50 protein-coding genes (2 of these 50 cut by a window edge) are annotated in these 57,671 nt (G+C 44.8%); 12 read left to right on the top strand and 38 right to left on the bottom strand.

The annotated features are described in order from the left end of the window. The 4 genes from AC787_RS18455 to AC787_RS18440 form a co-directional block, all read left to right on the top strand. On the top strand, positions 1 to 431 hold the 3' portion of the coding sequence (locus AC787_RS18455) for a glycoside hydrolase family 43 protein (RefSeq protein WP_235561081.1). It extends 931 nt beyond the left edge of the window; 431 of the gene's 1,362 nt are visible here — the last part of the coding sequence; the start codon falls outside the window, past its left edge; it ends in the stop codon at positions 429 to 431. Positions 432 to 509: 78 nt separating this feature from the next. Beyond that, the gene (locus tag AC787_RS18450) at positions 510 to 1,064 is read left to right on the top strand and encodes a DUF6143 family protein (protein WP_054026121.1); all 555 of its coding nucleotides are present in this window, start codon (positions 510 to 512) and stop codon (positions 1,062 to 1,064) included. 101 nt (positions 1,065 to 1,165) lie between these two features. After that, a complete protein-coding gene (locus tag AC787_RS18445) occupies positions 1,166 to 1,747 on the top strand; it encodes a TetR/AcrR family transcriptional regulator (protein ID WP_054026120.1) in 582 nt (193 codons plus the stop codon). 59 nt (positions 1,748 to 1,806) lie between these two features. After that, entirely contained in the window at positions 1,807 to 3,636 is a 1,830-nt protein-coding gene (locus tag AC787_RS18440) for an alpha/beta fold hydrolase (RefSeq protein WP_054026119.1), read from the top strand. 90 nt (positions 3,637 to 3,726) lie between these two features. Here the strand turns inward: AC787_RS18440 and AC787_RS18435 are convergent, their stop codons facing one another. Both AC787_RS18435 and AC787_RS18430 read right to left on the bottom strand, forming a co-directional pair. After that, positions 3,727 to 5,946, bottom strand: coding sequence for an asparaginase domain-containing protein (locus AC787_RS18435; RefSeq protein WP_054026118.1), 2,220 nt, complete (start codon positions 5,944 to 5,946; stop codon positions 3,727 to 3,729). A gap of 20 nt (positions 5,947 to 5,966) precedes the next feature. After that, positions 5,967 to 7,316: an asparaginase gene (locus AC787_RS18430; RefSeq protein WP_054026117.1), complete on the bottom strand. Its 1,350-nt coding sequence runs from the start codon at positions 7,314 to 7,316 to the stop codon at positions 5,967 to 5,969. Between the two features lie 471 nt (positions 7,317 to 7,787). Between AC787_RS18430 and AC787_RS18425 the strand changes: the two genes are divergently transcribed. Both AC787_RS18425 and AC787_RS18420 read left to right on the top strand, forming a co-directional pair. Further along, complete coding sequence (locus tag AC787_RS18425) at positions 7,788 to 9,281, top strand: lytic polysaccharide monooxygenase (RefSeq protein ID WP_063847544.1); 1,494 nt, start codon at positions 7,788 to 7,790, stop codon at positions 9,279 to 9,281. 182 nt (positions 9,282 to 9,463) lie between these two features. After that, positions 9,464 to 9,667 carry a sporulation protein Cse60 gene (locus AC787_RS18420; RefSeq protein ID WP_235561006.1) on the top strand — a complete coding sequence of 68 codons (204 nt, stop codon included), beginning with the start codon at positions 9,464 to 9,466 and terminating at the stop codon, positions 9,665 to 9,667. 438 nt (positions 9,668 to 10,105) lie between these two features. Here the strand turns inward: AC787_RS18420 and AC787_RS18415 are convergent, their stop codons facing one another. Next, entirely contained in the window at positions 10,106 to 10,927 is an 822-nt protein-coding gene (locus tag AC787_RS18415) for a class I SAM-dependent methyltransferase (RefSeq protein WP_054026116.1), read from the bottom strand. Between the two features lie 189 nt (positions 10,928 to 11,116). On the opposite strand from AC787_RS18415, the gene AC787_RS18410 reads away from it, so the two are divergent. Continuing rightward, a complete protein-coding gene (locus AC787_RS18410) occupies positions 11,117 to 11,539 on the top strand; it encodes a DUF4395 domain-containing protein (protein ID WP_054026115.1) in 423 nt (140 codons plus the stop codon). 52 nt (positions 11,540 to 11,591) lie between these two features. Here AC787_RS18410 and AC787_RS18405 read toward each other — a convergent pair whose 3' ends face one another. The 18 genes from AC787_RS18405 to AC787_RS18320 form a co-directional block, all read right to left on the bottom strand. After that, complete coding sequence (locus AC787_RS18405; protein WP_054026114.1) at positions 11,592 to 12,578, bottom strand: YhdH/YhfP family quinone oxidoreductase; 987 nt, start codon at positions 12,576 to 12,578, stop codon at positions 11,592 to 11,594. 553 nt (positions 12,579 to 13,131) lie between these two features. Next, positions 13,132 to 14,508, bottom strand: a complete 1,377-nt coding sequence (locus AC787_RS18400; RefSeq protein WP_054026113.1) for a sensor histidine kinase — start codon at positions 14,506 to 14,508, stop codon at positions 13,132 to 13,134. Further along, positions 14,505 to 15,185, bottom strand: coding sequence for a response regulator transcription factor (locus AC787_RS18395; RefSeq protein WP_054026112.1), 681 nt, complete (start codon positions 15,183 to 15,185; stop codon positions 14,505 to 14,507). The genes AC787_RS18400 and AC787_RS18395 overlap by 4 nt, the downstream gene beginning before the upstream one ends. 148 nt (positions 15,186 to 15,333) lie before the next feature. Next, complete coding sequence (locus AC787_RS18390) at positions 15,334 to 16,152, bottom strand: protein-glutamine gamma-glutamyltransferase (RefSeq protein WP_054026111.1); 819 nt, start codon at positions 16,150 to 16,152, stop codon at positions 15,334 to 15,336. A gap of 175 nt (positions 16,153 to 16,327) precedes the next feature. Continuing rightward, complete coding sequence (locus AC787_RS18385; RefSeq protein WP_054026110.1) at positions 16,328 to 16,714, bottom strand: GNAT family N-acetyltransferase; 387 nt, start codon at positions 16,712 to 16,714, stop codon at positions 16,328 to 16,330. A gap of 107 nt (positions 16,715 to 16,821) precedes the next feature. After that, on the bottom strand, positions 16,822 to 17,358 hold the full coding sequence (locus tag AC787_RS18380) for a GNAT family N-acetyltransferase (RefSeq protein WP_054026109.1): 537 nt from the start codon (positions 17,356 to 17,358) through the stop codon (positions 16,822 to 16,824). Between the two features lie 12 nt (positions 17,359 to 17,370). Continuing rightward, positions 17,371 to 19,164: an ABC transporter ATP-binding protein gene (locus tag AC787_RS18375; RefSeq protein WP_235561005.1), complete on the bottom strand. Its 1,794-nt coding sequence runs from the start codon at positions 19,162 to 19,164 to the stop codon at positions 17,371 to 17,373. Next, complete coding sequence (locus tag AC787_RS18370) at positions 19,161 to 20,924, bottom strand: ABC transporter ATP-binding protein (protein WP_054026108.1); 1,764 nt, start codon at positions 20,922 to 20,924, stop codon at positions 19,161 to 19,163. The genes AC787_RS18375 and AC787_RS18370 overlap by 4 nt, the downstream gene beginning before the upstream one ends. A 262-nt stretch (positions 20,925 to 21,186) precedes the next feature. Next, positions 21,187 to 23,469: a helix-turn-helix domain-containing protein gene (locus AC787_RS18365; protein WP_054026107.1), complete on the bottom strand. Its 2,283-nt coding sequence runs from the start codon at positions 23,467 to 23,469 to the stop codon at positions 21,187 to 21,189. A gap of 106 nt (positions 23,470 to 23,575) precedes the next feature. Beyond that, positions 23,576 to 24,496 (bottom strand): nucleoside hydrolase, encoded by a 921-nt coding sequence (locus AC787_RS18360; RefSeq protein WP_235561004.1) that lies wholly within the window; start codon positions 24,494 to 24,496, stop codon positions 23,576 to 23,578. A gap of 25 nt (positions 24,497 to 24,521) precedes the next feature. Then, entirely contained in the window at positions 24,522 to 26,054 is a 1,533-nt protein-coding gene (locus AC787_RS18355) for an extracellular solute-binding protein (RefSeq protein ID WP_054026106.1), read from the bottom strand. 38 nt (positions 26,055 to 26,092) lie between these two features. Beyond that, positions 26,093 to 27,010 (bottom strand): carbohydrate ABC transporter permease, encoded by a 918-nt coding sequence (locus AC787_RS18350; protein WP_235561003.1) that lies wholly within the window; start codon positions 27,008 to 27,010, stop codon positions 26,093 to 26,095. 17 nt (positions 27,011 to 27,027) lie between these two features. Continuing rightward, the gene (locus AC787_RS18345) at positions 27,028 to 27,939 is read right to left on the bottom strand and encodes an ABC transporter permease (RefSeq protein ID WP_054026105.1); all 912 of its coding nucleotides are present in this window, start codon (positions 27,937 to 27,939) and stop codon (positions 27,028 to 27,030) included. Between the two features lie 35 nt (positions 27,940 to 27,974). Further along, on the bottom strand, positions 27,975 to 29,027 hold the full coding sequence (locus AC787_RS18340; protein WP_054026104.1) for an oxidoreductase: 1,053 nt from the start codon (positions 29,025 to 29,027) through the stop codon (positions 27,975 to 27,977). After that, on the bottom strand, positions 29,024 to 30,133 hold the full coding sequence (locus AC787_RS18335) for a Gfo/Idh/MocA family protein (RefSeq protein WP_054026103.1): 1,110 nt from the start codon (positions 30,131 to 30,133) through the stop codon (positions 29,024 to 29,026). Before AC787_RS18335 ends, AC787_RS18340 begins: the two co-directional genes overlap by 4 nt. A 146-nt stretch (positions 30,134 to 30,279) precedes the next feature. After that, on the bottom strand, positions 30,280 to 32,727 hold the full coding sequence (locus tag AC787_RS18330) for a GH116 family glycosyl-hydrolase (protein WP_054026102.1): 2,448 nt from the start codon (positions 32,725 to 32,727) through the stop codon (positions 30,280 to 30,282). Between the two features lie 647 nt (positions 32,728 to 33,374). After that, positions 33,375 to 34,154, bottom strand: coding sequence for a Cof-type HAD-IIB family hydrolase (locus AC787_RS18325; protein WP_054026101.1), 780 nt, complete (start codon positions 34,152 to 34,154; stop codon positions 33,375 to 33,377). 396 nt (positions 34,155 to 34,550) lie between these two features. Continuing rightward, entirely contained in the window at positions 34,551 to 35,000 is a 450-nt protein-coding gene (locus tag AC787_RS18320) for an SRPBCC family protein (RefSeq protein WP_054026100.1), read from the bottom strand. 117 nt (positions 35,001 to 35,117) lie between these two features. On the opposite strand from AC787_RS18320, the gene AC787_RS18315 reads away from it, so the two are divergent. Together AC787_RS18315 and AC787_RS18310 are read left to right on the top strand one after the other, a co-directional pair. Next, positions 35,118 to 35,924 carry a helix-turn-helix domain-containing protein gene (locus tag AC787_RS18315; RefSeq protein WP_054026099.1) on the top strand — a complete coding sequence of 269 codons (807 nt, stop codon included), beginning with the start codon at positions 35,118 to 35,120 and terminating at the stop codon, positions 35,922 to 35,924. Between the two features lie 167 nt (positions 35,925 to 36,091). Further along, positions 36,092 to 36,913 (top strand): hypothetical protein, encoded by an 822-nt coding sequence (locus tag AC787_RS18310; protein ID WP_054026098.1) that lies wholly within the window; start codon positions 36,092 to 36,094, stop codon positions 36,911 to 36,913. A gap of 66 nt (positions 36,914 to 36,979) precedes the next feature. On the opposite strand, the gene AC787_RS18305 is transcribed toward AC787_RS18310, so the two are convergent. The 9 genes from AC787_RS18305 to AC787_RS18265 all read right to left on the bottom strand — a co-directional run bounded on the left by AC787_RS18305 (position 36,980) and on the right by AC787_RS18265 (position 48,225). Then, positions 36,980 to 38,563, bottom strand: coding sequence for an ATP-binding protein (locus tag AC787_RS18305; RefSeq protein ID WP_054026097.1), 1,584 nt, complete (start codon positions 38,561 to 38,563; stop codon positions 36,980 to 36,982). Between the two features lie 260 nt (positions 38,564 to 38,823). Next, positions 38,824 to 39,951, bottom strand: coding sequence for a copper amine oxidase N-terminal domain-containing protein (locus AC787_RS18300; protein WP_054026096.1), 1,128 nt, complete (start codon positions 39,949 to 39,951; stop codon positions 38,824 to 38,826). 86 nt (positions 39,952 to 40,037) lie between these two features. Further along, positions 40,038 to 41,174 (bottom strand): bifunctional cystathionine gamma-lyase/homocysteine desulfhydrase, encoded by a 1,137-nt coding sequence (locus AC787_RS18295; RefSeq protein WP_054027128.1) that lies wholly within the window; start codon positions 41,172 to 41,174, stop codon positions 40,038 to 40,040. 1 nt (position 41,175) lies between these two features. Beyond that, complete coding sequence (locus AC787_RS18290; RefSeq protein WP_054026095.1) at positions 41,176 to 42,099, bottom strand: PLP-dependent cysteine synthase family protein; 924 nt, start codon at positions 42,097 to 42,099, stop codon at positions 41,176 to 41,178. Between the two features lie 175 nt (positions 42,100 to 42,274). Further along, entirely contained in the window at positions 42,275 to 42,949 is a 675-nt protein-coding gene (locus AC787_RS18285; RefSeq protein WP_054026094.1) for a methionine ABC transporter permease, read from the bottom strand. Further along, positions 42,939 to 43,967: a methionine ABC transporter ATP-binding protein gene (locus AC787_RS18280; RefSeq protein ID WP_054026093.1), complete on the bottom strand. Its 1,029-nt coding sequence runs from the start codon at positions 43,965 to 43,967 to the stop codon at positions 42,939 to 42,941. Before AC787_RS18280 ends, AC787_RS18285 begins: the two co-directional genes overlap by 11 nt. A gap of 75 nt (positions 43,968 to 44,042) precedes the next feature. Next, positions 44,043 to 44,867, bottom strand: coding sequence for a MetQ/NlpA family ABC transporter substrate-binding protein (locus tag AC787_RS18275; protein ID WP_054026092.1), 825 nt, complete (start codon positions 44,865 to 44,867; stop codon positions 44,043 to 44,045). A 270-nt stretch (positions 44,868 to 45,137) separates the two neighbouring features. Beyond that, the gene (thrS, locus tag AC787_RS18270) at positions 45,138 to 47,051 is read right to left on the bottom strand and encodes a threonine--tRNA ligase (protein ID WP_054026091.1); all 1,914 of its coding nucleotides are present in this window, start codon (positions 47,049 to 47,051) and stop codon (positions 45,138 to 45,140) included. A 391-nt stretch (positions 47,052 to 47,442) separates the two neighbouring features. Continuing rightward, the gene (locus tag AC787_RS18265; RefSeq protein ID WP_054026090.1) at positions 47,443 to 48,225 is read right to left on the bottom strand and encodes an AraC family transcriptional regulator; all 783 of its coding nucleotides are present in this window, start codon (positions 48,223 to 48,225) and stop codon (positions 47,443 to 47,445) included. 105 nt (positions 48,226 to 48,330) lie between these two features. Here AC787_RS18265 and pyk point away from each other — a divergent pair, with 105 nt between their 5' ends. The 3 genes from pyk (at position 48,331) to AC787_RS18250 (ending at position 50,862) form a co-directional block, all read left to right on the top strand. After that, the gene (gene pyk, locus AC787_RS18260) at positions 48,331 to 49,746 is read left to right on the top strand and encodes a pyruvate kinase (protein ID WP_054026089.1); all 1,416 of its coding nucleotides are present in this window, start codon (positions 48,331 to 48,333) and stop codon (positions 49,744 to 49,746) included. 202 nt (positions 49,747 to 49,948) lie between these two features. Next, a complete protein-coding gene (locus AC787_RS18255; RefSeq protein WP_054026088.1) occupies positions 49,949 to 50,245 on the top strand; it encodes a hypothetical protein in 297 nt (98 codons plus the stop codon). 242 nt (positions 50,246 to 50,487) lie between these two features. After that, positions 50,488 to 50,862, top strand: coding sequence for a hypothetical protein (locus AC787_RS18250; protein WP_152970650.1), 375 nt, complete (start codon positions 50,488 to 50,490; stop codon positions 50,860 to 50,862). A gap of 43 nt (positions 50,863 to 50,905) precedes the next feature. On the opposite strand, the gene AC787_RS18245 is transcribed toward AC787_RS18250, so the two are convergent. From AC787_RS18245 to AC787_RS18210, 8 genes are all read right to left on the bottom strand, one after another. Next, positions 50,906 to 52,324 (bottom strand): DHA2 family efflux MFS transporter permease subunit, encoded by a 1,419-nt coding sequence (locus tag AC787_RS18245; protein ID WP_054026086.1) that lies wholly within the window; start codon positions 52,322 to 52,324, stop codon positions 50,906 to 50,908. Between the two features lie 4 nt (positions 52,325 to 52,328). Continuing rightward, positions 52,329 to 52,754, bottom strand: a complete 426-nt coding sequence (locus AC787_RS18240) for a MerR family transcriptional regulator (RefSeq protein WP_054026085.1) — start codon at positions 52,752 to 52,754, stop codon at positions 52,329 to 52,331. Positions 52,755 to 52,941: 187 nt separating this feature from the next. Further along, entirely contained in the window at positions 52,942 to 53,877 is a 936-nt protein-coding gene (locus tag AC787_RS18235) for an acetamidase/formamidase family protein (protein WP_054026084.1), read from the bottom strand. Positions 53,878 to 53,913: 36 nt separating this feature from the next. Continuing rightward, positions 53,914 to 54,744, bottom strand: a complete 831-nt coding sequence (locus tag AC787_RS18230; protein WP_054026083.1) for a hypothetical protein — start codon at positions 54,742 to 54,744, stop codon at positions 53,914 to 53,916. 160 nt (positions 54,745 to 54,904) lie between these two features. Beyond that, positions 54,905 to 55,891 carry a cation diffusion facilitator family transporter gene (locus tag AC787_RS18225; RefSeq protein ID WP_054027127.1) on the bottom strand — a complete coding sequence of 329 codons (987 nt, stop codon included), beginning with the start codon at positions 55,889 to 55,891 and terminating at the stop codon, positions 54,905 to 54,907. A 158-nt stretch (positions 55,892 to 56,049) separates the two neighbouring features. Next, on the bottom strand, positions 56,050 to 56,610 hold the full coding sequence (locus tag AC787_RS18220; protein ID WP_054026082.1) for a nucleotidyltransferase family protein: 561 nt from the start codon (positions 56,608 to 56,610) through the stop codon (positions 56,050 to 56,052). Continuing rightward, complete coding sequence (locus tag AC787_RS18215; RefSeq protein ID WP_054026081.1) at positions 56,594 to 57,322, bottom strand: metal-dependent hydrolase; 729 nt, start codon at positions 57,320 to 57,322, stop codon at positions 56,594 to 56,596. The genes AC787_RS18220 and AC787_RS18215 overlap by 17 nt, the downstream gene beginning before the upstream one ends. Before the next feature lie 42 nt (positions 57,323 to 57,364). Then, positions 57,365 to 57,671: the final stretch of a serine hydrolase domain-containing protein gene (locus tag AC787_RS18210; protein ID WP_054026080.1), read on the bottom strand. The gene runs 743 nt beyond the window's last position; only the last 307 of its 1,050 coding nucleotides appear in the window; its start codon lies off the right edge, out of view; its stop codon occupies positions 57,365 to 57,367.

Genomic DNA, 57,671 nt, shown 5'->3' with positions numbered 1-57,671 from the left:
TTCTCATTTTCCACACTCGTTTCCCAACTCGCGGCGAAGGCCATGAGGTCAGGGTTCATCAAATGCTTATGAACACGGAAGGCTGGCCCGTCGTTGCTCCTCATCGTTACGCAGGCGAAACCGCTGAGAGCGTAAAGACCGAGCAATTCATCGGTGAGTATAAATATGTGAACCACGGCAAAGACATCTCAGCTGATATCAAACCATCCACCCTGCTTTCTCTGAACAAAGACGGCACGATCTCCGGAAGCGCAAGCGGCTCATGGAAAAGCACTGGCGCTTCTACTATCGATCTCACGATTGACGGCTCGCTGTATCACGGAGCATTTCTCCGTCAGTGGAATGAAGGCACACTCAGCTATGTGATGACGTTCAGCGCACTATCCAAAGAAGGTATTGCCGTTTGGGGCAGTCATGTCTCCAAAGAATAGTTCTTTATAGTCGTCGCCTTGCCGCTTCGATTCATAGGCATGATCCACATTTTTCATCATATGGTGGTATATAGGCCTATGACAGAGGACGGTGAAGCGATGAATGGCTACGGGCCGGTCAGTGTGGTCAACTTAACGAATCCGCTTAATAAATCGCTGCAAGGCAAATATTTTTTAGGCGAAACCGATCAGTTGAATCCGACCGATGCAAACCGGACTTGGGGAGCTTTGGTCAACCCTCCCCATTCCAGCGTTAATCTTTATTTGGATCTTTATGTGCTAAGCAACTTGTCAGATGATAAGCTCGTCTCGCAAATTTGCTTTTGTTCCAGCTTGCCTACACACGGGAAACAATCGCATGAGGTATCTACAGCTAACCTTGCCATTCATCCGAAACCGCAGCCCCAAGGACAAATCCAGTTCGGCAGCCATCTGGATACGACTGCGCTGTCAGCCATTCCGGTATCCACTCGTGTTATTCCGTCATATTCCAGCATCTCAAGTGAAAAGAGCGGTCACTGGATCATCGGACCAGGCAAAGCCATTCTCTTCACCTTAACAAGCGCAATGAACCATCCCGCTCCCGCCGTTCTCTCCGTTGGGTGGTGGGAGGAAGTTCACGGCGTGTATTAAATTTTGTATGACGGACCTTCTTGGGTGTTCTCACCCAAGGAGGTTTTTTATGTTCATGAAATAATTGACAATTTCATGATTAGTACTGTATAGTACTAATCATGAAAACGACCTCTAAAACATCTAATCGCGAAATTGCGCTACAGACAGCGTCCAACTTGTTTTTGAGCAAAGGTTATCTTGTCACAAGCATGGATGATATTGTTGCAGCGAGCAAAGTATCCAAGACTAATATTTATTACTATTTCAAGAGTAAAGAGGAGATATTGTCCACGATCATTGAGCGGATGACTGATCAATATGAAGCACTTATAGCTCATATTGCCGCTCAAACCGAGCTGCCTGTTATGGAAAGGCTGACGAAACTTATGCAGACGCTCACTCTGCAGGACATCGACTGCCTCGGAGGCTGTCCTTTTTTAACGCTATACACGCAAACACCAATGGAAGCAACCGCCATTCGGAAACAGATAAGCGTATTTTTCAACAAACAATTAACGATCCTCGAGCAGCTTATTACAGAGGGCATCGCTAGAAATGAAATAAACAGCAAACTGCCCCCTCAGCCAATGGCTTCCTTAATTTTGTCCACGATCGAGGGCGGATTGTTTCTGCAGCACGCTCAGCAAGACCCCACCATACTACAGCAATCGCTTCATGCTTTAGCTTCTATGCTAAAGTAATTTTTTTGATTACTTTAGTACTGATTAGTACTAAAATTATTTCAGAGGAGTGTTTACTAATGGCACATGTATTCATGACGGGCGGAACAGGTTTTGTCGGCTCCCAAATTATTAAACAGCTAGCTGCAGGCGGTCATCGCATTACTGCTTTAGCACGTTCGCATAGCCGAATAGCGGAACTTATTAAACAAACAAACCACGAGGAGTCCGGTCTCCTATCAGCCGTAATCGGAGATTTGACGAAGCAAGGACTGGGCCTATCTTCAAGCGACCGCCTTGCGATACAAAACGCGGATGTCATTATACACGCTGGCGGACCAATGGATATTCTTTTAACTGAACAACAAGCGAAGGAGGTTTTTCTTGATGCAGCTAACCATTTAACTTCACTTGCTGCTGAGCTTTACGAGAATGGAAATCCCCTGCATTTCATTCATGTCGTCGGTTTCAAGAGTCCTGTGACCGATTCGAACTTAAACGATGCAACAGCCATTATGCAGCTTTTGGAGCACGAGTCGCCTTATGAGCGAATGAAAATAAACGCAGACCTTCATATCCGCCAGCATGCTAAACAAACCGGCTACCCTCTATCCGTCGTTAACCCAAGCGTAGTCATCGGTGATTCTACTACGGGCAACACAGAGCAAACTGGTGGGTTGGGCATTTTGATAGCAGCGGCGAGAAAAAAACTTATGGGCACTGTTCCAGGAGGCAAGAAAAACTGGCTCCCGCTCGTCCATCTGGATCATACGGCTGCTTTCATCGCTGCCCTCGCGAACGAGCAACAACCTCTCAGCAACACCTATTATTTACTTGATGAACAAGCAGCAAGCCTTAACATGAACCAGCTAATAACACTCATAAATAAGGAACTTCGCGTCCCGTCTCCAATCGGTTTTATCCCTGTATCCCTTTTGAGCAAGATTTTAAGCACCCGTATAGGCAGCAAGCTAGGCATTCCCCGAGAATCGCTCAGCTTTATTGTCAATCAAGCATTCCCTCTACAATCTACACAGCATATTCAGCAAAAACATTCACTTCCTGCCGCTGTAGATTTTTCGATTCTCCCGCATGTGATCGCCGATTTGGATTATCGTTTGTCCCATGGGCCAACAAGTCATCCTAACTTCGTACGCAGCAAACGCGGCCCACTCGCTACGCTAGAAAAAGCTGGCAGCGGCAACCCGATTATTTTGCTGCCCGGTACCTTCAGCGGTGCAGACTGCCTTATACCGCTAGCTTCAGAGCTGCAGCATCGTCAAGTGTGGATTGCTGATTTACCAGGCTTTGGGCGATCACCCTATCACCATCATCCCGCAAACGTAGTAAACGGACATGTCGAGGCTATTATGTCCGCTATTACATCACAACCTGAATCGGTTACTTTAATCGGCCATTCCTATGGAGCATTGCTCGCAGCCAAGGTCATGGAGCGTTTGCCAGAGCGTATTCAAGCCGTACATTTATTACAGCCAGCGCTTCACCATGCGAACAGCAGATACAGGAGTAGAATCGTCAATCGTATGCTTTTGTCCCATGTTTCCTTAGCAACTTTGCGCAAAGAGCTTGTATTGCAGGGATGCTTCGAGAGGATCAGTCAAATCCCTAAGGGCTATTTGGAATATATCTTGAACGAACTCAGCTCCCCGCGCGTTAGAGCCACTCTGGCTGACACACTCGTTGAGTTAACAAAAGATGAGCATTTCCGACACCAACCCGAACAATGGGATGAGAAACGGGTCAGTATCATTTGGGGCTCACAGGACCGCGTGTATACGATACCGAAAACTTACAGCACAGTTCCTACTCAGCTGCTAGCACACGGTCACCACTTCCCCCTTTCTCATCCACCTGAAACAGCGCGCCTATTATTCCAAGCGGGGCTCTAGTTTAAAATTTGCTGCATGGCCTGAAAAAAAGGCGGCTCTTAAAGGTCCTATTCGACCTTTAAAAACCGCCCTTTTTTTTCGTTCAAACCACTACTTGCTCTTAAGCATATTCATAATAACCGTAATCGCATCTGCCCGCGTTGCCGTAGCTTTCGGAGCAAAGATATTGCCCGTCCGGCCTTGAATGATGCCTTTATCGCTAACCGCTTTGACAGCACCCTTCGCCCACGCCGGGATTTCCTTGTTATCAGCAAAGCTGGTTGTCGCATTCGGATCCAACGTTAATCCGGCACCACTCGCAATAATCGATACCATTTCCATACGCAAAATGTTTGCGCCTGGGCGGAAGGTTCCGTCTGGATATCCGCTAATAATGTCCGCTTTGACCGCATGAGCAACTGCATCCTTTGCCCAAGCCGCGATTTTTGCACTATCAGCAAAGGCAAGCACCGCACCTTCACCCTCCGCTTTCAATGCGCCCATCAGCATAACAGAAAATTCCGCTCGCGTAACGGTTTTATTTGGTTTAAATGTACCGTCTGAATATCCCTTCACAATACCGGAAGCAACCGCCTCATTAATAGCAGCCTCTGCCCAGTGGCTTGATATGTCTGTAAAGGAAGGTACTTCTTCAACCTTCTTGTCCACTGCGAATACGGCAAACTTAGTGAAATGATCAGAGTTCACAGTAATAAAATTGTCCTTTATTACACCGCCCATCTCTACCCATTGCTTCTTCACTTCATCGTAATAGAATACGGATGCCGTCTGTCCATCCTTGACCAAAGTGGTATCGAACTTAAAGGTCAACGTCGCTGGAAACAAGAAATTAGCTGAAATCGACTTGTGTATTTCAAAAATTGGCGATACAAGCTTGCTTGAAGGATCAATGATTCCGCTATTTCCTGTCAGCTTCTCAATGGAAAGCAGCATTTGCTCCTTTGTCGCTCCTGCCGGAATAGATACCGTTACACTATCATCCAAGCCAAGCATACCTGCGCTGCCTGCACCAATCGAAACCTGTCCTTTGTTTGGTACATTACCGCCCGATCCACCCGAACCGCCTTCTACTGGTGGAGTCGGTGTCGGTGTAGGCGTTACTGGCGTTTCCGGCACATCAATCGTAATATCTTGTGTGCCTACCGTTTCAAACCAGTTCTTCACTGTAGCAAAATCATTCGAGAATGCCAGTGACAGCATAAGCATAATACGTGCATGCTGCGGGTTTAAATTGTCTCCGGCAATTACGCCGTTGCCGCCGCCAGTGATAGTCCCAGAGCCTGTTCTTGTCGTCGAAACGAACGTAACGCCGTGGTCTTTAATCGCTGCGGAACGTGCCGCGCTCATTTTCGAGGAAATACCAGCCGCACCAGTACCAGCTGTAACAATCCCCTTGGCTCCGTCTGCTACCAAAGCACGAATGGCGCCGCCGCCTGCTTCTTGGTAGCTATATACGATTTCCACTATAGGAAGACTGTCCTTCGATATATTTTTCAAATCAAATGGTGTTGCCCAATCCGCTTGACCAGCCTTGAGCGCCCTTGCATTCAGACGATACATGCGCACCGCTGCATCATCAACGTAGCCAAGCACGCCGAACATCGGTGACTCGAACGTATCCGTCCGGTGCGAATTGCTCTTGGTTACCTCACGTGCTGCATGAATGACATCGTTCAGCATAACGACGGTGCCAAACCATTTTGTCTTGCCGCTCCCTGCTACCTTAATCGCTTGATATAAGTTGGCTGGAGCATCCGTTCCAATAACATCCCAAGGTCTCATCGAGCCCGTTACGACTACTGGCTTCTCACTTTGAACCGTTAGATCGAGGAAATAAGCAATTTCCTCCATCGTGTCCGTACCTGTCGTAACAACTACACTATCGTAAATTTCAAGCGCTGCGTCCACCGCAAGAGAGAGATCATAGAGATCTTTCATACTGTAGCCGCTCGAACCTTTGTTGCCGAATTGATAAGTAGAGACATCAGCAATTTTATTTTTTCCAGGCAGCTGGGCTACCATATCCGCCATCTTATACGTGCCTGCTGCGTAACTTTGGAAGTTGGTAGGGTCATTATTGCTTGCTTTACCGGCTATCGTTCCTCCTGTAGCTACTACAATAACATTGGGCAGCGGAGAAGCTTTATGCTCCTCCGTTAATGCCGGAATGTCAAAGGTCGGCAGCTGCGGCGCTGCCGCCTCGGCACGAACTGAGCTGGCATAGCCAGTCAGTATCGAACTGAGGAGAGCCATAATGAGGAGGGGAATGAAAACTTTCTTTGCTGCAGTTGATTCGCTTCTTATGGTCATAACCGTACTCCTCCCCCAAATTATGGCGTCACCGGTGCTACTTCAGACGTCGTTTCTGTTGCAGCTGGAATTACAGCTTCAGGTGTTGGAACAACAACGATAGGCTCCGTCACAACAGGTTCTACGATTGGTTCCTCAACCGTAGTGCTGAGCACTGTATTTTCATCAACAGAAATTTCTACGTCCTGCGTGCCAAAAGTCGTAAACCAGTTTCTAATCGTGTTTACATCGTTTGTAAATGCTAGCGACAGCAATAGCATCATGCGGGCATGCGCCGCGTTCAAGTTGTCTCCGCCAATGACATTCCCACTGCCGCTATTATAAATAGAACCAGAGCCTGTTCTTGTTGTCGATACAAATACGACACCTTTATCCTTAATAGCTGTCGAGCGAGCAGCACTTAGTTTTGACGAAATTCCGCCTGCACCTGTCCCTGCTGTTACAATACCTTTTGCGCCGTCTTCCACTAAGCCGCGAATAGCGCCGCCGCCTGCTTCTTGATAGCTATATACGATTTCTACAATTGGAAGACTGTCTTTGGAAATGGTTTTCAAATCGAACGGTGAAGCCCATGCCGGCGTACCTGCTTTCGCCGCTCTAGCGGGAGCACGATAAATACGAACAGCCGGATCATCTACATAACCTAGTGCGCCAAACATCGGAGCATCAAATGTATCGGTGCGGTGTGAGTTTGACTTTGTAACTTCACGCGCTGCATAAATGACATCATTCAACATGACAACTGTACCGAACCATTCTGTTTTGCCGCTGCCTGCTAGTTTAATAGCTTGATAGAGATTGGCAGGCGCGTCCGTTCCAATAACATCCCATGGGCGCATAGAGCCTGTTACAACAACTGGCTTTTCACTGCGAACGGTAAGATCAAGGAAATACGCGATTTCTTCCATTGTATCCGTGCCCGTCGTTACTACTGCACTGTCATAAATTTTTAAAGCTTCATCTACCGCAAGCGATAGATCATAAAGGTCTTTTATACTGTATCCGCTCGAACCCTTATTACCGAATTGATAGGTCGAGACATCAGCTATTTTATTTTTTCCAGGCAGCTGAGCAACCATATCCGCCATTTTATATGTACCAGCAGCATAGCTTTGGAAGTTAGTAGGATCATCCTTGCTCGCCTTGCCTGCAATCGTTCCTCCTGTTGCAACAACGATAACATTAGGAAGGCTGGAAGTCTGATGTTCAGATGATAAGGCCGGAATATCAAATTTCGGCAGCTGCGGCGCTTCTTCAGCGCGAACAAAATCCGTTTTTGTTAGTATACCTACCATTGCTGTAAGCAACGAAAGTACAAGTAGTGGAATTAAAATCTTTCTTGCTGCCTTGCTATTTACAACTTGTGTCATGTTTAACTCCTCCTATGTTATATAATTCTCTCTTTCTTCTTCATTATTCTATTTCGTGTTATATAAGTTAACAAGTCAATATAATAGACAAAAAAGCGTAACCATCATGCATATACTCTATTTTTCACTTATTTATGCTCGTATTCTTACTAAATTAAAGAAGATATATGTTAGATATATTAACATATATTAATGGGATTACTAGATTAACGACAAGAACAGAAAGATTATTCTAGATAACACTTTCAGTGTAATAATTAGGAATATAGACCCTATTTTTTATTAAACATTTATTCGATAACTAATATATAAACTTAAAAAACAGGATTTCATTCCTCTATAATTAAATGTCATCTCTCAATATTTTCAATTGTTATTACAAAAATATAATTATATTTATTAAAAAAGGGGTGATGAAACCTTACATGAAAAGTGCAATAAGCAAACAAAACAAATTAAAGGAGAACTGATATGCCAAAATTATCGTATTCCACTCATTCCTCAACAACTTCTTCACCATTTCTTTTAACTATCGCTGCATTACTCATTGCACTATCATGCTCTCTCGCATTCGCAGCCAGCGCATCCGCTCATGGCTATGTCGAAGGGCCCACAAGCCGCGCTGCCCTCTGTGCATCCAAACAAAACCAAGATTGCGGTTCGATTGTCTACGAGCCTCAAAGTCTGGAAGCGCCAAAGGGCTTCCCTGCGGCAGGGCCCGCAGACGGCAAAATTGCGAGCGCGAACGGCGCTTTCCCTAAGCTTGACGAGCAATCAGCTACCCGCTGGGCGAAAGTGAACATGTCCTCCGGTCAAAATACGTTTACCTGGAAGCTGACAGCCAATCATTTGACAACGAGCTGGAAATACTATATTACCAAGCCTAATTGGAATCCGAATGCCGCTCTTACGCGCGATTCCTTCGACTTAACTCCATTCTGCTCCGTTAATTACGGCGGTGCTCAACCGCCTTTCTCTTATTCCAACACCTGTAACGTTCCTGAGCGCAGCGGCTATCAGGTCATTCTAGCCGTATGGGAAATCGCCGATACTGCGAACGCTTTCTATAACGTCATTGACGTCAATTTCAGCGGAAGCAATCCCGTTGATACGCAAGCGCCTTCCGCGCCTGCCTCATTAACCTCTCCTGCCAAAACCGCTAACAGCGTATCCTTGGCATGGAATGCTTCTACGGATAACGTTGGCGTTACCGGCTACCGCGTTTTCAACGGCGATTCCTTAGTCGGTACGGTGTCCGGCACAACGCTAACGTACAATGTAACCGGCTTAACGGCAAATACCGCCTATACCTTCAATATCAAGGCGATTGACGCTGCAGGCAATGTATCGAATGCCAGCAACTCGATTACCGTAACGACAAATGCCCCTCTCGGCAATGACACGCAAGCACCAACTGCGCCAGGCGGTCTGCATATCATGGGAGCGCCAACCTCTACCAGCTTAATGCTGATGTGGAGTGCCTCTACAGACAATGTCGGCGTAACCGGCTATAAGATCTATCGCGGTACGACTTTAGTCACAACTGTGTCTGGTACGGCAACATCATATACGGTAACGGGACTTAGCCCAAGCACTCCTTATACCTTCAACGTCTATGCAATAGACGCCGCAGGCAATCAGTCCACTGCCAGCTCCGTAAATGGCACAACCGATGCAGGTGGAGGAAGTACACTGCCCGCTTGGAGCTCCTCAACCGTATATGTACAAGGAAATAAAGTAAGCTATGACGGATTAGATTACGAGGCGCTTTATTGGACGCAAAATAATCGCCCAGACACTTCTAGTGCTTGGAAGCTGCTTAGCCTCGTTGTCCCAGAATGGAACAGCACGAAAGCCTATGTAGGAGGCACTCATGTCACTTATAATGGCATCAGCTACGTAGCCAAATGGTGGACGATGGGGGATAAACCTGATCAAGGCGGCGTGTGGAAAATAGCTAGCTAGCCTATGTAAACGAATAGGGGCTGCTTCGTTATTATTGCGAAGCTGCCCCTATTTTTTGTAACCAAAATTGATCAATTAATCTACTGGTTGACACTTGTAGTACGCAATGCTATGGTGGACGTCAGAAGGCATTCTGCTATCGACGCGGGGTGCCTATCTGTATATTTGGTAAGGAGGGCACAATGAACATGATACAAGTTAAAGAATTTATTGATACAGATTCTGTTTTTGCCGAAAAAAGAGCAAATGAGTTTTTGGCAGAGCTGAGCGACGATCAAGTCATTAATATTTGCTACGGCTCTATGATTAAAACAGCCACATCAGGCAACGCCTATCAACGCAGCACCATTCTTGTCGTTTATAAGCAAAATAAAGATAAGGAATAAAGAAAGCGGGTGATCCCATCATTAAGCCTCGTCAAGATAATCCAGTACATCATGTGACGCAGGGGAATGAGGATAAGGACATTCGAAACACAAAAAGAGATAAGTGGGAAATATTTTTCCGTATTCTTTCCTCCACGGCAGCAATTGGTTTGGTAGCTATCGCTATCGGCTATGCCATCTATGCAATCATCAATAAATAGAGGTTGCTGTCTTGGAACCGTTATCACTTACTTTTAAGGTGGAGGTTGGCCATGAAATATTTTACTTTTAATCAATGGTTCTTATTAAAGAGCGGAATATTCACAAAACCTTAGTCCCCCCTTTCCCTGCAACAACCGCAAAGAAGCAAGCAGCCGTCGCCTATCCATGGCGCCAGCTGCTTGCTTCTTTGCGTATCTCACTCTATTTTCACTGATTATCTCTCGCTACGTGCTGCACTTATTTAACACCTAATCGCATGCGGTAGCTGAACATGACATCAAGCGTTCTTCCTGCAAAATATTGCTCTACACTGCTGCGAAAGCTCTGCAATTGTTCCTCAAGCTCCTTCGAGCCAAGCTTAAAGACCGCCTGAATACCACCTTGGCTAATGGCCAGCCCAATATATCGCTCTGCATCGCAGCGCTCTATATTATGAAAGACGATTTCTTTGGAGAAACGGAACAGTTCACTGTTATAAATCTGTGTTAAATGCTGTTCCTTATCTCGTTTGCTTGCTCGGTCCTTCTCTGGCATATGAGCAGCAATAATCTCCTCAGAACGATCCATAAGCTGCTTATATTCCATTTCGACAGCCCAATGCAGCGTTGGCGGCCAATCGCAATCATAGGCAGCAAACACGCCTTCCGGCTTCAGAACACGAGCAAATTCAGAGAGTGTGCTAACGGGCTCCATCCAATGAAAGGATTGCGAGCATGTTATGATATCGACACTCTCCGCGTCTAGAGCAAGCTGATCAGAGTACCCTTTGACGAAGGAAATAGACTCTTCCTCCGATAGCTGAGACAAATGAGAGAGCGCTTTGCTTCTCATATCGTCATTTGGCTCAAAACCTATGATTTGCCCCGCATGCCCCAGCCATATAAAGGAGGATAAGCCCGTGCCGCAGCCTACATCTGCCACAACGCTCGGTACTCTGCCCAAGTAGTTTGTCAAAATACTGACAACTGCGTCAGGCGCTTTCGGACGATGCTGATCGTAATCGTTTTGGAACCCGGAGAAACGGTCTACATTATTTTGCAAGCGGCTTTCCGAACTCATTGTACAGCCTCCATTCCGAGGATAAGGAATTTTGCATTGCTTTGCTTTGCTAACTACTCATAATAATAGCATTGTATTCACTGTCAAAAGCAAACAAAATATTTTTGTAATTAATTTGGTTATTGTCAAAAGGGTTGAAATTCTCTACTATTAAATTAAATAAATCCAATGAGGAAAGTTGGTTTTTAAATGAAGGAGATTCCGATTCCTTTTGTTCGCAGTAATCAAGTTGGTATCGTCACTGTTCTCCTCCTTGCGATTGGCCTGCAGTTACCATGGCTCATCGCAGCACTTTGGATCATTCAGGTAGCTGGGCTGATCTTCGGTCCAAAAGCTAATTTATTCATTATCGCGGCTCGTCCATTCCTAATGGGTCGAATCTCTTCCGCACAAACAGAAGCAGCCGAGCTGCAACGCTTCAACAACTCACTCGGTGTAGGTTTCCTCACCTTCTCGCTGCTTAGCTTCTCGCTCGGCTGGTCTGTAGCTGGTTATATATTTGCAGGGATGATGGGAGCAGCTGCTCTTGCTGCTATCCTTGGTTTTTGCATTGGCTGCACCATCTATTTTCAATATAAGCAATTCCGCGCCCGGAGATTAAATCGAGGCTGAGTTTTAACAAAAGGAGCCATTGTCATAATGACGGCAATGGCTCCTTTCTCCGTTATAGCTTTACAATTACCCTACCTTTAGCTTGCCCATTCAAGAGAATAGCTACCTGCTCACTCACCTGTTCCAGACTAATTTCCGAGAATAGTTCGCCCAGCATATCCGGCTTATAGGTATCAGCTAATAGCCCCCATATCTTGCTGCGAATCTCCATCCCTGCCATGACAGAATCGATACCGATCAGCCGTACTCCTCTTATGATAAAAGGGTACACGGTCATGGAAAGCCCCGCTCCGCCCGTCAAACCGCTCGCCGCTACGGTGCCGCCATATTTCAATTGAGACAGCACGGAAGCTAACGTTTCTCCGCCCACACAATCAATAGCTCCTGCCCATACCTGCTTGTTCAGAGCCTGCTTTGAGTGAGATAAAAGCTCCTCTCTTGTGAGAATCCGCTTCACGCCTAGTCCAAATAAATACTGCTGCTTATCCAGTTTCCCCGTGCTCGCTACCACCTCATACCCAAGCTTTGCCGCAATTGCAGCTGCAATGCTGCCTACACCACCAGTTGCCCCAGTAACGAGAATAGGACCATCCTCAGGCCGAATGCCATTTTTCTGAAGTTCATATACGGACAAAGCCGCAGTAAAGCCTGCCGTCCCTAGTATCATTGCTTCCTTCATCGACAAACCTAGCGGCAGCTTGATTGCCCATTCTGCAGGCACGCGGGCATATTCACTAAAACCGCCAAAATGATTGACTCCGAGCCCAAAGCCAGTAACCACAATCTCGTCGCCCTCTCGGAATCGCTCATCTTCACTAGAAACAACCGTACCCGCCAAATCAATGCCCGGTACAAAAGGATAACTTTTCACAATGCCGCCATTAGCCAGGCAAGCTAACGCGTCTTTGTAGTTCACACTGGAATAGGCAACCTTAATGAGCAGTTCGCCCTGCGGCAAATCATTTAAGTCCAACTGTTTCGTTTCCGTTATCATTTCATTTTCTATTTTGTTAATTACCAGCGCTTTAAAAGATGACATAAGTATAATCCTCCATTATATCGGCTTATAATAAGCTTCATTCTTGCGTACTATGTCGCTCAAAGCTAAGTGAGCGGTGAATCGTTCACTTTATTTCTAAGTTAGGTTTCTATTGCACTTTCTGCAACACAATCACCATTCGAGCTGAATCTCCTTGGCTACATTGTAGTTTTTGCAACAGAACCCCACGCTCCTACCTCTATATTCACATTTCAAGCAATTTCTATTGCATTTCTGCAGCGTAGCTCCTTAATAGGAGGCTCATGTTAGGTTTCTATTGCACTATCTACAACGTGATCTGCTACACTACACTTCCCGCAACAGATCCGCTACTTTTCACGTTCTGCAACCGTTCTGCTTCCGCAAAACCTCTACTCTATTTCTAATGTAACAGTTATTGCAGCCGATTGCGACTGGGCATCTCGGATGCAAAAAAAGACGTCTCGCAGCCTAATCGGCGGAGACGTCTTTCTCATCCCCCTTAAAATCCGAAGGAATGAGGCATTACTTTTAAGCTATTCAGTCGAATAAACAACAAACAATACTAAGAACCTTATGGCCTTGGAAGGGTAACCGTGACGGTTGTACCGACTGCGCGCTTGCTTTGAATATTGACGTTGCCTTGATGCAAAGCCACCATTTTCTGCACGATAGAGAGTCCTAGCCCGCTGCCTGAGGAAGCATGATTACGAGCTTTATCCGCCTTATAGAAACGATCAAAAATAAACGGGAGGTCTTCCTCCGGTATGCCCATTCCTAGATCTTCAATCACGACTGTAATAACATCGGTCTCCATTATTTTAATGCTGATCGGCCCGCCTGCATTAGAAAACTTAATGCTATTAGCAATCAGGTTCAGCCAAACCTCATAGAGCAGCTCTTGATCAGCATAAATGGTCGTATCCGGCAGCTCAAGCTCCCATTGCAAATCCTTTTCCGTCCATTGCCATTCAAGTGTAATTAATAACTGGCGAATCTGCTCATCTAGGCGAAAGCTTGTCTTATGGAGCGGCTTATTATCCTTGTCCAGCGCGGCAAGCGTCAGAAGCTGCTTGCTTAATCGGGATAGACGCTTGCTTTCCTTTTCAATAATGGTCAAATAGCTGTCCGTCTGCTCAGGTGTCGTTCCCTTATCAAGCACTGCCCGAGCTAAGCCCTGCATGGACGTAAGCGGCGTCTGAAATTCATGCGAGACATTCGCAACAAACTCTTGCCGCATTTGATCCAGCTGCTTGATCGCCACCGACATCGCCGAGAAGTTGCGTGCCAGCTCGCCAATTTCATCCTTGCGCGAAAGCTGAAGTCCTGCTTCAAAATCACCTGCAACGATCTTCTTCGTTGCTCTCGTCAGCTCATTGACCGGCTTCACAATTAGGCGTGATAAGAATACAATAAGCAGCAGACTAATGACGAAAGTAGCGCCGATCAGAATAGCGGCAATAATACGAATCTCGCCAATTTGCTGCTGCAGATCAGGACGGATAAACAATGCTGCTTTCCCCGCCTGCGTCTGAATCCTCATACCCGCCGTGTTCAAAACACTATTTTTAAAATAAGAAAACAGCTCGAGCCGCCCCTTCTGCTCCTCCAATCCCCGGTAAATGGCTCCGTCCAGCACAGATTGCATTTGCTGCTCGCTCAGCTTTCCATGCTTGAAGGGCGAGCCATAGGCTTGTCCCTGCAGATTGTCACGAACCAAATAAATTTGAAAGCCAAGTGCTGCAATATGCGTCAGATAGCTATTCAGATCCATTTGCGGGTTTTGCTCATATTGAGTGCTGATGTTTTGAGCGATCGCGATCATTTTTTGTTCATTGCTGGATTGTTGATTGTTTTGGTAGTAGAGACCCGTGAACAGCAAGCCTAAAATGAGGCTAATCATAGCGACCATAACAAACGTGAAGACGATGCGTACATATAAGGATTTCATCCCTCGTGCACCTCCAACTTATAGCCGAGCCCCCGGATTGTTGTAATCGTGAAATCATCCTGACATTCCGCAAAACGCTCGCGCAGCCGTTTAATATGAACATCAACGGTACGGCTATCCCCTTTAAAATCTGCACTCCAAATCAGCTGAATCAGCTGCTCTCGTGTATAAATGCGGCCTGGATGGCTAGCGAGCTGCGACAACAGCTCAAATTCTCGCAGCGGAAGCGTAATGATCTCGTCGCCCACTTTAATTTCATAGCCTCTTCGATCAATAGATACGCTCCCAAGCTTAATTACCTCTGAGGATACTAGACGATAACGGCGCAGCAGCGCTTTTATTCGAAACAAGAGCTCCTTTGGCTCAAACGGCTTTACTAAATAATCATCCGTCCCGGAGTCAAACCCTTGCTCCTTATCCTCCATCTCAGCTCTGGCAGTCAGCATCATAACGGGAATGTCATAATGCTCTCTTATTTCTCGGCACAGCTCGTACCCATTTTTACCGGGCATCATAATATCGACGACAGCAAGATGAACCTGCTCGTTCTCAAGTTTAATTGAAGCTGCTTGTCCGTCTTCCGCTTCAAGAACGACATATCCGTCTTTCCCTAAAACAAAGCGCAGCAGCTCCCGAATGGAAGGATCATCATCTACTATTAACACATGCATTCTCATCGGCTTGCTCCCTACAAATGACCTTATTTATCGTTGCTATTTCCATTATACTCCTCCATGCACGCCATGCGAAAACACCTGTATTCGAAGGCACTAAACGCATCTTCTACAGGTGTCTTTTTCATACATTTCGCCTATACGAATCATTTTAATAGATAACCAAACCCGTTCCTATTCTTGCGGCAATGCCGCGCTGTTCAGAATCACTTCCCTCATCCCACCAAGCATCCCTTACCGATAGTCCCCGCAAATACTCGTAGTCCGGATGAACGACTATGTCTTGCAAATAGGCAGATATAGTGGCGTTCTCAGAACGCATGCGATTCAGCGCATTAATAATATCTTGGCCAGATTCAATACCGATGCCGTGGCCAAAATACAAATCGTCATCCAGCATTATGACGTTCTCGCCCTGCCACTCCGGTGTTTCCGGATCATGATCAGGGTTCTTGAAATAAAGCGCATCCCCGGGATAGGCTTCGTTTTTATTATAGGTTGTTATGAGGCTCAAATCACGGTCGTATTGCCAGTCTCTTAAAAAAAGGTTTTTGAAGTAAGCATTAAACACGGCATCACCAACGGTATCAAGCACTGCCTTATAAAAAATAATAATAATTGCGCCCGCGCACTCAAAGCCATACAAATGTCCATTTTCAAAAATATCATTAATTCCGACGGAAGGCAGTACGCCTCCTTTTAGCTGAAAACCTCCGTTTTCCGTACGCGTCCAATATTGCTCATTGCATTTTGACCCCGCAAAGGTCGCAAAGCTCACTCCGCTGGCATAAAGTGCTTTGGCGGCTTCAACCGTATGCATTCGCATTTTCAGCTCAAACTCCAACGCATCAACCGATGGATAGCGATAGACAACCTGACTTTTCTGCTTTGCTTGCAGTATTTTTCGTTCAATCTCCGATAACGTCAAAGGGTTAATCGAAAACGTTGGACTACCCGCAACAAGTATCACCTTAGCTCTCCTCCATTTCACACAATATCGATTAGGTTATTGTACGTATGAAATAAAAAAATGTGAGTATGGATGCAACTGGCCTTACGCGAATGCTGCCAAATCGTGTTACTATACAGCAGAAGAGCCGTCAACCCATTTGGGTCGACGGCTCCTCTTTCTTACCAGTCTATCGCTATGATTTAGACAGTGCGCCTCTTGATCCACCAGCTCCGCTGGAGCTGTAAAGATCGGAATATTCCGTGTCTGTTCTCTCCCACACGTCCGCATAGGCTGGGTTCCGCTTGAACTCGGCTAGTGCATACGAGCAGGAAGGTATAATCCGTCTGCCCTTCTCTCTAGCCTCTTCTACTACAAAATCAAGCAGCTGCCGTCCCAAATGTTGGCCGCGATAATCGCCATCCACATACGTATGGTCAATGACCCATGTGTCTACGTCAACCATAGTATAGGTGATCTGGCCGATCGTTCCTTTTGCTGTCGTTAGAATATAGCTGTTCCCTTGCTTTTGAGCCAAAATTTCCTCTTCTACTTCACCATACATGTCTCTGTCTGTACTCATTGTTGCCTGCACCTCCTAGAAAGCTGTTAGTTGTAGCTTCTTATGGTCAAGCTATCGGTCTACTACTTCTTACCCCGATAGAGGAACAATGAATCGTATGGGCGAAACTAGTGACCGTTTTCCGAGGAGGCTTGCGGCACTTCTTTCGTCATATATAACACGAGCTCATCATCGACACGAACCATGCTGCCGGGCTTAACAATAACATTCTCATAGGTAATTCCTCTGCCGTCTGGAATATAACCTCTGCGAGCGTAGATTCGCTGTGCGCTGCCATAACTCGGGTAGAGACCTACACCGATTCCAACGATTCCGTACTTCTCAAATGCAATTTGCTCAATTGCTTCCATTAATGCATTTCCAATCCCCTTGCGCCGATAAGCCGGGACAACATCAAAATTGTTAATTTCGGGAATGTTGTTTTGCTGAAAATAGGGATAATTCGATTGTGACAGCAGATGCAGCCATCCTGCAAACTGGCCATCGTAGAGAGCGACAAGGGTGATGCGCTGCCCGGTTATGTTTTCTTCCCAGCATCTCGCTACATATTCTAAACGTTTACTAATATCTTGATGTTCAATCGCATGAAAAATGGCACTGACATCATCACTTTCCATTGCTCTTATTTGCATTCCTTCACGCATAGAATCGTCTCCTCACTCTTCTGTTGCTTCTATATTTTCTTCTTCCCATAACAATCTCATTTCCGCAGAAATCGCGAGCAAATAATCCAAACGGCCTTGAGCCTCTATTTTTCCGTCTTTCATGACGATAATATGATCGGCTCGTTGCAAAGCGGCCTTGCGATGAGAAACAATCAGGCATGCCGCATGCGGCGTTTTCTCCACACGTTCCCAAAGCAGCTTCTCGGTCGTCACATCCAGTGCACTCGATAAGTCGTCAAACACGAGCAGCTCCGGCTCACGAATGAACATTCGCGCAGCAGCTGTACGCTGTGCTTGCCCGCCGGATAGCTTCACGCCGCGCTGGCCAATCATCGTTTCAAGTCCATGCTCAAGCTGCAAAATATCTTTGTCCAGCACCGCGGTGTGAATCGCTTTCTGCTTACGATCCGGTTCGTCCGGCATTCCCAGCAAAATATTCGTTTCAAGTGTTTCACTAAACAAATTAGGCACCTGCGAGGTATAGGCGCTTCGCGGCGGTGCAAAAAAAGAATCCGGATCGGCTACACGCTCGTCGTTCCACCAAATTTCTCCCGCCTGCGGCGGCAGAAGCCCTATTACGGAACGGAGCAGCGTTGTTTTCCCCGAGCCAATCCTTCCCGTTACAACGGTGAAGCTGCCCCTTGTAAGTTCCATACTGATATCTTCAATTCCTCTGCCGGAATCCTTATAACGATAGCTGAGTCCCCGTACCGAAAGCGTGCGAAAAGGAGCCTCGTCTTGCTCCTTTTTCAATGAACGGTCATTTTCAGGAAATGGACCATTTAGCTGCAATGGGTGATGCTCGGTAAGTTTTTCAGTTGAAGCGCCTTGCAACAGCTGCACCATCCGTTTAAACGAAATGCCTGTTTGCTGCAGAGTAGCTAAAAATCTGCCAAAAAAAGCAGTAAAATCGGTCACAAACGTTAAATAATAGACGAATAATGCAAAGTCACCAACGCTCAGCTCCGAGCGCTGCATGGCGGAAGCACCAAGCAGTAAAATAAATCCTGTTCCTATATTAACGATATTGGAAAATACCGAGTCAAGTATAGACGTAAATAGTCGATCCTTGAGCGCAGCCTGCCTGCGCTGCTTATTCAATAGGCGAAGTCTCTCGATAAACCGATTCTCAGCACCAGCGAGTTGAATGGCCTGCACCGAGCTGAACATTTCACCGACCATGCCCGTGACTTTACCCGTTGCATCACGACTGGTGGCCCGATAGGATTGCAGACGCTTGGAAGCAAGCTGAGTGACTGATACAACGAGTATAAGTGGTAGAAAAACATAACAAGTGATACTGACGTTAACCCGCAGCAAAATGAAGATCGCAGCAGCAGCAAATAACAATTTGCCGATAAAATCCAGCGTCCAGCTAATGGCATCCTCTGCTTGATTGGCATCGTCGCGAAATTGTGTGACCGCCTCACCCGGTGAGCACGGAATGGCTGCCGCTGCCGGCTGCCGCAAAATCCAGCGCAGCATGTTCCACCTAAGCAAGGAGCCCATACTAAAGCGATGAATCGTATCGGTTAAGGCGCCGCCATAAATCGTAACGATTCTTGCAGCCGCTACAGCCATTAACAAGACAGCTAGGTTTGTAGCGCTAAGCGACCAGCTCGCCTGACCTGTCAACGAATCAAAAAACTGTTGAATAATTAAGCCAGGCAACAGCGGGAACAGATGAATCGTTGCCCAGAGAATAGCATTCGCTGTATAAAGGACCGGACGATAGCGAATAAGACGCCACATCGCTTGCACCGTTGACATTTCCTTGTCGTTCATACAAGCACCTCCACAGCCCCGGTTTGCAGCAATTGGTATAGTCTTGAATTTGGGTCTTCTGCTAATTGTGATCTATTGCCGGATTCCACAGGAGTTCCAGCGTCTAAAATAAGGATATCATCTGCCCGTTTAATCGTCGCAAGGCGGTGGGCAATAATAATGGCTGTGCGGCCTGCAAGCAGCTTATCGATCGCTCGCTCAATATGCGCTTCTGTAGCAGGATCGAGCCTTGAAGTAGCCTCATCGAGAATGACGAGACCTGGATTAGAGAGAAACGCACGGGCGAATGCAAGCAGCTGCGCTTCTCCAGCTGACAGACCGCTTCCTCCTGAGGCCAACTGTGTATCAAGCCCTTCCCCAAGCGAAGCTAACCAGGCGCCTAACCCTAAATCTTCTAATACATCAAGCAGCCGCTCATCCGAAATGGATTGATCATAAAGCGTGAGGTTATCACGCACGGACGCTTGAAACAGCTGAATATTTTGAGATACCATCGCTATTCGACCGCGCAGGTCAGATAACGAATAATCCCTGATATCTGTTCCGCCCAGTTCGATAGCGCCTTCTTTCACATCATAAAAGCGAACGAGGAGCCTTGCTAACGTACTTTTCCCGCTCCCCGTCCGTCCTAACAAACCGAGCACTCGCCCGGGCTGAAGCTCCAAATCGACATCGTGGAGCACTCGCTCCCCGTCCCCGTCTTCTCCCGTATAAGCAAATGTGACATTCGAAAAACGTACTGAAAGTGCGCCTTCGGGCAGCACGGCAGCCTTTTCTTTCTCTTTTAGCTTCGATTCCGTTGCGAATAGCCCACTAACCCTTACAATACTAGCATCCGCCCGCTGTAAATCTTGAATTTGTGTGCGGATTTGCTCAAGCGGATGATTAAGCAGCTCCGTATACGTAAAGACCAAATAAATCGTGCCGAGGCTCATGGAATCCGTTGTCCACAAATATGCGCAATATAATAATGCCAGCGATCGACCAAGCGTGAATACAAAGATTGTCGATACCCACATCGAATATCCGCCTATGCTGGCTTTGAGTGTAATCGGGAGTATTTTGCGAAGCAGCCCATGAAATCGTCTCATCACAAATTCACTCGCTCCATTTGCGCGTGTATCCTCTGTGCCAGCTAAATGCTCGCCAACAAACCCATAAAACTCCGCTTGCGCTTCACTTGATTTCACCCAAAAAGGCGAAAAAGCCGTCCGTATCCGTTGAAGCACAAATATCGTCAATATAACGAATACCGTCATGCCTGCGCCTAAGCGCCAATCCTCCCGAAACATCAATACGAGTACACCTGCTATGAGCAGGAGGTTCGCAACCAACACAAATATGAAATTGGAGAAAAAATGCGACAGCTCATTCACATCTCCATCGATCCTCTGAATTAATTCGCCGCTCGTTCTCTCTTTATGGAAGCTTTGATCAAGGTGAAGGCAATGTTTTGCTAGATCACCTCTCAGCTCATTCGTCGCCGTCCAGCCGACCTGTTCTCCGATATAGCCTGAGGAAACGCTAGCAAGCTGATGCAAAAGCGCGACCGTAATGAACAACAATGCGCTGCCGATAAGATCATTAATCTGAATGCCAGGCTGCAGCGCGCTATCAATAAAATGCCGAATGATTTGCGGATTCCAGAGCTGCAAACCAATACTTGCGAGAAGCAGCACAGAAAGCAGCACAAGCTTATTACGCTCATGCCTTAAATAGGTGCTTAACAGTCTCCAATATTGTTTAATAGGGATATTCATTTTCTATTGCCTCCAAACTGCGGGGTGTATCATCCATATATTTCTTATTCATCTTAGAATGGGGAGATGATTGGTGGCAAGGTAAAGAACAGTTATAGCTGCTTTGCACAGCAAAAAGAAAAGAGCTGACCCTTAAACAAGGACCAGCTCTACATTTATTGTTTTTGCATATTTGCAAACAAAATAGAATTACACTCATTCATGCATTATTTCTCTAGCAAACCAGCCTTCACCAGGCCGTTTCTATGCATGCTTATTTAGATCACTCATTTCGCTCCGCTTGTTCACTCCCATGAGCAATTCGATATTGATTTGGCGTAAGACCTGTACTCTTCTTAAAAATAGTAAAAAAGTGACTTTTCGTTTGAAATCCTGATTGTTTAGCAATTTCAGCAATCGTCCAATCCGTATTAATTAATAATGTACAAACGTTTTCCACTCGCTTATTCAAAATATAATCAGATAGAGAGTTATCTGTAACCTCTTTAAACAATTGTCTGACATAGCCTGGAGAAAGCGATAGCTTCTCCGCGATTTCATCAATGTTTAATTGTGCAGAATGCAAGTGATTTTGAATATATTCCACCATTTCATCGACATATTCTTCTTTGCGTCCCGAACGGCCATTGCTTTGAATCGTTTGTAAAACGTGTACAAGCTGCTCTTCAAACCATAGTCGGTAAGCCTGCAAGGTTGAAAACCGATCTAAATTAACTGCAGTTCCCTGCAATAATTGAACCGACTTAATAGAATGAAAGCTTCTCATAAACGTATGCATAATAAGCTCCAGCTGCATTTTGCAATCGATATAAGATAAATGCTGCAGCTCTAAAAACAGCTTATCCAAATGTTCACGCATCACATCTTCTTGTCCCAATCGAACCGAGTAAATAATTTGCTCCAGCAGCATAACGTCATCTGGCGGTTGAAGCAGTTTATCATATTCGACCAAATCTTGCTCCTCGTAAATCCGGTCCTCTCCGCTCACAAACTTAAAGGTCGTTAGTTCATACATATTCTCATAGAGGAGCTGAACATCATCTGTAATATTCCTAACTTCACTAACGGCAATGGTCACTTGAAGCTTCAGCCATCTCATAATCTGTTCTTTCACAATGGACAGCTTCTGATGTACAAGCTGATTATCATATTGACGATCTAATGCCGGCTCCTTCAAGCAGCCTATTAATAAAACAAGATGATCGCCTACAATGTCAACTGGTCGCGACGCTACACCTTCTTGCATTAAAACTTCTTGTGCAATGTTTCCAATTGCATATTTGATTAGCTTTCTCGATTCAAAATTATACTTTTCTTGAAACTCCGCATATGCATCTATCCGAATTACAGCTAGCTGTATATGCTTGTATTGCAAGAACGGCGTTCGTTTCTCAATATACTCGCGAATAGAGAAATTCATCTTCCCTTGAAGAATCCAGCGACGGAAATAGTCGTCTAGAATTAAACCTTCATGGTCACGCATCGTATGCATCATTTCATCTCTTGTATGCACCAAGTTATCGATCCCGCGTTTTATTACATCATACTCAGAATCCGTTGATCGCTCTTCGCGCGGTCCCGTAGCAAGCTGCATTACATTATTCGCCAGTGTACTGAATGGCTTAATATACTTTCTTGAATTCCAAAACATGACGATCATAATTGCTATCAGCATAGCAAAAGAAGAAATTACAATTTTGAATGAAAATTGATTGACCTTCTCATACCATCCGCTCATGCTAATAATATAAAATAAGTTCCACTTATTCGAATTCACACTAGATGCGCTAGCAAAATAAGCTTCCCCTTCATAGTCGAATTGAAAGTGGCTCCTAATCTCTTGCGAAGCCTGTTTATAAATGGTTGCATTCCATTCATCAATCTCTTTGCCCAGCACGGAGTTTCCATCAACGTCCATAATCGCGATTTGAACATCTGAATTGCCGCTATTTTGTATATACTCTCCAACAATTTTTAGATCAAACAAAATTACGACGCTTCCATAATGATCAATTTTACTAATATCCGGCGGGAGTATTAACCCCCAATAAGAAGCATGACCAGCTTCATGATAAAAATAATGCAAATACCCCTGTTTTTTCTCTTCTATTAGTTCCAATAGTGCCTGATCATGAAATCGTCCAAGCGTGGAAATACCTTTTTGATAATCAAGAATATGCCCCGTTTGTCTATTCAATAAATAAACATTGCTTATAAATGGTTCTGTATTAATATAACGACGCAAGGCACGGATTGCATTGTAGTCCGCAACCTTGTTCCTGCTATTATCAGAGACCCAGGACATGATATCAGGATCTTGATACATATTAATACCGTAGCTTTTTAGTTTATTTAGCGTAAATTCAACATCAAATACCGTCTGCTCTAATTGATGTTCCGAAATAACGTTAATTTCTTCCAAATAATACTTAGAAAATTGCTTTGTTAAAGATAATGAAAACATAGCAATAATTACTGTACATAGGAAAGCAAGTGCAATAAATATACGAATGTAAGTTGATTTCGGAAAAAATACCCGCTTCATTGGACACTCCCCATCTCGAATGGGAAAATAGTAGTAAGGAATCCTCTCTATGAAGAGAGGATTTCCTAATGTAATGTAATCTAATCTTATAATACTGTGAAGGACATTACAATGCGTGCTCAACCCCGAGCAATCGGGTCATTAAAAGCTGAATAAATCTATTTTCATCTACTCCTAAGCATACTTCAACGTTGCCCGTAGCCGAAGGAACTGCCACTGTCATTCCCGAAGGATGACGCAAATCATACTCAACCGTTATGTTCATTCTCTCTTTTTCGAAAATTAGTGGATCTATCAAGTGTGAAATGGCTAGCGGATCATGCATAGCAGTATAATCTCGCTGACATATCGTAAGCCATCTATCCAACATATTACTAACTGCTTGATTCAAGGGCTGATTGGATCTGCCTAGTTGATCAACTTGCGCGCGCTGAATATTCACATTCATGGTAACATCTAGACCTACCATGACGATCGGAGCACCTGATGAGAACACGACGGAAGCCGCTTCTGGATCGCATTTAATATTATGCTCAAGAACGGGCAAGCCAGCCCCATTCTTACCCAAACGCGTTACCCCGCCCATCATCAATATCTCTTTCACATGCTGAGCTATAGCTGGCTCACGAATGAGTGCGGCTGCAATATTTGCAAGCGGGCCTATGGCTACTAATGTAATCTGACCTGGATTTTTCATAATCAGATCGATGATAAAATCAACGGCATGCCCGGCAGATTCGGTCGCCTCTCCTCCCTCAAGAACTCCTTCTCCTTCATGTCCTCCCCACCAAACCTCACGGTTACGAAGTAACGAAGGACTAATTCCGGTATAGATCGGAATATTCGGTTGCCCTCCAAGTCGAAGCATCTTTTGGGCTAACCGAGCGCGCAAATCGACGTCCCCATACACGGTTGTGATTCCTTCAATGATAATCTCTGGAGATTGCATAGCAAGCGCCAGCGCAACCGAGTCGTCCGGATCAGAGCCGATATCCGTATCGATAATAATTCTTTTCAATTGATCCAACCTGCTTCACCTCTCATTTAAACTATTATTTCTGCTCGCTCAAGAACTTATCTATTTGTGATTGCAGCTCTACTTGAATTTTTTTAACTACGGTTTCACCGTCTTTTTTATATTTCTCCCATAATTCCTTAGGATCGACAACACCGCTCATGATCAATGGATAATATTTAGCTTCAATGGAATTAAATTGTGCAATTTCATTCGCAACCGGGCTTGTATCGAAAGTAAAACCTGTTAATACATCCTTCTCGAAGTTTTCAGCCGTGTAATAAAATTCATTTTTCGCTAAATCCTCTGGAGAAAATTCCGAGCTGAACTTATGATATTTAGGCGCCCATAACCATGACCAGCCGAACCAAGGATACGTATCCTTGAGCGGTTTGTATTGATTGTCGCCTACTGCTTCCCAATGCTCGCCTTCAATACCAAAGGACAATAAGTTGTAATTATCCTGCTCGTGCGCCCAGTTCAAAAATTTAACCGCTTCTACTTGATGCTTGCTTGCTTTTGGCACAGTCAAATAGTCATTTTGCTTATAATCAGAAGTATTTACGTTTTTATCAAATTTGTACAGCTCGAAGATTTCCAGCTCAGCTCCCGGAACATTCGCTTGCAATTCACGCAGCGTGTTGTGCTGCATAGAGAAATCCGTATAAGTCATAGACGCGATTTCACCAGATTTCATCATCACCTTGCTATCTGGGCTGGACATAATATCCGGATTGATCAATCCTTCTTGGTACATCGATCTTGTCAGTTCGATGTATTCCCATACAGAAGGCTCCATTTCGTCGAATAAATTATGAACAGTCGAATCATTGCCCTTCAAATAAAGCGTGAAGTTACGGTTAAAGGCAGGGGATACCCGGATGCCTGATTCATAGTCATTTTCAATACGAATTCCCGCATATGACAAGTCCGGCGAAACGCCCCATGAGGAATATGGAATGATTTCAGGTTTTTTCGCTTTGACTTCTCTCAAAAATGTAAGAAACTGTTCATGTGTTGTAATTTTTTCTAATCCAAGCTCTTCGCGAATATCTTTACGAATTAATATGTTGTTCGCATGTCCGTTTTTGCTGCCCAACGGTATACCCGTCATTTGTCCATTAAATTTGTTCGCTTCAAAAATAAGATCTGAACCGGCATTCAATATATTTGGACCATGCTCTTTCAGCAGATCAGTCAAATCTGTATAATACCCTTCGCTTGTCATTTGGTTAATATGCAGCCAAGGAGCATCATAAATTAGATCGATCGCTTCGCCTGATGTTAATGTCACTTGCGTTTTATTGGCGAGATCCGCCCATGGAATAAACACAAAATTCAATTTATAATTCAGGCCGTCTGCTTTCATTTTTTCTTCAGCAGCCGCAAGCACTTTATCCAGATCCTGAGGTCGATCACCGGGCAGCATAATTTTGAGCGTAATTTCCTTGCCTATATCCGCTCCGGTTTCGTTAAGATTCTGATTGCCTTCATTGCCGCCTGCAGAACACGCAGATAGAACAATTAAAACTGCGGACAACATTACTAATAACCATTTTTTAAATTTCAAATCGATCACCCTTTTCTTATTATTAGTAGCATGAATCCTTAACCTTTTACCGCCCCGATCGTAATACCTTTAACAAAAAATTTCTGCACAAAAGGGTATAGCAAAATGATAGGACCAATTGTCAAGCATACTGTCGCCATCTGCAAACCATAAGTCGGAATCGCTTGGGCATAATCCATCGCAGCTCCTGATACATATTGCTTCATATTCACGTTCGAAATGAGCTGACGCAGCATTATTTGCAATGGTTGGAGCTTATGATTATCTACAAATAATAATGAAAGCCAGAAGTCATTCCAATACGTTAAAGCATAAAACAAGCTGACTGTTGAAATCGCAGGCATCGAAATAGGACATATGATTTTAAAGAAAATTCTGAATTCGCTCGCACCATCTACCGTTGCTGCTTCATTCAGTTCATATGGAACACTTCGATAAAAGGCGACTAAAATAAATGCAAAAAACGGATTTAATAAATACGGCAATATTAATGCCCAAATGCTATCCTTTAAGTCAAGGTAAATCGCAATCGTAATATAAAAGCCGACTAATCCTGATCCAAAGATCATCGTCAAGTAAGTCATGAATGAAAGGAAATTTCTATACTTTACTTTGCGATGAGCCAGCACATACGCATACATGCTCGTTATGAGCATTGCCAATACTGTGCCTACAACAGTTACAAAAACCGTAACAAAATAACTGTTATAAATCTGATTGCTCTGGAACAGCAGCTTATAGGCCGCTAAAGAAAATTCACTAGGAAAGAGCTGAAAGCCTTTCGTCATGATTTCTTTTTCCGCTGCGAATGAATTGATAAATACCATCCAAAACGGCACTAAACAAAAAACTGTGAATAGTATCACTAATAGATATCCAGACCATACAAATAACCTACCGGACCAAGATCGTTCGGAATCCAAATTGCTCCGTTTTTTCAGTGCCCGCTGTGCCACATTCATCCCTCCTTTTCTTAGAACAATGCCGAGTCCTTATCCACTTTTCTAATGATCCAGTTGAACAATACAATAGCAATCACGCCCATAAAGGATTGATACAAAGCGACGGAAGAAGACATCCCAAAGTCCCCCAGCTGTCTAAGCGCGCGATAAGAGAATGTATCGATAACATCTGTAGTTTGGAATAAAGCAGCATTATCGCCGACAATGCCATAGATCATTGCAAAGTCTCCGTAGAAAATACGACCTACAGCAAGCAATGCTAATACAATTATCGTTGGGCGAATGAGTGGCATTGTAATATGCCAGATTTGTTGAAAACGTGTTGCTCCATCAATTCGAGCGCTTTCATAATAATCACTGGATATGCCCGTTATCGACGCCAAGAAGATAATAGAATAATAACCAGCCATCTTCCAAACATATATGATGGTTAATATTGTTGGCCAATATTCAGCGTTATTGTACCAACCAATCGCATCCATGCCGAATGCTTTGAGCGTCTGGTTAATCATTCCGTCTGTCGTGTTCAGCAGCGCGTATACCATCAGGCTGACAACCATCCAGGAAATAAAGTACGGCATAAAAATAATCGATTGAGCAATTCGTTTGAAAATTGCAAGTCGAATCTCGTTAAGCAAAATAGCCATTACTACAGCCAGTCCTAAACCAAAAATGATAAACAGAGAATTTAGAAACATGGTGTTCCAGGTAACATGAAGCCATTCTCCTGAAGAGAAGAAAAACTCAAAGTTTTTAAAGCCTACCCAAGGACTATTCAAAAACCCGATCGTTGCGTTATATTTTTTGAAGGCAATCAAGTGGCCAAGCATAGGGATATACGCAAAGACAATCAAAAATAACAAACCAGGGAGCGCCAAAACATATAGACTCCGGTTTCGAGATATTTCTCTAAAAAAGCTCATGCCGCACCTCCTGTGAATCCGTTTGCTATGCAGTGTTAAGGTTGAATGGTGATCGCTCTTCCTTCCCTGCTGCTCTTAAGCGCAAGTTCAACCATTTGTATCGTTAGTTGAGCTTCCTCTGGCTTAACCAATAGCTCGGCATTATGAACAATATGATTATACACATTCTGATAATAGGACTCGTAGCTGCCGGGCATCGTTTCAATTTGACCGACGACATTCACTTCTTCAAGCTTCGTATCCATAGTGCCCCAAAGGTGCTGCTCTTCTTTCCCCCATCCAGGACAACCGGGAGCCAAGCCTTGCAAAAGCGCCTCTTCCTGTGAGTCTTCCCCATATTTGACGTAGGAACCATTCATTCCATGCAGAACATAACGCGGACCTTTCTCTCGGCGAAGCAGCGATGCTTGAAGCGTAACCTTCGGCCCATTCCGATACGCCAACTGGATATCGAAATAGTCGTCTGCTGCAGCGTGATCTCGCATCTTGCGAACATCTGCCTGAATCCGATACGGTAAGCCAAATAACTGCAGAGCCTGATCTATGAAATGGACAGCCAAATCATACAATACTCCTGCTCCCAAATTGCCGCTTTCTCTCCATTCCGAAGGATTAACATGCGGAATATATCGATCCCAGCTGAAGCGAACATCGACTAATCTTCCAAGCATTCCTTGCTCGATTATTTTACGAATGGTAATAAAATCTCCATCGAAGCGGCGATTATGAAATACGCTTATCATTTTTCCTTGTTCCTTCGCTATTGCAATTAAAGAGCGCGCTTCTGCCTCATGGATCGTAAAAGGCTTCTCAACGACGACATGCTTACCGGCTAGCAATGCTGCACGCGCATAGGAATAATGATCTGCGCTTGGAGTGGCGACGACTACGAGTTCAATCGAACTATCCTGAAGCACATCACTCGCATCTCGCACCACTTCAATCCACGGATACCGCTCTTTGGCGTCACTCGACTTCCGCTGTACAACCTTAGCAAGCTTCATTTGCGGGATTGAAGTAATAATTGGCGCATGAAAATTTTTTCCTGCGTAACCGTAGCCAATCAAACCAACCTTTAATTCTTTCATGATGTTTTCGATTCATTTATGAACGAATTATTCTGGTCTTCAATCGCTTGAACAATCATTTGGAACAGCTTCAAATCCTCGATCGCATCCTCTACTGTCGTATTCAAAGGAACGCCCTCTCTAACGACCCCATAAAAATGTTTGATTTCAATCGTATAAGGATCGGTGTAGGTTGGGCGGACAACGGTCTCTTGATAGCTATCGCCTTCAGATTGTTCAATTTTCAAAATCGTCGGTAATTGTCTGATGTAGCCTGAATCATACTCGACATGAACGGTCTTTTTATCGCCAAAAACTTCAATAGAGGCATCAAAGCGAATTTGATGGTCAAACCCTACTTCATACATGACATGAAAACCATCATACTCAAACAAGACATTCATAAAATTCCGATCACTCCAACTTGTAGCCGCAACTACTCGATTGGGCATGCCAAGCATTTCGCGCATAGCAGAAAAGTCATGACTACATAAGCCAGCCATCCACCGATACGTATTGGCGTGTCGATCAGCTAGATCTCCAATTGCAGCACGCACCTGCTCCTTGCCTCTTTCTGCTTTATCCGCCGCCAATTCCGCAGGAATATCCGAAAACTTAAATACGTTCTGGGTTTGTCCAATAAAAAAATGATTATAGCCAATGATATCCCGGAAGCGTGCGTAATTAATATGCTTCATGCTTTTTACTTCTTCCAACGCTTGTCTGAAGGCAGGAGCGTAGCGTCGCATATAACCTACCATCACTTCTTTTCCTGCTTGTTGCTTCGCTGCGGCGATACGCTCAGCGTCTGCCATATTGAGGCACATCGGCTTTTCTACAAATACGTGAAGACCGCTTTGCAAAGCTGCTATAACATTATCCGCGTGGTACTCATCGCTATTCAAAATAAAGACAGCCTCTAGTTCTGAATCCGCAATCAACTCCATCGCGTTTACATATCCTTTTGACACGTTGTACTGTTGTGCAATTGCGTCAACCAGCTGTTTAGAAACATCACAGATAGCCGTTATTTCAAATTGATTCCGCAAAGAATAGAGTATAGGCAAATGAGCAATTTGAGCAATTTCACCTAACCCAATTACTCCAAGTTTTATTCTCCCTGTCATTCCATCACTCCTCGATATTCATGATGTATTTATTTTGTCGACACATAGAGAATAACACCCTCCATTAGTGTCGAATAGTTCACAATCCGCAACTTTGGTTCTAAAAGCGCATAAAATCAAGGTTCTAATTATGAGGTTCTCTATTTTTAAAGCCTCACACCGTTAACCTCAACATTATTCAGCTCTCCATACAAAACCTTGATTGTCCATTCCAGCTCGCCAGTTTGCATATTTTGCGATTGCTTGTAAATTCCCCAAGCGGTGCCAGTGCTCCAAAATGTACGGAAATGATCTGCATTTATTTTTGGTGCAAATGATAATGTGCGATTGACCATGTCATAAGAATATCCGCTTAACGAAGTCAATAGCGCCCAGCTTGCCATCGATCTTGCATAATGATGTCCGCACTCCGCCTCATTCCAAGGATTACGTTTGAAACCGTCATGACGATTGCGAACCGATTTGACAAGTGTTAATCCTTCACATACAAAGCCTTCATAGATGAGATGTGCCGCCACCTGATATTCAATCCCCGTCCATACTTCGTCAGAATAAACAAACGGCAGCTTAGGTCTTCCACCATGAGGCCACGAACAAAGCAGCAAGCCCATTTCATCATTCAAGGCAAAGGTACGTTGGACGTTATGGTGATCTGTAAAATCGGTACGGAAATTATATTTGAATATGGAGTATATCGCTTGCTTTACATGCTCCTCTGGCAAAATATAGCCCAGTCCTGCCACATGAGCCATAAACTGACCGATCAATTGATCGGATAAACAGCCTATTCCGTATTGATAGCGGTATTCGTCAATATCATTCAGCTGCTGAATGTAATATTCACCGCCCCAAAGCTGTTCGTCCATCTTGCGGCTGCCTTGTTCAAATGCATATTGATATCGTTCAGCCCGCTTGTTATCTCCAAGATGACGCGCCATATCCATTCCTGCCTTCAATGCTGCGTAGAACATAGAATTAGAATGAGAATTCGGCCCTTGAAATTCGATATCATACGTATTGTGCTGCTCACTGTCCAGCACGAAATCGCCGTCGGAGTCCCAATAGGTAAAAGCAAAATCCAAGGCAAGACTTGCTTTCTCCCACACCTCACGCAAAAACGTATCATCACCGCTCAGCTTCCATTCCCGATAAAGCCGGACAATCGTTCCCATCTGCCCATCCGTAGCAGGAATCATATCCCACCTCTCGCCGCCCAATACTTGATTCGTCCGAAAAGCCATGCTGCCCTGCTCATCCGTTTCAAGTAAAAATTCGACTCGTCTCATTGTGCGTTCCAGCTCCGGGAACAAAAAGGCCAGCGATTGCGCATAATTCCATACATGTGTACAAGAACCTTCGCAGCTCCCATTATGGTCTAAACCGCCTTCCCAACCGAGAAAAGTTCCGTTTTGAATTCGAAAGCAAGTCGTACTGCGCAACACAGTAAGATTGCTTGTTAATGCATCAAGCACATAGTCAGGAAGCGTGCTGCCGAATATCGCTTGATGAAAATCCCGAGAGTGTCCTTCTAAACGCTTTAGGTCGCTTAACAAATAAACACCTGCATGCCATGCATCTTCAAATAGATTCGTGTAATAGTTCAGCTCAATCTCGCGTCTGCCATCGTCAGGAAAGGTATTGCCGCCTTCCCAGCGCTTAGGTCGATTAGGAAAATGCCAAGCTATAACAAATTCAAACACATGCTCTTCGTGTGGCTGCAACAATCGCTTCATTCCAAGGGAACCGATTCTCAGCTTTGATTTAGTCATGAGCCTGCCTTTAATACCTTGCGCTTCCGAATGTCGCTTGAGTAAACCGTCCTCGCAAAAATCATCCCAAAAGTCATGAATCCCGTCAGACCAGTATCCATCCAGCCACTCTTCTTTCACTGTAATGTCCTTCGCTGCGGTCATGATTGCCATGGAGCCGTACCCTTTATGATCGCTCTCCATTTCAAGAGCATCATAATAAAGCCCTCTAGCCTGACTCTCTTCCCGATATTGATTCCTTACTTGCTTTGCAAGCCCTACATTCGCATGATGATCAATCCGTTCTAATCCGACAACATTGGCAAGCGATCCGGCAATCGACACATCTACAGGAGCCTTAGTCGTGTTTTTCACTTTATAGCGAATAACAGCGCCGGGGATGCCAGAATCATCTGCATTTAGAGGTATAAACGGAGTAAAAGCCTCCATCTGAACAGAAACAGGAAGCGCATTATCCTTCAAATCAACCGTCACAAAAGGATATTCTCCCTTCATCTCGGATGCTTCGAATCGCGGCAGCCCCGCTATTTCTGTTGTATAAAAACCGCAAGCACTCGAAAAAGAACCAGCCAGTTGTGATTCCAGAACCTTTGCGATAGGCTGTTGCTCCCCCTGCTGAGTTCTAATCGCAAAGAAAGTATGAGGCAGCTTATTGCCTTTCCCTTGACTATTGAATATTTCCCAGTCGCATAGCTGACCGCGAGAACCAACAGAGACATTGCCTGTTCCAATCCCGCCGAGCAGAAACTTGGCTTCTGTCGCTTGTCGGGGAAAAGTTCGCTGCTGTTTTAAAGAGAACAAATCCTGTTCTGTAAAAGGAATCATCTTCGAGACCTCCTAATGTCCAGCATTTATGCTGTTGATGCACAAACAATAGCACCTAAGCTGCAGGAAAAGTAGTTCTTATCCGGCAGTTTAGGTGCTAATTGTCTTCTTAGGGAGGTTCTCAATATGAAGTTCTCATCCCAGAGTATAGATACGTGAAGTTTAACGGGCAAAAATACTCCTTACACTCCAGCTCGCAGCCTGCACCAGCAGCCGCACCCGTAGTAACGGCAAAGATCAGCACCCACAGCACTATTGGAGCAGTCAGGATGATGGCAATGAAGCCTTGTTACATATATATTCCCATCAAGTCTGACAATGGGAGTTCTGATTCCGAATCTTTCATCGTGATCGAACATCTCAAAGCCTGCTTCCCATTTCTCGATACTTGAGTCAGTTATCACACCGATGTGGGGTCTCTTCGGAGCGTAATTTAAAATGTCTGTGTTATCGAATAACGTTTAACCTTTCTTCCCAAAATCCTCGTTTACAACTGCGCTATATTGCCTTTTGCCAACTCTATTGTAATTATGACTACAGCTACTCTGCACAGAAAAAGGAAAGAGCTGACCCTTAAACAAGGATCAGCTCTTTATCTATTATTTTTGCATATTTGCATACAAAATAGAATTACACTCATTCATGCATTATTTCTCTAGCAAACCAGCCTTCACCAAGCCGTTCCGAATCCCTTGCTCATCAACATGCGTCGTCACATAATCCGCAAATGGCAGCAGGTCTGGATGTGAATTACCCATTGCGATACCTAAGCCCACTGTCTCGAGCATCTCAATGTCGTTCAGGCCATCGCCAAAAGCAACCGCATCGACAGTCGTGTAGCCGAGCTTATCGAGCAGTGCCTCAATTCCTTGCGCCTTGGAGCCGCCGGCAGGAAGGACATCAATCGCTTGCGGATGCCAGCGAATAAGCTTCAGCTCGTCATGCAGTCCATCATACAAATGTTCGTCTTGGCTCTCACAGTGAAGAAACACTTGGTAAATACCGTCCGTTTTCCAAAACTCCGGATTGTAGCCTGGTAGATCCACTTTTAAAGAATTAACCGAATCTATAATAAAGGGATGATCTTCTTTGTCGGCAAAAAAGTTATGTTCCCCTTCGAACACAAGCCCATGATTATGCTCAGCTGCAACCTTTACGAGTCTCTCCAATCGACTTTTCTCAATCTCCCGTTTATATAGCGTTGTTCCTTTGTAAACCACATATCCGCCATTTAAGCAGACGAATGATTCGATACCTAGCTGCTCCGCAAGCGGTTTAATGAAATATGGTGCTCTGCCTGTTGCAATGACCGGCTCAACGCCGCTTTCCTTCAGCTCAGCAATAGCTTTGATCGTATCTGCCGGTATTTCCTTTTGTTCGTTAATCAGCGTGCCATCGATATCAAAAAAAACGATTTTGTAACCCATTCTCTGCTCTCTCCTATCCGTTGTCGCAGACGTATGACGCCTGTCCTTTTTTATCAGTATAAAGAATTAAAGACGGAAAAGAAATGTTTGACCTTATTTTACAAACTCGACTCGCCATCAAAAACCTTACCTCACAACATCATGCTTGACCCTAACGGACATAAAAGCCGCTATTTCAAGAAATAAAGGCAATAGTGGAGTGTAACGGACATACGATACGTTATATGTGCAGAATGGAGCATAATCCTAGTCATTCAGGCCAATTAAGCGATCCTATGTCCGTTAGCCCTCTGATAAGAGGAGATTCCATGCGAATAACGGATCTCATGTCCGCTAAATTTCTTTTAAACTAAAATAGCACCAGCGGCTGCTGATGCTATCAAATACCCCATAAGTTTACCAACCAAAGTCCAATACCTTGCCCGTCTCGATAAAGGTTTTCAAATTGTTTAGAATCATCCACCACTGGCTATCAGTCGTTGGGATCGAAGGATGATTTTCAGTAAATTGGTCATTAACCAATGTCAACTTCGTTGTAGCTCCAACCTCTTCCAATTTAAAAGTAATCCGCGACTCCAGTTCTGCATGATTTGGTCGATAAGAGGGACCTGGATGCTCCAAAAAGCTAAGTATTTTATTTGGCTCATATGCTAAGATAGAACCATAAAGATGAACGGTTTCATCGCCTTCCTTACCCGGCCCAACATATTTAAAGGATGAGCCTACTTCAAAGGTTGAATCAATAATACAGCCAAAAAACGTTTGGCGCGTTCCCTCAGGCGATACGAATGCATCCCACACCTTCTCGGGCGCTGCACCAATATAAAACTCATATTTAAACTCCATTTGTTACACTCCTTTTTCTAAAGTAGATGGTTGGCGCTTTCTATCCGTAGTATAAAGCTTTCGAAATGGTTAGTATTGTAAAAACGCGACAAATTGATCAATAGGAGAGATTTATTGATGAAGGCTATCGACCAAAAGCGCAGTATGGGCATATTGCAGAAGAAAGAGAGCGAGAAAAAATTTCAACTTTCCCGTTATGCCCCCTCCGAAGCTCTCCTTCCATTCGTTAAGCATTATTGGATCATATACTGGGATTTAGAAGGCCAAGCTCCTTATTTTCAGGATGTCGTGCCGAATCCTTGTGTCAATTTAGTTATCGAAGACCATAGAAGCGGCATTTATGGCGTTGCCAGCCAAATGTATACCACAAGAATTGAAGGCAAAGGACGAGTATTTGGCGTTAAGTTTCAGCCTGGAGGTTTTTATCCTTTTCTAAACTCGCCTTTAGCGGGCATTACGGATCAAGCTTTGTCGATTGAGGCTGTTTTGGGCACGGAGGCTATAGCATACGAGCAGCAGCTTAGGTCTTTAACAGATTCTGCCGACATGATCGCACTTACTGAAGCTTTATTTCTCCGTCGTCTTCCGCAGCAGGATGTATCCATTACGCTCATCAATCAAATCATTACACGAATTCTTGAGGATCATGAGCTGACCAAGGTAGAGCAAATATGCGAAGCGTTCGATATAAACAAAAGAAAGCTTCAGCGCCTATTTAGTCAATATGTCGGAATAAGCCCGAAGTGGGTTATTAAGCTGTACCGGCTGCAAAATGCGGCAGAGGTTATGGATAAGAGCAGCCATTATGATTCATTAAAGCTGTCTGCTGAGCTCGGCTATTATGATCAATCGCATTTTATTAAAGATTTCAAATCCATTATCGGTAAAACGCCAGATGAGTATGCAAAGCGTCCCGCTTTATAGTTTATCTGCCGCTTGACTGCGCCCTGAACGATCCTGTATATTGATAGAAATCAGTTAAATAAGCACGGCTTACGATGGAAGCACCCGTAAGAGAAGGCGTATAACGCCTATCTTGCAGGTGCTTTTTTTGCGTTGTTTGCCGAAAACCAAGGGAGGTTTCATGGATCATGCAATCTGTTTCTAAATTAACTGTAGTCATGCTTGTGCTCTTGCTCGCGTTTCTAAGTCCGGCCACTATTGCTGCTGCATCGTTTGAGTTTAGCGTCACCGCCAAAACAGCTTTTGACAAAATGAAAGGAGCAGCGGATAAAGGTACCTCTGCCAAATTAACGTCGCAATACGCGGAATTGCAAGCGAGTCAGAAGCTGACCATTGATTGGGATATGCGGATAGACAAACTTCATTACCAAAACGAGGAGAACGTGCTCGCTACTCGCAAGCGGATTAAGGAAGTCGACGCGGAGAAGCTGAATCGGCTAGAAGCAGCTGTAGTGAAGGCCAAAAAAAAGTACGAACCCCTCTTCAACCTTTATGATTCATTAAATCAACAGCTGAACCTCGCCAAATCGTTTAAAGACAAATTACTTACAAATGTGCTGAAGCCGCAGGTCGAAACGACAAAAGCAGCCGTTCAGCTCGCCAAACTAGATATACGCAGCAAAGAGACTGCACTTAGAACAGCCAAAGCCAGCACCGCCAAAAGGATTAAAAATTTGCGAGAGCTGCTGAGCGGCATCGACCCTCTTAAAGTAAAAATCAAAGCAGCCAAGAGCGCCATTAGCCGTATAAAGAAACAGTTCACGACCGAGACATCCATTTTGAACCAAGTGTTGAAAAAGGGAGATTCAACGGCGACTTTGAGTTCCCTTACTCGCATGCTCGCCTACACGAAACAGATTAACGAGCAGAAACAAAAAACATATGCTCATGAGCAGCAGACGATGAGCATTATTGCCAAAGTCGACGCACAAATAGCAGCTATTAAGTAATCAAAGCACAAAACAAAAGCGCGTCTCGGCATTCGAAACGCGCTTCCCGCTATGGGGCGTATTATCTTATTTAGCAGCAGGAAGCCATACCTCTACAATCGTACCTACGCCAAGCTCGCTAGATAACGATAAGCGGCCTCCGTGCGAGGATATTATTTTATCTACAATCATCATACCTAGGCCGTTCCCGTCTCGTCTTGTCGTAAGAAAGGGTTGTCCGATACGCTGCATGACTTCATCCGTCATTCCAACGCCGTTATCGGTAAATTGAATACGTTGGTAATTGTCCACGACATCCAGCTTAATATTAACTTCCCCACCAAAGGGAAGAGCCTCCATCGCATTTTTCAAAATATTCAAGAATACTTGTTTTACTTGATCACGGTCGCACAAGATTTTTGTCTCCCCGACTGTTTCACTGCGTATCTGAATACCATTCATTTCAAATTGCAGCTCGAATACGGATATGACCTCTTGCAAAATATCACCGCAATATTCTTCCTTATACAGAATCGCTTGTGGTCTTCCTAATATTAAATATTCGCCTACAATCGCATTCATCCGCTCCAGCTCTGACATCATCAAGTTGTAATGATGAGGATTAGTCGTTTTGCTGGACAATTGGAGCATTCCCTTTACCGTGGTCATGGGATTACGGATCTCATGCGCAATGCTGACAGCTAGCTGGCCTGCAAACACAAGCTTCTCGCTATTGCGAAGCAGTTCTTCCGCTATCTTCATCTCCGTAATATCCCGCAAGCTGCCTACAACCCGCGTAAGCTGGCCTTCACTATCGTAGATAGGCACCACATCAAGCATGTAATAACGCAGCTTGTCTTCAACCAGAATAGATAACTCTATCCCTACACATGACTCTCCATGTTTCATTACACGTTCAAAATAAATCCCAATGATGCCGACTTCAAATACACTCGTGCCTAAGCAGCCGTTTTTTTCATGATGGGAGTTGTTCAATATCGCTGCGCAGTATTTGTTTATTTCTACAATAGCGCCCTGTGCATCGGCAATAATGACACCATAATAATTAGTATCCAGAAGGACCTGATTTAAGATTTGAAGCTGTGTATTGTGTTTGCGGAGCAGAAGCTCCCGCTCGATAGAATCTACGATTGTACATAAAAGTGCCAGCAAATGAGGATGGGCAAACTGAATTTCTGTCATGATTGAAATCGATCCTAGCAGTTGACCGCTGTCCTCCATAAAAAGAGGTGCCGAATAACAAGCGAGCCGATGCAATACTTTATGATAATGATCTTCGCCAACAAGTTGAAAAGGCAGCTGTTCACGCAGGCATAGATTAACTGAGCTCGTACCAATTTCTTCGCAGTATCGCACGCCTTCAACAACACCTAGCTGGCGCACCTGATTAATAATAGAGGCGTTGCCTCTGAATTCAAGAATGTAACCCTCATTGTCTGATATGGCAAGAAAAAAAGGATCATCTGCAACGGTCGATAAAAACTTTTCAACAAACACACTGATAACTTCAATGATTTCCTTATAACGGACTCGCTGAGCTTTAAGCTCCGAATCCGAAAAACGCTGTGTAAATACAGGCAGTTCATCGGGATTAAGTCCTTGCAGTTTGCATTGTTTATGTGATTCTATGATTACATCGTTATTTATCATATGGTATACCAATAACCTTTCCAGGACGGCTAGCTTCCAATTTGTTGGACAATATCCAATATTCTAGTTTAACCTCTCGTATTCCTTCCTATATTTATTAAAAATCACTTATTATCTACAATAATCATCAAAATCAGAGTTGATATCCCAAAAAGCGACATTCCTGATTCGTAAATTGTACCAAACCATATCAAAAATAAAAAAAGCGATGCTTAACAGTGGAGAACCGTTAAGGAATCGCTTATTTTTTTATGTTATTATTAGCCCTTTGGCAAAAGATCAATCTTCATATCATCGAGATACAAAGTAGTTAGACCCTCATATCCAGAGTCGCTTCCTACGATAACATAAAGCTCACCCTTCTCATTGGATTGCAGCGTTGCCTCATAGTCCATGGCGACGGGCTGAAACCCTTTCAGCGAATCATCTGGCTGCACCATGTTTCCAACGATCTTCATATCTTTTCCTTCGGTCTTCTGATTGCCTTTATCCAAGTTCATTCGATAATAATGATCACCACCACTATCAACCTTTATAGCCTGCGGCTCCTTGCTTACAAACCCTGCTTTAATGCTGACTGCCTCTCCAGGAGCTCCGCCAACCCCCATCATGCCGCCTGCTTGGTCTGTATACAGCTTAAAGGAAAGCGATGCTTGATATACCGTATTAGGTTTCAGACCTTCGATCTTCTTAGTCGCGAACATGAACAAATCATCACTGCGATTCATCCCGTTAAGTTTCAGTGCGTAGTTGGTCTTGTTATTCGCAACCGGAAGCAGCTCTCTTGCGTATTGCAGCTCGTAAATATCCGGATTGTAGTCTACTGGCAGATCGGCAAAGGCACCCTTCCAGCCTTCCTCGCCTTGGTCAAAATTATAATGGCGCGATAGCGCAGCCTCACTCGCTTGCATGGAAACCTTTTTCTGCTTTGCGTCCCAGCTCGTTTTTACTCCTAGCAGCTGTGCTACAATTTTTGCTGGAACGAAGGTCGTGCCTTTAACAACTACAACTTTTGTAGGCAGCTTCACGTTCTTAATGAAACTTCCAACTACCGCGTCGCTATTCTGAGTCAGGGTCACTGTAAGTCCATCTCGACTTAAAGTGATTTTTTTCGTTGCCGCATCCAAGTAAATGTATGCTTGCAATCCCTCAGCCAGTGCTCTGACAGGAACCATGGCAATGCCGTTCTGTAAATAGGGCGCCGCCGCGAGCTTATGCTCACCACGATAATCGATCGATTTGGTGCTGCCTATTTGGAATTGAAGTGGAACAGACGAAACGGCTGAAGCACCATAAGCGGTTGCTCCGCTGGCTGCTGCACTAAGAAATAAAGCGGTCGAAAGGGATGCTATCATGAGGTTTTTATTTAACAATTGTTTAAAGGCCATTTGTCTACCATCCTTTGTTGTTAGTCATTTGGTTTACATCCAAACTAACGAACGCAGGTTGAAATAAGTTGCATTGGCCTACTTTTTCATGATTTAAGACTCTGCTCTAGGTCTTCAAGTAAATCCTCACTGTCTTCAATACCGACAGAAATTCGCACTAAACCATCGGTAATGCCAAGCTGCTCCCGCCGCTTGCTAGGAATAGAGGCATGCGTCATTCTCGCGGGAACGGAAATCAGACTCTCTACAGCGCCTAAGCTTTCGGCGAGCGTAAAGTATTTCAGTTTTTTGATCATCTCAGACGCTTTCTCCGCGCTGCCTACGTCAAACGATATAATGCCGCCAAAGCCGCGCGCTTGCCTCTTCGCCAGCTCATGCTGGGGATGGCTCGGCAGCCCAGGGTAATAGATGTTTTGAATAACATCCACTCCCGATAAATAAGAGACGATTGCCCTGGCATTTTCTTCATGGGCTTCCATGCGCAGGCCAAGTGTTTTCAAACCGCGGATGAGCAGCCACGAATCCTGAGGTCCAAGCACGCCGCCCGTCGCATTTTGCACAAAATGCAGCTCCTCGCCCAGCTTATCGTTGCTCACAACAGCCAGACCAGCGACGACATCGCTATGCCCACCAATGTATTTTGTAGCCGAATGAAGCACGATATCGGCGCCTAACGCAATCGGCGTTTGCCAATAAGGTGTGCTGAACGTATTGTCGACAATAAATAGCAGTTCCCTAGCTTTGGCCCATGCAGCGACTTCTGCAATGTCCGTTACTTTAAGCAGCGGATTCGTCGGTGTTTCTACAAACAATGCCTTCGTATTCGGCTGAAGCGCCTTCTCCATTTCTTCTAGGTTCGTCGTATCTGCAAAGGTCGCTTCAATGCCAAGCCGGTTCAGCACCTTCGTAACAATGCGATACGTTCCTCCATAAACATCGTCCGTCAAAATAATATGATCGCCTGCGCTCAGCATAGAAAACACAGCGTTGATCGCTGCCATGCCCGAGCTAAAAGCAAAACCTCTTGCACCTTCCTCTAAATCAGCAATATACTGCTCCAATGCATGACGCGTCGGATTGCCCGTACGTGAATATTCATAACCTTTGTGAACGCCGATGTCATCCTGTTTATAAGTGCTTACTTGATAAATGGGAACGCTGACCGCGCCTGTAAACGGATCAAAGGGGCTGCCTCCATGAATGAGCTTTGTTTTCCGCCTCAGCTTAAGCACCTCCGTTGTAAATCTGTTTGCTTAAGTACCGCTCACTGCCATCTGGAAAAATAGTAACGATTCGGCTGCCTGGCGAAGCGACTTCCGCTTCTAGCAAAGCAGCATGCAGCGCGGCGCCTGATGAGCTTCCGACAAGCATCCCTTCAAGCTGTGCCAGCTCCTTCACCCTTGCAAAAGCATCCTCATCCTTAATCGTATGGATGGCATCGAAATAACTGCTGTCCATAAACGGAGCCAGCATCTCCACGCCGATTCCCTCTGTCTTGTGGGGGCCCGGCGCTCCGCCGCCAAGGATGGAGCCTTCCGGTTCAACAATGACCGTCTTCACCTTTGGACTCTGTTCCTTCAAATATTGCGCCGTCCCCATAAAGGTGCCGCCCGTTCCCGCTCCGGCAACAAAAACATCAACCGAGCCATTCAAATCATGCCATAACTCAGGGCCCAGCGTTTTGTAATAGGTTAGCGGGTTTGCTGCATTAGAGAATTGTCTTGGTGAATATGCTCCCGGTATTTCCTTTATAAGCTCTTCCGCTCTCTGTACCGCACCTGCGATACCAAGCTCCGTTGGCGTATTTACGATTTGTGCGCCAAGCGCTCTCATAAGTTGCTGTTTTTCTATGCTAAACTTGTCAGGTACAACAAAGATTGCTGACACTCCCCGCCTGATTGCCGCCAAAGCGAGTCCGATCCCCGTATTGCCTGCTGTCGCTTCAATAATGGTTCCTCCGAGCTGCAGCTGCCCGCTTGCGAACGCGGCATTCAACAGCTCGACGCCAAGCCGATCCTTGACGCTTCCTCCCGGATTTTTATACTCAAGCTTCGCATAAAGCCTTACGCCTGCTGGCAGCGCATAACCTGTAAGCTCAACTAGTGGCGTATTGCCAATTAGTGCGTGGATATTCTGATACAACGCCATTTGCAATCCCTCCCACGACTCCTATTTCCTTCTACGCGCATCCTTTAATGGGACTATACCCTTCATCATATGAAACTGCTTCTCTATGTGTTTATGCCCCTTAAGCCTACTTTAAGGAGTGGGTCCCCACCCGATCGCGCGTTTCGTCGTCTGTTCAAGCCATGGTAGGATTCTGTTAATGTTTACGCAGCTTCTTCGATATTCGGCTGCCCGCGGATTGCATCAGCTGTACGAGTAAAATAAGAATAATAACACATACGTACATAACGTCGGGCTCCCAGCGCTGGTAGCCATAACGAATCGCGACATCGCCAAGACCGCCTGCTCCGAGTACTCCTGCCATCGCCGTAGCGCCAATTAATCCAATAGTTGCGATGGTTAGGCCAAGCACGACCCCTGGTCTCGCCTCCTTCAAAATGACCCGCCAAATGATTTGCCGCCGCGAGGCTCCCATCGCTTGAAAGGCTTCGATTACACCGGGATTGACCTCCAGCAAAGCCGATTCAATGAGTCTTGCAATATAGGGAGCGGTATAAAATACAAGCGGCACGATCGCCCCTTTCACTCCGATTGTCGTATGCACAATCCACTTCGTAATCGGAATGATCGCAATTAAAATAATGATGAACGGGACCGAACGCAATACGTTGATGACTGCGTTTAACAGATGATATAACAATTTGTTCTCATAAATATGATTTGGACGCAGCACGAGTAGGCAGATGCCCAGAAACAGGCCAATCATCGTCGAGAAAAATAATGAATAGACGACCATAGCCGCCGTTTCGCCCAGCGCCTCCGTATAAAGGTCATGGTTGCGGGCAAGGCTCTCGAAGAAACTATCCAGCATGCTCAAGCACCTCCACCTGCATGCCGCTTTGTACCATATACGCAATTCCTTCTTCTATGGCAGCTGATTCACCCGGCAGACTAATCAGGAGGAAGCCAAACACGGTGTCTTTAATTTTTGTTATATTTCCGTACAAAATGCTTGGCCGCAGCTGATAGCGCAGCGTCAAATCAGCTAATATGGGCTCGCTTACCGTCTCGCCAATGAATGAAATGCGCAGCAGATGTCTCGGCACTGCTGGAAGGTTAGCTTTGTGCAGCAGCTCTTGCGGCAAATCCACATCAAACACACTTTTCGTGAATTTTCTGGTCGTATCCGTCTGCGGATTGGTGAACAACTCAAGAACGGAACCTTGCTCCACGATGACGCCGTCCTCCATGACGGCTACTCGATCGCATATTTTTTTTACGACATACATCTCGTGTGTAATAAGTACAATCGTAATCCCGTAGGAACGATGAATGTCTAGCAGCAAGTTCAAGATTGAATCGGTCGTTTGTGGATCAAGCGCCGACGTCGCCTCGTCGCATAACAAAATTTCCGGTTCATTGGCAAGCGCCCTTGCAATCGCGACACGCTGCTTCTGTCCTCCAGACAATTGAGCGGGGTATATATCGCTTTTATCCGAAAGCCCTACGAGCGAGAGCAGCTCGTTTACCCTTGCTTCGATTTGTTTTTTTGGAGCACCTGTAAGCATGAGCGGCGATGCTATATTTTGATAGACCGTACTCGACATTAGCAAATTGAAATTTTGAAAAATCATACCGATCTTCCGCCGCATGATGCGAAGCTGCTGCTCGCTGAGCAATGCCAGCTCCGTATCTTTTACACGAACGCTGCCAGCTGTTGGCCGCTCCAAAAAGTTAATGCAGCGCAGAAGCGTACTCTTTCCTGCTCCGCTGTAGCCTATAATGCCGAAAATTTCTCCTTTGTGAATGTGCAGATTCGCGTCCTTTACCGCATGGACGTTCTGCTTGCCTTGTTGATACGTTTTGCTGACATTTTCCATCCAGATCACTGTACAACTCCCGTCTCTGCTAAAATGTTAAAAAGGTCTCTTCATCTAAGAAGAGACCAAGGCCTTTTTTTCGGACTACCAGGATGCAACAATGTACGTGCCGTATTTTTCTTCTACGAATTTCTTCACCTGATCGGAATGATACGCCTTAATCAGTCTTTGGAATACCGGCTTATCCTTGTCCTCGGTTCTTACTGCGATAATATTTACCCAAGGAGAATCCTTTGGCTCAATGAAAATCGCATCCTTTGTTGGCACAAAACCTGCTTCTACCGCATAGTTCGTGTTAATAACCGCCGCTGTCAAATCGCCAAGCGCTTTCGGAATGAACGCCGCATCAAGCTCCTCGAATTTCAATTTGAGCTTGTTTTCCGCTATGTCGCGTACAGTCGCTTTAATGCCAGCGCCTTCTTTTAATTTAATCAGTCCTGCATTTTCGAATAGAATCAACGCTCTGGCGCCATTCGTCGGATCATTAGGCAAACCAATGACATCGCCTTCCTTAATTTCAGAAACATCTTTAATCTTGTTGGAATAGAAGCCAATTGGAAAATTAAGCGTATTGGCGATCTTCACCAGATCAAGGTTGTTATCCTTCTTGAATTGATCAAGATAAGGCTCGTGCTGGAACGCATTCGCGTCAAGCTCACCTTCGGCCAGCACTTTATTCGGCTGTACATAATCATTGAATACAACGAGCTCAATATCGAGGTTGTCCTTTGCCGCAACTTCTTGAACTTGCTTCCAAATTTCCTCCTCAACGCCTGCCGAAATGCCTACCTTTAGCTTCGCCTTTTCCCCTTCGCCCTCTGCACCTTTAGAATCTGATTTGTTGCCGCATGCGGCAAGCACTACTGTTAATACCAGTGTCAGCATAATCAATACGATTTTTTGTTTCATATGATTTCCCCCTGCTTTCGATTTGTTTTTCAAGCTGATCAGACGTCTAGAAAAACAGAAAAGCTCTTATTCCACAGATGCCGGCTGCTTGCGCCGTTCCGTGAAATAAGAGCTTTTAGTCGTCTAATCAGCCCTATTCCTTATAATTCCGATGAACTTACTATAGATTATCGGTATTACTTCTGTCAACGACTTTTATTTATCATTCAAACGCTAACTTTTCCATGGATGACCAATTAGTTGGATTGGCTATCTCTGTATAGCAGGCCATTATGACTTAGCCGCAATCTCATCCTTTATGCGCTGTACAACCTCGGCAATCGCTAGTGATCCGAGATCACCTTCGCCTCGTTTCCTAATAGAAACGCTGCCTGCGTTTTTCTCGTTCTCACCGAGCACCAATGTGTAAGGCACCTTCTCAAGCCCAGCCTCACGAATTTTATAACCCAGCTTCTCATTCCGTATATCCACTTTAGTACGAATGCCAGCTTCAGCGAGTGCTTCCTTCACCTGCAAGGCATAGTCGATATACTTCTCCGAGACAGGCAGCAGCTTAACCTGAACAGGTGCGAGCCATAGTGGGAATGCCCCCGAATAATGCTCTGTCAAAATGCCGATAAAACGATCAATTGACCCATACACCGCACGGTGAATGACAACAGGACGATGCTTCTGGTTATCCTCGCCAATGTAGGACAAATCAAATTTCTCAGGCATTTGGAAATCAAGCTGAATCGTGCCGCATTGCCAGCTCCGCTTCAAGGCATCGAGAATATGGAAATCAATTTTCGGACCGTAAAATGCACCGTCGCCTTCATTTACGCGATATTGAATATTGCGGCTGTCCAGCACGCTGCGCAGCGATTGCTCCGCTTGATCCCACAATTCCTCGGAGCCCATGGAATCCTCTGGTCTAGTCGACAGCTCAATCTTGAAATCAAAACCGAATACGCCATATATATGGTCGATCAAGGCAATCGCATGACTAATCTCCGCCTCAATCTGATCAGGCCGGACGAATATATGCGCATCATCCTGACAAAACGTGCGCACCCGCATCATCCCGTTCAGCGCTCCCGAGTACTCATGCCGATGAACCTGACCAAATTCCGACATCCGAATCGGCAGCTCCCTGTAAGAGTGCAGGCTATTTTTGAAAATCAGCATATGCCCAGGGCAGTTCATTGGTTTAAGCGCATATGCCGTATCATCAACATTTGTAAAATACATATTGTCCTTATAATGATCCCAGTGTCCCGATTGCTCCCATAACCGCTGGTTCATCATAAACGGTGTGCGAACTTCCTCGTAATCCCGCTGCCGCTGCTGCTCACGAATCAAGCTCTCCAGCTCCGTACGAACTGTCATGCCATTCGGCAGATAGAACGGCATGCCCGGCGCCTCTTCTGAGAACATAAACAGCTCCAGTTCCTTGCCAAGCTTGCGGTGATCACGCTTCTTCGCTTCCTCCAGCAGATTCATATGCTCATCAAGCTGCGCCTTCTTCGGGAAGGACGTGCCGTATATCCGCTGCAGCATTTTATTATCCGAATTGCCACGCCAGTAAGCGCCTGCTACACTTAGCAGCTTGAACGCCTTGATGCGCCCAGTGGATGGTAAATGCGGGCCGCGGCAAAGATCAATAAACTCGCCTTGCTCATAAAGCGTAATAACCGAATCGCTTGGCAAGTCGCGGATTAGATCCAGCTTCAGTAATTCATCTGACTGTGCGAAAAAAGCTGTCGCTTCCTCGCGACTCACTTCACGACGCGTAATAGGCAGGTTTTCTTGAATAACTTTGCTCATCTCTGCTTCAATTGCAGCAAGATCATCCGTAGATAACGGCTTCTCGATATCAATGTCATAGTAGAAGCCATCCTCAATAACAGGACCAATCCCGAGCTTCACAGCTTTTTCCCCGTAGATACGCTTAATGGCTTGTGCCATAACATGCGCTGTACTGTGACGGTAAAGAGCTAAGCCATCAGCCCCATCGAGCGTAATAATTTCTACGCTGCTGCTTGCTTGAATAGGCTCGTTCAGATCGACGAGCTTGCCATCAACTTTTGCCGCGACTGCATTTTTGCCAAGGCCAGTACTGATTGATTCCGCCAATTGCGCAGCGGTTGTCCCCCGTGGATACTCCTTAACTGTTCCATCCGGTAATGTAATTGCAATACTCATCATGCAGCCTCCGATCGAATGTAGTTGAACGCAAAAAAAACACATCTCTCCCACCAAGGGACGAGTGCGTTCAGCTCGTGGTTCCACCCTCATTCGATCTGCTGCTTTATGTGACTGGCTATCCGCCAGACTTAAAGTTACAGCAAGATCCTTATTGAGCACCCGGTAACGAGGATGAGTCGGTGTTGTTTACAATCGCTTTGTGCAAACAGCGGGTTCAATAACACGGCTACAAAGGGGTAATTACACAATCGGTTGCTGGAGAAGCTCTCAGCCTTAGCCTCTCTCTCTGGACAGCTCGTATAAGGTAATCATGTCTTTGGTCAATGCCTATTTATGGCTAAATTGTAATTCGAATATTCCAATAAGTCAACTGCACCTAAGCTTCGCATTAAACCGTTGAAGAACGCTCATGCAGGAAATCGGATGGCGAGCTGCCTATACTGCGCTTGAATATACGGTAAAAATACGACACATCGTTATAGCCTAAATAGTCCGCAATTTCACTAATCATCAGCTGCGATTCGGTCAGCATGTAGATCGCCGTCTTCATTCGCTGATTGTGCACATATTCGCTGATCGTCTGGTTCGTAACTGCCTTAAACAAGGTAGCAGCGTAATTCGGCGTCGTATTGATGACATCCCCCAGCTCCTCTTTCGTTACCCTCTCACGATAATGCGTTGAAATATATTGCTTCATACTGTCAACTCGCCGATGCTTCTCCGAGGATATCATCCCACGATCCTTCTCTTGATTAAGTAAGACCAAAGCTTCTGTAAGCAGCGCCTCTGCCATGAGCTGGAAATAGGAAGGTTTCTCCTTGTATTGTGTCCAAACTCCCCGAAGCCTCTCCTGTATAACCTCAAAGCGCCCAAGCCTTTGCTTAAGAGGCTCTTCCAGTTGTAGTAGAGGCAGGCTGCACTCGGAGGAGGTTTTGCAAAAATTGACAACGTACTTCGTGTGTACGACCGTTGGGATGCTTTTCCCATAGTACGGAATATGTCCCGGTATGAGGAGCAAATCACCTTTTTCTAAAATCACCTTTTCCTCGTTCACCCAATATACACATTTCCCATACGTCACTAGCGAGAGATGGAAGGATAGCTTGCGCCCCTCTCCCTCCTCGTACCAATCCGCCCCGTTGTCCTGATGCACATCCATAATTGCCAGCATAATGAACGCTCCTTACAACCATACTATTGTACATTCATTGTACTATAGTTCTTATCCTCTTTCGACCACTCACGTTACAATGGAACAAATGAGGAGGCCTACAACATGCTAAAAACAAAAATTATTTGTACAATGGGGCCCGCTTGCGACTCCGTTTCGACGATAAAAGAAATGATCCAAGCAGGTATGACCGTTGGTAGACTGAATATGGCTCACGGCGACTTAGAAGATCACGTCATGCGAATGAATAATATACGGCAGGCTGCACGCGAGCTGAATACTTTTGTGCCAATTATGATGGATATTAAAGGTCCTGAGGTACGGATCGGCAAGCTGAAAGAAGCTTCCTGCGAGCTCGTTATCGGAGAAGAATTGATTCTTACGACAGAGGATGTACTGGGCGATGCGACCCGTCTCCCTGTTAATTACGCTGAGCTTCCACTGGTTGTAAAAACAGGTGACCGGATTCTTATTGATGATGGTCTCGTAGATCTTACGGTGTTGGCTGTAGAAGGAAATGATATTCGTTGCAAAATAATTAGCGGCGGTACGTTGAAGCCACGGAAAGGCGTTAACCTGCCAGGCATCAAAACGACGCTGCCAGGCGTAACCGAGCGCGATGTGGTGCATATTCATTTTGGCATCAAGCATAACGTTGAGATCATTGCTGCTTCCTTCGTTAGAAAAGCAGAGGACATATTGGAAATCCGCAACATTCTTGAAGAAGCAAACGCAAGCCATGTGCAGATCATCTCTAAAATCGAAAATGCAGAGGGCATGCAAAATCTTGATGCGATCATCGAAGCTTCCGATGGCATTATGGTAGCGCGTGGTGATCTAGGCGTTGAGGTGCCGATTGAAGACGTGCCGATGATGCAGCGTGAGATGATCAACAAATGTAATCTTGTTGGCAAGCCGGTTATCGTTGCTACACATATGTTGGAATCGATGCAGGTTAACCCGCGTCCGACTAGGGCTGAGGTGAGTGACGTGGCAAATGCGGTTATTCAAGGCGCTGACGTCGTCATGCTCTCCGGCGAGACGGCTGCTGGAAAATATCCAATCCCATCCGTACGGACAATGGCTTCCATCGCAAGAAAAGCGGAATCCATGATCGATTATAAAGAGCAATTCGACAAAAAGAGATCCAAGCAAAGCACAAATATTACCGAGGTGATTAGCCAAGGCGTCGTTAGCTCCTCGCTTGAGCTGAACGCGAAAGCGATCCTTACCTCAACGGAAAGCGGCTTTACTGCACGTATGGTATCCAAGTATCGTCCTATGTCACCGATTATCGCCATCACGCAGCATGACCATGTGCTTCCGAAAATTTGCTTGCTGTCCGGCGTTATTCCGGTTAAGGGCGATGCAGTAACAACAACCGACGAAATGTTCGAGTCCGCCATCCGCAATGCCAAGCTGACTGGACTTATTGATACAGGCGATATTATCGTGCTCTCCGCCGGCGTGCCAATTGGCCAAGCTGGTGCAACCAATCTAATCAAAGTGGCACAAGTATAAGCTTTTTTGCAAAAAAATAGCATGACATCAAAAAGCTGCGCCGTCCAAGGATGATGCAGCTTTTTACACATACAAATGCAGCCCGAACCACTCAAAATAACGAGACTTTCATGAAGCTTTCACAAATAGCATGCTTTCCTATGCCTTTTGGAGCATATTATATTAATAACAAAACTTCGTTTCGACTTAGGAGGGAATAGGTATGAAAAAAGAACATACCGTTCATTTCAAAATTATGCATGGTGCGGTAACCAAGACACTGACCGGACTCATGTACCTAGAAGAAAACACAAAACCTAGCGTTCAAGATTATCAAGAGGTCCTGAAACAATGCGGACATGATGTACATATCGAGAATGAAGAACAGTTTATTTTCCGTTCCAACAACCCAGCAGACGATTATTTGATTGATGTTCTTGAAAATTATAAGAAAAACGACAAAGATCTTCATGCTGACCATCTCGCACAAAGCTTTGTAAAAAAGACGCCATTCCTTTAGAAATAGGAATAGGCTATCCGCACGAAGGCTGTTTCAGGTCAAATGACCTCATTAAACAGCCTTTTTTTTTCGTACAAAATAAGCTGTTTACGACTTGGACAGCTGCTAAAGTACCTATTCCTTAATAAGGCTTTGGAAATATTTTCATGATGTAAAGGTTATGTTATGCTTTTCCAAGGATTATATAAGTTTAGAGTCAGCATGATGCAATACCGTTCATGATCCATGAAAGTTGGTGATTCGTGAGTACAAATGAGAGTATCACCTTAGTTGTCATTATCCTCATTTCCGTGCCGCTTTTTCTGCTTGCCTTTATCGTCATTCGGCAATCATTTAAGGATACTCGGGAGATAAAGTTTATTTTGAAATATGGCGAATCTTATGATGCGACTGTGAATTCCATTCAACAAACCAATACGGAGATTAACGGCCATCCTGAGGTTTTTATTGGCTTAACGATCCCAAGAGAACATGCAGATCCCTATCGCGCCATTATTAAAACCGTCATTTATATGGTTAATATTCCTCAATATCAGCCTGGTCACAAAGTAAAGGTTAAGGTGCTGGAGACTAACGGAAAAATCAAAGTCGCCTTGGAAGGCGCACATGTATTTTAACCTACATGAAATAAGAAAGAGCGCCGCTATCGGCGCTCTTTCTTTATTGTACCGCAGCTGCCTTACGTCTCCGCAGCAATAGCGTGAGTGGGATAGAAACGATAATAATAATTGTCCCCAGATGGAAAACATCCTGAATGCTAAGTGACAGAGCGATTGTTTTGGACGAAACCCCATCCTCCAAATGAGCTATCGTCTGCGCTGACAAAATCGTACTGAATAAACTAATGGATAGCGCCGCCGTCCCCTGCCTGATCCAGTTCATCACAGCTGATGCATGACCTGAGTTCACGCTTGGCACAGCAGACATGGCGGCGTTCGTCACTGGCATGTTGCTGAAGCCGATACCCATATAACGAATAGCAACCCATACCGTAATAAATGCCGCGCTTGTTGCCACATTCGCATGACTAAGCTCCCATGTTGCTGCTCCCATCAGCAGTAATCCGATAAAGATCAACATCGATGGGCCTATTTTGCCATAAAGCCTGCCTGCCGCAAGCGAGATCAAGACCATCGCCAGCGTACCAGGAAGCATAACCATCCCGGTAGTAAAGCTTGATTCTCCTTTAATATTTTGCATGAAGATCGGGACCAGTAACGTACCAGCGTATAATGAAATCGTTATACAACAGTTCAGTATGACTCCGTACGTAAACCGCGGAATCTTCAGTACTCGCAAATTCAATAAAGGATTGCTGACGCGCAGTGTCCGAAGTACAAAATAGGTGAGCACGAGTAAGCCTGCCGCGATCATTCCGAGTGTCTGCCAGCCGGCCCAGCCCCAGTTATGTGCTTCGCTAAATGCTACCAGCAACGCGCTAGTCCCGATAAGGACTGCGCCAAATCCGATCCAATCCAGTTTAATTCCACTGCTTAATCGATAATTCGGGATATATTTGGCTGCGATAAGAACAGCAATAATGCCAATCGGAATGTTCATCAGAAATAATGACTTCCAACCGTAAATTTCAGCGAGCCATCCGCCGATTGTCGGCCCCAGTGCAGGGGCAAGCATCGCCGATACACTCCAGAAGCTGACGGCAACTGCCTGCTTCGATTTCTCAATGGTTTGATAAATGATTGTCATCGTTGTGGGCATAATAATTCCGCTGAAGAAACCTTGCAAAATCCGGAAAACAATTAGTGATTCAATGCTCCATGCGAAGGTGCAAAGCGCAGATGTTAAAGTAAAGCCCGCTAGCGCGATAACATATAATTTTTTGTAGCTCCATTTATCACCCATAAACCCTATAATCGGAGCAATAATGCCCGTTGCCATCATAAAACCCGATAACATCCATTGCACCGTGTTTAAGGTGGCCCCAAAATCATCCATAAATATAGGCAACGCCACATTTATCGTAGTTGTACTCAAAGAGGCCATGAAGTTACCGAAAAAAACGGCAATCATAATGGTCCAAAATGACGAAGCTGCTTTTTGCGAGGATTCCACATTCATGCTCCTATTCCTGTAATTGATCAATAGCTTTCAATACACGCTTCTCTGTTTCCATTAGTTCTTCTTTAAATTGCTCCATACGCTTAATTTTCATGTCGATCATCGTTTTTTCCTTATGGATCACCTGCGATATATCGATAAGCTTCAATTTCCGCGCTTCGCGGTCCTCACTCGTACGATATTCGCTCTTCTGCTGCTCGATGAGCGCTTGAAACGCCATGTACTGCTGAAGCTCCGCAAGCGAGAAGCCGAGCACCTCTTTCACGAGCAGTATTTTATTAATCTTCTCGATATTTTCCTCTGAATATAACCGAATACCGCCTTGCGTTCGCTCCGGTGCAGAGATCAAACCAAAATCCTCATAATACCGAATGGCGCGTTTCGTTAAACCAGTACGTTTCGCTACTTCTTCAATTTTCAGCAAATCCAATGTCGAGCACCTCCGAGTTTTCTAAAATAAGCATACCCCTAGTGACAGTTAACGTCAACGTTAACTTATGGCATGCAGCAAAGAGCGGTTAGAGCAGCAACTGTGCAGCTGCCATCCCGCTGTAAACAAAAAAGCAATCTGAAACATAACTTCATGTTCCAAACTGCTTTCATCCCAGCTCTATCGATTACTTGAAAACGCCATGCGGCAAGCACGCGTGAACGCCTTTTATTCCATTCACAATTTGCGTAATTTTCAAATCAATGACCGAGCTTCCCAGTGCCATCGCTTCCACTCGATTTAAACCATATAATTCACCCATAAGGTCAAGCATCCCATCCAGCGCCTCAACAGTTGCCTCATTCAAGTCTTCATGAAAGCCAAACGTAATCCAGCCTGAAGGTGTGTTGGCCCTCGGATTTGACAAAATAAGATCTTCCTTTACTGTTATCGTTACGTCAACCAATTCCATTGGAGACTCAATGGCCTGACAACTAATTTCTCCATCCCCTTGACGAGCGTGGCCATCTCCTATTGACAAATAAGCTCCGTCAACGGGTATAGGTAAATATAATGTGCTTCCTTCTACAAGCTCCTTGCAATCTATATTTCCACCGCAGTAGCGCGGAGGAAAAGTGGCATGAATGCCTGTCTCATCAGGAGGCATCCCGATCACACCCATAAAAGGATGTAATTCGACAGTGAACGATTTCCCATTAATGAGACAGGTTCCCTTCATCAACTCATGATCTAATTTCCAGTCTAAGGAAATCTCCTTATCTTCCGTTAACTTGAGCTTTTGATTTTGCCAATTTGGATATTGGCCTGCTGCAGTAAAGCCGTATGATCCTGGAATGATTTCATTAAATCTAATCTCAAGGGTCATTCCTTTTTTTGCTTCTTTGATAAATAGGGGACCAATTAAAGCATGACCACTATCGATATCCTGCCTTCTTGCAAATGGCTTATATCTATCTTGGTTGCTCGTTCCCCTCCCCCATCCTGCATCCAATGTTTGAAAACGAATGGAATCACCTGAATCAATCGTAAGCAGCGGGGTCACATCTGTTGTAAATGAGCCAATTAGGGAGCCTTGTGCCAATTCAATCTCGTGAACGGTCATGAAATATCCCTCCAGTCTTGTAACTACAATTCAAATTCATATTACCATAACTGGAAAATTAATAGATATATTTATCGATTGATCTTTAAGAGTCAAATTTTTATAAGGGGGTATTTCTCCATCACTTTTGTAATGAGTCGTTGATCCACGCATCACGTGATAGGACATGTACCTAGAATTCGTTTCCCCGCCTTTTTTCCAGGTCTCTGTGAAGGTAACGATATATCTATCCTTTGCTATTTCTTCTGCACTTGTTGTTCTTTCTACTTGATAATCATCGATCATACCATGCCATCGTCCGATCTCATTAGGAAAGTCATCGATATCTGTTCCTTTCCCATCCGTGGCAGTAGCAACTGCATCTTCAATGGTGAATGGAGGCATCGGTTGTGAAATGTATTGCAGCGTTCCCCATGACCCCACATACAGCATGATGGGAGTAAGCACCAGCAACAATATCCCTACTCGATTTGGTACCCTAACGCTTAACCACCAATCTAAGCCGCCGTAGGCTAATGCAATAATCATACCCGCTAAGGCAAACGGCCAATTTGGGATTAATAAGTAAATAACTAGGCCAAAAACACCATGCAATAATAAAGCTAACCACCTATGCTGCACAAACCATTTTTTCCGTGCCCATTCTAACAAGAGCGATACCGCATTACCGTAAATTAAAATGATTGTGCCTATATACATGACATAAATAAATGACCAGCCCACAAGTGAATGACCAAGGTTATACGGGAACTCAGATGGACCAGTCCTGAGCACATAGGGGGCAGCCATTATTATGGAAGCTATTAAAGTTACAACAAATGTTGCTATCGCTTTCCGTATGATAAGTGCAGCTGTCATGTTCTGCATGTTAGCCCTCTCCTCATTTCAAATCCAATCGTTCTTATATCTAAATAGTATCCAATCCCTCCGCTTCAAAACAGTTCTAACTTTCATAGAACCCTAAGGTATCCCAGACAGCTACAACAAAGCAAAAAAAACCGCCAAACATGTTGGCGGCTTCATCTTTCTATTTGGATTCAACAGGATTCCAGCTTTTTTTGCCGTCATCTTCAAGAATACCTAATGTTACATCTGCAATGTCTTTGTCCTCGAGAAGCTTGGCGCGAACGAGAAATTTAATATCATCGGCTACCGCAAGCGTTAATCCGGGCTGCAGCTCCAAATATGCCTCAACGTGGTAATAGCGTCCTTCTTGAAGAATACGCATTTGATAAATATCTGTAACGGACTGTTCGGAAAAAATAATACGAGACACTTTGTCTGCTACTTCCTTTGGAGCAGCAACGCCAATAAGTCCGATCATATTGTCATAGCCGACACGATAAGCAACACCGACCATTAAAAATCCAATCAGCAAGGTTGCTATACCATCGACTGTCTTAAACGAGGTTAATGAAGCAACAATGACCGCGATCATCGCAAGTGCAGCTCCCGAAACGGCGACAAGATCCTCATAAAAAACTAATCGTGTAGCAGGCGCAGAACGACCTACATTTTTGAAAGCAGCTGAGAAAATTCCGAGCCCTTTCCCTTCTGCTCCCGCTTCGTGTAAAATTTCCTTCATTGCTTTCACTAAGATTATCCCGTCTATGACAAGGTTAACTATCAGTACCCCGATGTTTAACCAAATGCCTTCACTTGCAACAGGATGCAAAATGAGATGCCAGCCTTCACGAATCGTTTCATAAGCCATAATGGTAACGACAATGACGGCAACCATACAGAATATATTGATGACACGTCCAAAACCGGTTGGAAACCTTGGTGTCGGTTTTTTCTCGGCAAGAATACTTCCGGCAAACACAAATCCTTGGTTTATGGCGTCTGCCAATGAATGCATCGCGGAAGCAAACATGGTGCCGCTGCCGCTGAATGCTGCTGCGAACCCTTTAATTGCAGCGATAAATGCATTGCCGATCATCGCCACAGCGGAAGATTTATTCCCTTTCTTTATCAGTTGTATCAAACTCTGACGTTCTGGTTTAGACTCCATTTTCTCCCCCCGCAACATTTTATTTACCATTACCTTTCCACTATTGCCCGCTTTCAATCCCCTTTTTCGAGGCACTCCTATTGTATGCTTACCCACCCATGTCATAGGATAAACGAACAAGAACCCTTCACTATGTCCGACATAGCTTACTTCATTTTTCATTGTCGTACTTTAGGCCAGCGCTCTTGAAATCTTTTTTGCTCAAGCCGTCTCTCATAAATGGCGATTCGATCCTCGTATTCTAAGAAAAAAGGCGTTGGTCTGACATTCATTTCTAGAACATCCTCTATCCCACAAGGAGCAGTTAACACGAGATGGTCATGCTGATCTATTTTCAAACCTAAGGCGGTTACGGTCTCTGGAAATTTTGAAATGGCATCTATGGAGCATGAATACGGAGGATTGTTATTGATCATATGCATTCGGGCTTGGTTCTTAACGGACCAAGGTACGTGAGGGTTCATCTGATTTAATGTATTTTCCAGCTGTTTCTCCATCTGCTCGTCTATGTTGGAAGGATCGAAATATACGACATCAACATCGGCCAGCGGCGTTCGTTCCGTAAATCCGTGAAGGGTATCCCAAATTTTGCTGCGCACAAAGCCTGCACATACCCACCAATCTGGAAGCTGGAGTGTATTAACCTCTCTTAAGATGTTCATCATCCACTCATCCGCATAAACAAGCTGTATAATATCCTCTTTATTGTTTATCAATATAGACCCACTCTCCTGATTTGTTCATTTCTTGTTCAATATGTATGTCCAAGCCTGCAATTGGCGAATAGCCGTCGACATATGTTTCATCCGTCCTTACTATGAATGTCCATTTAAAGCCATCTCTCGGAAAAGTGAGCATTACATAGATGTTTTCGTTCTTATATTTTTTTTCTAATGCGTGCTGCAATTGTAATTTCGAGAACGACAATCCTCCAAGATATACAGCAACAAGGATTAATCCTGATAAAAAAATAAGTCTTCTTCTCTGAGTAGACGCCCCGATAATGAGAGCAGTGGTAAGCGTAAATAAAAGAACGGCATCGTTTCTATTCACAATAAAAAAGTCAGATTCCGTTTTAATGAAGGGATAAAAGGGAGCTACACCATTACCGATGAAATCTACAAATAAATGGCTAAGCACGCATATAGAGAGTATCAGCCAAGCTTTCTTAAACGATATTTTCTTTTGAAACCCATAGTAACAAGCTGCAAAAAACAAACCAATCACAGGTACGAGCCAAATAGAGTGACCAAGCAGATCCCCGTAAAGCTTCGAAATGTCTGGTGAAACAGCGGCTGCACCGCCGAATAGTAAGAGTATCCTGCGATTCACGTTTGATGCAGCCACTTTACCACAAAATAAATAAGCTAGGCTGGCGCCTACAACAAAATGTAAAAAAACATGTATGATATGACTTGAAATGCCCTCCATATTCACCCCTCAACTCATCCCATTAGAATGATCAGCCAAAACCTACAACATCGGTAATTCGTAATGCTTGCACATTTCCCGAATCACTTCACCGATCAACGATTCATTTTGAGGTTTACCAGGCTCTGCATTCATCATCACTGCAATGCAGCTTTCCTGGCGCGGATAGCCAACCAGCTTACTTTGAGATCCCACTCCCCAGCCTTGAGACACGAAGCCCAGCTGTTCACCAGCATGCGGAAGAAAGACGCCTAAGCCTACTCCTTTATCGCTTGCATAGCCTGTAAGCATCATCTTCGCCATGGCTGGTCGCAAAATACCATTAGGATCGCCATTCCATGCTTTCATG

The sequence above is a fragment of the Bacillus sp. FJAT-28004 genome, from assembly GCF_001280845.1.
Lineage (GTDB): Bacteria > Bacillota > Bacilli > Paenibacillales > Paenibacillaceae > Pristimantibacillus.
The sequence above is the reverse complement of the archived record's forward strand: the minus strand, read 5'-3'. Positions and strand labels throughout refer to the sequence as shown.

Bases quoted from the DNA above. Each gene is read 5' to 3' on its own strand.
- AC787_RS18440 (WP_054026119.1), top strand. From the start codon at position 1,807: ATGGCACATGTATTCATGACGGGCGGAACAGGTTTTGTCGGCTCCCAA.
- AC787_RS18365 (WP_054026107.1), bottom strand. From the start codon at position 23,469: ATGAAGCGGGTATTTTTTCCGAAATCAACTTACATTCGTATATTTATT.
- AC787_RS18290 (WP_054026095.1), bottom strand. From the start codon at position 42,099: ATGGCGTTGTATCAGAATATCCACGCACTAATTGGCAATACGCCACTA.
- AC787_RS18370 (WP_054026108.1), bottom strand. From the start codon at position 20,924: ATGAATATCCCTATTAAACAATATTGGAGACTGTTAAGCACCTATTTA.
- AC787_RS18235 (WP_054026084.1), bottom strand. From the start codon at position 53,877: ATGACCGTTCACGAGATTGAATTGGCACAAGGCTCCCTAATTGGCTCA.
- AC787_RS18315 (WP_054026099.1), top strand. From the start codon at position 35,118: ATGAAGGCTATCGACCAAAAGCGCAGTATGGGCATATTGCAGAAGAAA.
- AC787_RS18225 (WP_054027127.1), bottom strand. From the start codon at position 55,891: ATGGAGTCTAAACCAGAACGTCAGAGTTTGATACAACTGATAAAGAAA.
- AC787_RS18395 (WP_054026112.1), bottom strand. From the start codon at position 15,185: ATGAGAATGCATGTGTTAATAGTAGATGATGATCCTTCCATTCGGGAG.
- AC787_RS18215 (WP_054026081.1), bottom strand. From the start codon at position 57,322: ATGGAGGGCATTTCAAGTCATATCATACATGTTTTTTTACATTTTGTT.
- AC787_RS18320 (WP_054026100.1), bottom strand. From the start codon at position 35,000: ATGGAGTTTAAATATGAGTTTTATATTGGTGCAGCGCCCGAGAAGGTG.
- AC787_RS18375 (WP_235561005.1), bottom strand. From the start codon at position 19,164: ATGAACGACAAGGAAATGTCAACGGTGCAAGCGATGTGGCGTCTTATT.
- AC787_RS18435 (WP_054026118.1), bottom strand. From the start codon at position 5,946: ATGACCATAAGAAGCGAATCAACTGCAGCAAAGAAAGTTTTCATTCCC.
- AC787_RS18330 (WP_054026102.1), bottom strand. From the start codon at position 32,727: ATGATTCCTTTTACAGAACAGGATTTGTTCTCTTTAAAACAGCAGCGA.
- AC787_RS18345 (WP_054026105.1), bottom strand. From the start codon at position 27,939: ATGAGCTTTTTTAGAGAAATATCTCGAAACCGGAGTCTATATGTTTTG.
- AC787_RS18335 (WP_054026103.1), bottom strand. From the start codon at position 30,133: ATGACAGGGAGAATAAAACTTGGAGTAATTGGGTTAGGTGAAATTGCT.
- AC787_RS18305 (WP_054026097.1), bottom strand. From the start codon at position 38,563: ATGATAAATAACGATGTAATCATAGAATCACATAAACAATGCAAACTG.
- AC787_RS18450 (WP_054026121.1), top strand. From the start codon at position 510: ATGACAGAGGACGGTGAAGCGATGAATGGCTACGGGCCGGTCAGTGTG.
- AC787_RS18405 (WP_054026114.1), bottom strand. From the start codon at position 12,578: ATGTCATCTTTTAAAGCGCTGGTAATTAACAAAATAGAAAATGAAATG.
- pyk (WP_054026089.1), top strand. From the start codon at position 48,331: ATGCTAAAAACAAAAATTATTTGTACAATGGGGCCCGCTTGCGACTCC.
- AC787_RS18275 (WP_054026092.1), bottom strand. From the start codon at position 44,867: ATGAAACAAAAAATCGTATTGATTATGCTGACACTGGTATTAACAGTA.
- AC787_RS18410 (WP_054026115.1), top strand. From the start codon at position 11,117: ATGAAGGAGATTCCGATTCCTTTTGTTCGCAGTAATCAAGTTGGTATC.
- thrS (WP_054026091.1), bottom strand. From the start codon at position 47,051: ATGAGTATTGCAATTACATTACCGGATGGAACAGTTAAGGAGTATCCA.
- AC787_RS18430 (WP_054026117.1), bottom strand. From the start codon at position 7,316: ATGACACAAGTTGTAAATAGCAAGGCAGCAAGAAAGATTTTAATTCCA.
- AC787_RS18415 (WP_054026116.1), bottom strand. From the start codon at position 10,927: ATGAGTTCGGAAAGCCGCTTGCAAAATAATGTAGACCGTTTCTCCGGG.
- AC787_RS18425 (WP_063847544.1), top strand. From the start codon at position 7,788: ATGCCAAAATTATCGTATTCCACTCATTCCTCAACAACTTCTTCACCA.
- AC787_RS18400 (WP_054026113.1), bottom strand. From the start codon at position 14,508: ATGAAATCCTTATATGTACGCATCGTCTTCACGTTTGTTATGGTCGCT.
- AC787_RS18300 (WP_054026096.1), bottom strand. From the start codon at position 39,951: ATGGCCTTTAAACAATTGTTAAATAAAAACCTCATGATAGCATCCCTT.
- AC787_RS18230 (WP_054026083.1), bottom strand. From the start codon at position 54,744: ATGCAGAACATGACAGCTGCACTTATCATACGGAAAGCGATAGCAACA.
- AC787_RS18340 (WP_054026104.1), bottom strand. From the start codon at position 29,027: ATGAAAGAATTAAAGGTTGGTTTGATTGGCTACGGTTACGCAGGAAAA.
- AC787_RS18255 (WP_054026088.1), top strand. From the start codon at position 49,949: ATGAAAAAAGAACATACCGTTCATTTCAAAATTATGCATGGTGCGGTA.
- AC787_RS18445 (WP_054026120.1), top strand. From the start codon at position 1,166: ATGAAAACGACCTCTAAAACATCTAATCGCGAAATTGCGCTACAGACA.
- AC787_RS18265 (WP_054026090.1), bottom strand. From the start codon at position 48,225: ATGCTGGCAATTATGGATGTGCATCAGGACAACGGGGCGGATTGGTAC.
- AC787_RS18285 (WP_054026094.1), bottom strand. From the start codon at position 42,949: ATGCTGGATAGTTTCTTCGAGAGCCTTGCCCGCAACCATGACCTTTAT.
- AC787_RS18310 (WP_054026098.1), top strand. From the start codon at position 36,092: ATGCAATCTGTTTCTAAATTAACTGTAGTCATGCTTGTGCTCTTGCTC.
- AC787_RS18380 (WP_054026109.1), bottom strand. From the start codon at position 17,358: ATGCGTGAAGGAATGCAAATAAGAGCAATGGAAAGTGATGATGTCAGT.
- AC787_RS18245 (WP_054026086.1), bottom strand. From the start codon at position 52,324: ATGAATGTGGAATCCTCGCAAAAAGCAGCTTCGTCATTTTGGACCATT.
- AC787_RS18385 (WP_054026110.1), bottom strand. From the start codon at position 16,714: ATGAGTACAGACAGAGACATGTATGGTGAAGTAGAAGAGGAAATTTTG.
- AC787_RS18325 (WP_054026101.1), bottom strand. From the start codon at position 34,154: ATGGGTTACAAAATCGTTTTTTTTGATATCGATGGCACGCTGATTAAC.
- AC787_RS18420 (WP_235561006.1), top strand. From the start codon at position 9,464: ATGAACATGATACAAGTTAAAGAATTTATTGATACAGATTCTGTTTTT.